At 41.1% G+C, this 45,318-nt stretch carries 50 protein-coding genes and 8 pseudogenes (1 of these 58 cut by a window edge); 12 read left to right on the top strand and 46 right to left on the bottom strand.

Translation table 11 applies throughout. The features are described from left to right. Positions 1–200 precede the first annotated feature (200 nt). Positions 201–326 carry a hypothetical protein gene (locus tag AEX56_RS09170; RefSeq protein ID WP_269082006.1) on the top strand — a complete coding sequence of 42 codons (126 nt, stop codon included), beginning with the start codon at positions 201–203 and terminating at the stop codon, positions 324–326. Between the two features lie 63 nt (positions 327–389). Here the strand turns inward: AEX56_RS09170 and rplQ are convergent, their stop codons facing one another. The 41 genes and pseudogenes from rplQ to argR all read right to left on the bottom strand — a co-directional run bounded on the left by rplQ (position 390) and on the right by argR (position 26,879). Further along, positions 390–776, bottom strand: coding sequence for a 50S ribosomal protein L17 (gene rplQ / locus AEX56_RS00580; protein WP_049617500.1), 387 nt, complete (start codon positions 774–776; stop codon positions 390–392). A gap of 14 nt (positions 777–790) precedes the next feature. After that, complete coding sequence (locus tag AEX56_RS00575) at positions 791–1,744, bottom strand: DNA-directed RNA polymerase subunit alpha (protein ID WP_049617499.1); 954 nt, start codon at positions 1,742–1,744, stop codon at positions 791–793. Then, positions 1,716–2,093, bottom strand: coding sequence for a 30S ribosomal protein S11 (gene rpsK, locus AEX56_RS00570; protein ID WP_049617498.1), 378 nt, complete (start codon positions 2,091–2,093; stop codon positions 1,716–1,718). Before rpsK ends, AEX56_RS00575 begins: the two co-directional genes overlap by 29 nt. Before the next feature lie 17 nt (positions 2,094–2,110). After that, positions 2,111–2,476 carry a 30S ribosomal protein S13 gene (gene rpsM / locus AEX56_RS00565; protein WP_049617497.1) on the bottom strand — a complete coding sequence of 122 codons (366 nt, stop codon included), beginning with the start codon at positions 2,474–2,476 and terminating at the stop codon, positions 2,111–2,113. A gap of 18 nt (positions 2,477–2,494) precedes the next feature. After that, a complete protein-coding gene (rpmJ, locus tag AEX56_RS08075) occupies positions 2,495–2,611 on the bottom strand; it encodes a 50S ribosomal protein L36 (protein WP_001808836.1) in 117 nt (38 codons plus the stop codon). Between the two features lie 23 nt (positions 2,612–2,634). Further along, complete coding sequence (gene infA / locus AEX56_RS00560) at positions 2,635–2,853, bottom strand: translation initiation factor IF-1 (protein ID WP_002936627.1); 219 nt, start codon at positions 2,851–2,853, stop codon at positions 2,635–2,637. 120 nt (positions 2,854–2,973) lie between these two features. After that, positions 2,974–3,615 (bottom strand): adenylate kinase, encoded by a 642-nt coding sequence (locus AEX56_RS00555; RefSeq protein WP_049617496.1) that lies wholly within the window; start codon positions 3,613–3,615, stop codon positions 2,974–2,976. 132 nt (positions 3,616–3,747) lie between these two features. After that, positions 3,748–5,058 (bottom strand): preprotein translocase subunit SecY, encoded by a 1,311-nt coding sequence (gene secY / locus AEX56_RS00550; RefSeq protein WP_049617495.1) that lies wholly within the window; start codon positions 5,056–5,058, stop codon positions 3,748–3,750. 13 nt (positions 5,059–5,071) lie between these two features. Further along, positions 5,072–5,512 (bottom strand): 50S ribosomal protein L15, encoded by a 441-nt coding sequence (gene rplO / locus AEX56_RS00545; RefSeq protein ID WP_049617494.1) that lies wholly within the window; start codon positions 5,510–5,512, stop codon positions 5,072–5,074. A 124-nt stretch (positions 5,513–5,636) separates the two neighbouring features. After that, the gene (gene rpmD / locus AEX56_RS00540; RefSeq protein ID WP_049617493.1) at positions 5,637–5,819 is read right to left on the bottom strand and encodes a 50S ribosomal protein L30; all 183 of its coding nucleotides are present in this window, start codon (positions 5,817–5,819) and stop codon (positions 5,637–5,639) included. Positions 5,820–5,832: 13 nt separating this feature from the next. Beyond that, complete coding sequence (gene rpsE / locus AEX56_RS00535) at positions 5,833–6,327, bottom strand: 30S ribosomal protein S5 (RefSeq protein ID WP_049617492.1); 495 nt, start codon at positions 6,325–6,327, stop codon at positions 5,833–5,835. Positions 6,328–6,344: 17 nt separating this feature from the next. Then, positions 6,345–6,701, bottom strand: coding sequence for a 50S ribosomal protein L18 (gene rplR / locus AEX56_RS00530; RefSeq protein ID WP_049617491.1), 357 nt, complete (start codon positions 6,699–6,701; stop codon positions 6,345–6,347). Positions 6,702–6,794: 93 nt separating this feature from the next. Then, positions 6,795–7,331 carry a 50S ribosomal protein L6 gene (rplF, locus tag AEX56_RS00525; protein ID WP_049617490.1) on the bottom strand — a complete coding sequence of 179 codons (537 nt, stop codon included), beginning with the start codon at positions 7,329–7,331 and terminating at the stop codon, positions 6,795–6,797. Positions 7,332–7,538: 207 nt separating this feature from the next. Then, positions 7,539–7,937 carry a 30S ribosomal protein S8 gene (gene rpsH, locus AEX56_RS00520; protein WP_049617489.1) on the bottom strand — a complete coding sequence of 133 codons (399 nt, stop codon included), beginning with the start codon at positions 7,935–7,937 and terminating at the stop codon, positions 7,539–7,541. A 142-nt stretch (positions 7,938–8,079) separates the two neighbouring features. Beyond that, the gene (locus tag AEX56_RS00515; RefSeq protein ID WP_002936651.1) at positions 8,080–8,265 is read right to left on the bottom strand and encodes a type Z 30S ribosomal protein S14; all 186 of its coding nucleotides are present in this window, start codon (positions 8,263–8,265) and stop codon (positions 8,080–8,082) included. Positions 8,266–8,279: 14 nt separating this feature from the next. After that, positions 8,280–8,822 carry a 50S ribosomal protein L5 gene (gene rplE / locus AEX56_RS00510; RefSeq protein ID WP_049617488.1) on the bottom strand — a complete coding sequence of 181 codons (543 nt, stop codon included), beginning with the start codon at positions 8,820–8,822 and terminating at the stop codon, positions 8,280–8,282. Between the two features lie 23 nt (positions 8,823–8,845). Further along, a complete protein-coding gene (gene rplX, locus AEX56_RS00505; RefSeq protein WP_049617487.1) occupies positions 8,846–9,151 on the bottom strand; it encodes a 50S ribosomal protein L24 in 306 nt (101 codons plus the stop codon). A 76-nt stretch (positions 9,152–9,227) separates the two neighbouring features. Next, complete coding sequence (rplN, locus tag AEX56_RS00500) at positions 9,228–9,596, bottom strand: 50S ribosomal protein L14 (RefSeq protein WP_049617486.1); 369 nt, start codon at positions 9,594–9,596, stop codon at positions 9,228–9,230. 24 nt (positions 9,597–9,620) lie between these two features. Beyond that, positions 9,621–9,881, bottom strand: coding sequence for a 30S ribosomal protein S17 (gene rpsQ, locus AEX56_RS00495; protein WP_049617485.1), 261 nt, complete (start codon positions 9,879–9,881; stop codon positions 9,621–9,623). 23 nt (positions 9,882–9,904) lie between these two features. Further along, positions 9,905–10,111, bottom strand: a complete 207-nt coding sequence (gene rpmC / locus AEX56_RS00490) for a 50S ribosomal protein L29 (RefSeq protein WP_049617484.1) — start codon at positions 10,109–10,111, stop codon at positions 9,905–9,907. Positions 10,112–10,120: 9 nt separating this feature from the next. Further along, positions 10,121–10,534, bottom strand: coding sequence for a 50S ribosomal protein L16 (gene rplP, locus AEX56_RS00485; RefSeq protein ID WP_049617483.1), 414 nt, complete (start codon positions 10,532–10,534; stop codon positions 10,121–10,123). Between the two features lie 3 nt (positions 10,535–10,537). Further along, positions 10,538–11,127: pseudogene (gene rpsC / locus AEX56_RS00480) on the bottom strand (30S ribosomal protein S3). Between the two features lie 12 nt (positions 11,128–11,139). Continuing rightward, a complete protein-coding gene (gene rplV / locus AEX56_RS00475) occupies positions 11,140–11,484 on the bottom strand; it encodes a 50S ribosomal protein L22 (RefSeq protein ID WP_049617481.1) in 345 nt (114 codons plus the stop codon). A gap of 17 nt (positions 11,485–11,501) precedes the next feature. Further along, entirely contained in the window at positions 11,502–11,783 is a 282-nt protein-coding gene (gene rpsS, locus AEX56_RS00470; RefSeq protein ID WP_049617480.1) for a 30S ribosomal protein S19, read from the bottom strand. Positions 11,784–11,886: 103 nt separating this feature from the next. Next, positions 11,887–12,718 (bottom strand): annotated as a pseudogene (gene rplB / locus AEX56_RS00465) (50S ribosomal protein L2). A 17-nt stretch (positions 12,719–12,735) separates the two neighbouring features. After that, positions 12,736–13,032, bottom strand: a complete 297-nt coding sequence (locus AEX56_RS00460; protein WP_049617479.1) for a 50S ribosomal protein L23 — start codon at positions 13,030–13,032, stop codon at positions 12,736–12,738. Continuing rightward, positions 13,032–13,655 carry a 50S ribosomal protein L4 gene (gene rplD / locus AEX56_RS00455; RefSeq protein ID WP_049617478.1) on the bottom strand — a complete coding sequence of 208 codons (624 nt, stop codon included), beginning with the start codon at positions 13,653–13,655 and terminating at the stop codon, positions 13,032–13,034. The genes AEX56_RS00460 and rplD overlap by 1 nt, the downstream gene beginning before the upstream one ends. A 24-nt stretch (positions 13,656–13,679) precedes the next feature. After that, a complete protein-coding gene (gene rplC, locus AEX56_RS00450; protein ID WP_049617477.1) occupies positions 13,680–14,306 on the bottom strand; it encodes a 50S ribosomal protein L3 in 627 nt (208 codons plus the stop codon). 209 nt (positions 14,307–14,515) lie between these two features. Continuing rightward, entirely contained in the window at positions 14,516–14,824 is a 309-nt protein-coding gene (gene rpsJ, locus AEX56_RS00445; RefSeq protein WP_049617476.1) for a 30S ribosomal protein S10, read from the bottom strand. A gap of 246 nt (positions 14,825–15,070) precedes the next feature. Next, positions 15,071–16,210, bottom strand: a complete 1,140-nt coding sequence (recA, locus tag AEX56_RS00440; RefSeq protein ID WP_049617475.1) for a recombinase RecA — start codon at positions 16,208–16,210, stop codon at positions 15,071–15,073. Positions 16,211–16,265: 55 nt separating this feature from the next. After that, entirely contained in the window at positions 16,266–17,447 is a 1,182-nt protein-coding gene (locus tag AEX56_RS00435) for a competence/damage-inducible protein A (protein WP_049617474.1), read from the bottom strand. Between the two features lie 189 nt (positions 17,448–17,636). Beyond that, positions 17,637–18,502, bottom strand: a pseudogene (locus tag AEX56_RS00430) (GRP family sugar transporter). A 335-nt stretch (positions 18,503–18,837) separates the two neighbouring features. Continuing rightward, entirely contained in the window at positions 18,838–19,185 is a 348-nt protein-coding gene (locus AEX56_RS00425) for a VOC family protein (RefSeq protein ID WP_049617473.1), read from the bottom strand. Positions 19,186–19,245: 60 nt separating this feature from the next. After that, positions 19,246–19,806: a DNA-3-methyladenine glycosylase I gene (locus AEX56_RS00420; protein ID WP_049617472.1), complete on the bottom strand. Its 561-nt coding sequence runs from the start codon at positions 19,804–19,806 to the stop codon at positions 19,246–19,248. 287 nt (positions 19,807–20,093) lie between these two features. Continuing rightward, a complete protein-coding gene (gene ruvA, locus AEX56_RS00415; RefSeq protein ID WP_049617471.1) occupies positions 20,094–20,684 on the bottom strand; it encodes a Holliday junction branch migration protein RuvA in 591 nt (196 codons plus the stop codon). A 90-nt stretch (positions 20,685–20,774) separates the two neighbouring features. Then, positions 20,775–22,642, bottom strand: a pseudogene (gene mutL, locus AEX56_RS00410) (DNA mismatch repair endonuclease MutL). 56 nt (positions 22,643–22,698) lie between these two features. After that, a complete protein-coding gene (locus AEX56_RS08495) occupies positions 22,699–22,875 on the bottom strand; it encodes a hypothetical protein (RefSeq protein ID WP_160315153.1) in 177 nt (58 codons plus the stop codon). A gap of 57 nt (positions 22,876–22,932) precedes the next feature. Further along, on the bottom strand, positions 22,933–23,379 hold the full coding sequence (locus tag AEX56_RS00405; RefSeq protein ID WP_049617470.1) for a DUF3021 domain-containing protein: 447 nt from the start codon (positions 23,377–23,379) through the stop codon (positions 22,933–22,935). Then, complete coding sequence (locus tag AEX56_RS00400) at positions 23,376–23,819, bottom strand: LytTR family DNA-binding domain-containing protein (RefSeq protein ID WP_049617469.1); 444 nt, start codon at positions 23,817–23,819, stop codon at positions 23,376–23,378. Before AEX56_RS00400 ends, AEX56_RS00405 begins: the two co-directional genes overlap by 4 nt. Positions 23,820–23,954: 135 nt before the next feature. Continuing rightward, positions 23,955–26,425: pseudogene (mutS, locus tag AEX56_RS00395) on the bottom strand (DNA mismatch repair protein MutS). Positions 26,426–26,435: 10 nt separating this feature from the next. Then, positions 26,436–26,879 (bottom strand): arginine repressor, encoded by a 444-nt coding sequence (gene argR / locus AEX56_RS00390; RefSeq protein ID WP_049617468.1) that lies wholly within the window; start codon positions 26,877–26,879, stop codon positions 26,436–26,438. A gap of 115 nt (positions 26,880–26,994) precedes the next feature. Here argR and argS point away from each other — a divergent pair, with 115 nt between their 5' ends. Further along, positions 26,995–28,683: an arginine--tRNA ligase gene (gene argS, locus AEX56_RS00385; RefSeq protein WP_049617467.1), complete on the top strand. Its 1,689-nt coding sequence runs from the start codon at positions 26,995–26,997 to the stop codon at positions 28,681–28,683. Positions 28,684–28,905: 222 nt separating this feature from the next. Here argS and AEX56_RS00380 read toward each other — a convergent pair whose 3' ends face one another. The 3 genes and pseudogenes from AEX56_RS00380 to malQ all read right to left on the bottom strand — a co-directional run bounded on the left by AEX56_RS00380 (position 28,906) and on the right by malQ (position 33,292). Beyond that, positions 28,906–29,427, bottom strand: a complete 522-nt coding sequence (locus AEX56_RS00380) for an ABC transporter permease (protein ID WP_049617466.1) — start codon at positions 29,425–29,427, stop codon at positions 28,906–28,908. A gap of 118 nt (positions 29,428–29,545) precedes the next feature. Then, positions 29,546–31,737: pseudogene (glgP, locus tag AEX56_RS00375) on the bottom strand (glycogen/starch/alpha-glucan family phosphorylase). A 46-nt stretch (positions 31,738–31,783) separates the two neighbouring features. Further along, positions 31,784–33,292, bottom strand: a pseudogene (malQ, locus tag AEX56_RS00370) (4-alpha-glucanotransferase). Positions 33,293–33,574: 282 nt separating this feature from the next. On the opposite strand from malQ, the gene AEX56_RS00365 reads away from it, so the two are divergent. The 10 genes and pseudogenes from AEX56_RS00365 to AEX56_RS00330 all read left to right on the top strand — a co-directional run bounded on the left by AEX56_RS00365 (position 33,575) and on the right by AEX56_RS00330 (position 44,265). Beyond that, complete coding sequence (locus AEX56_RS00365; protein ID WP_049617465.1) at positions 33,575–34,840, top strand: extracellular solute-binding protein; 1,266 nt, start codon at positions 33,575–33,577, stop codon at positions 34,838–34,840. A 122-nt stretch (positions 34,841–34,962) separates the two neighbouring features. Beyond that, positions 34,963–36,660: a glycoside hydrolase family 13 protein gene (locus tag AEX56_RS00360; protein ID WP_049617464.1), complete on the top strand. Its 1,698-nt coding sequence runs from the start codon at positions 34,963–34,965 to the stop codon at positions 36,658–36,660. A gap of 13 nt (positions 36,661–36,673) precedes the next feature. Further along, positions 36,674–38,494: an alpha-amylase family glycosyl hydrolase gene (locus AEX56_RS00355; RefSeq protein ID WP_330218239.1), complete on the top strand. Its 1,821-nt coding sequence runs from the start codon at positions 36,674–36,676 to the stop codon at positions 38,492–38,494. Then, positions 38,491–38,778: a carbohydrate-binding module family 20 domain-containing protein gene (locus tag AEX56_RS09300; protein WP_330218238.1), complete on the top strand. Its 288-nt coding sequence runs from the start codon at positions 38,491–38,493 to the stop codon at positions 38,776–38,778. The genes AEX56_RS00355 and AEX56_RS09300 overlap by 4 nt, the downstream gene beginning before the upstream one ends. A gap of 26 nt (positions 38,779–38,804) precedes the next feature. Next, positions 38,805–39,948, top strand: a pseudogene (locus AEX56_RS00350) (sugar ABC transporter permease). Next, positions 39,949–40,806 carry a sugar ABC transporter permease gene (locus tag AEX56_RS00345; protein ID WP_049617463.1) on the top strand — a complete coding sequence of 286 codons (858 nt, stop codon included), beginning with the start codon at positions 39,949–39,951 and terminating at the stop codon, positions 40,804–40,806. Positions 40,807–41,318: 512 nt separating this feature from the next. Further along, complete coding sequence (locus tag AEX56_RS00340; RefSeq protein ID WP_236682929.1) at positions 41,319–41,981, top strand: DUF1189 family protein; 663 nt, start codon at positions 41,319–41,321, stop codon at positions 41,979–41,981. A gap of 9 nt (positions 41,982–41,990) precedes the next feature. Further along, positions 41,991–42,974, top strand: a complete 984-nt coding sequence (locus tag AEX56_RS00335; RefSeq protein ID WP_049617461.1) for a LacI family DNA-binding transcriptional regulator — start codon at positions 41,991–41,993, stop codon at positions 42,972–42,974. Positions 42,975–43,003: 29 nt separating this feature from the next. Further along, positions 43,004–43,150, top strand: coding sequence for a hypothetical protein (locus AEX56_RS08710; protein ID WP_236682928.1), 147 nt, complete (start codon positions 43,004–43,006; stop codon positions 43,148–43,150). A gap of 47 nt (positions 43,151–43,197) precedes the next feature. Next, a complete protein-coding gene (locus AEX56_RS00330; RefSeq protein WP_053093884.1) occupies positions 43,198–44,265 on the top strand; it encodes a hypothetical protein in 1,068 nt (355 codons plus the stop codon). A gap of 244 nt (positions 44,266–44,509) precedes the next feature. Here the strand turns inward: AEX56_RS00330 and nrdI are convergent, their stop codons facing one another. Together nrdI and AEX56_RS00320 are read right to left on the bottom strand one after the other, a co-directional pair. Beyond that, complete coding sequence (gene nrdI / locus AEX56_RS00325) at positions 44,510–44,965, bottom strand: class Ib ribonucleoside-diphosphate reductase assembly flavoprotein NrdI (RefSeq protein ID WP_049617460.1); 456 nt, start codon at positions 44,963–44,965, stop codon at positions 44,510–44,512. Positions 44,966–45,003: 38 nt separating this feature from the next. After that, positions 45,004–45,318 carry the final stretch of a YitT family protein gene (locus tag AEX56_RS00320; RefSeq protein WP_049617459.1) on the bottom strand. It continues 633 nt past the right edge of the window, so the window shows 315 of its 948 coding nt (coding positions 634–948); its start codon lies off the right edge, out of view — the gene reads right to left on this strand; it ends in the stop codon at positions 45,004–45,006.

Here is a 45,318-nt window from a genome sequence, read left to right as displayed (position 1 = left end):
TCGTGTAACCACCAAACATAGAATGGTTTCCTTCATACTGCATCGGGCCCATCTTGGCACTCAGCAAAATTTATGAAAAGTGCTCAAACTGCAAGCATATTGCAATAAGTGAATTAAGAAAACGTTGGTTAATCTCTAGCTGTCTCTGAGGTACTCCAAAATGCTACGAGCTTTTACTATATGGTTTTTAAATCCATCTTATGTTAATTGATAAGGAAGCAAAAACGCCTGCTTACGAAGCCTTTCTAGCCTTAGAAGGGTTTCGTAAACAAGCGTTACGTTTTTTCAATATGATGAGTGTTACCGCCGAAATAAATCAGCGGTAGACCAGAGCTAGACTAAGAAGAAGATATTTCTTCCATCATCATAACACTCAACAAAATTGATGATTAAACAAGTTCAATAATTGCCATTGGTGCAGCATCACCACGACGTGGTTCTGTTTTAAGAATACGTGTGTAGCCACCATTACGTTCTGCATAACGAGGTGCAATTTCAGAGAACAACTTTCGAAGAGCTGTAGTTGATGTGTATTTATCAGTAGCTTCATCATAGGTTTCTGCTGCAATTTCGTTACGTACAAATGCTGCTGCTTGACGACGAGCGTGCAAATCGCCACGTTTGCCAAGAGTAATCATTTTTTCAACGGTTTTACGGATTTCTTTAGCACGTACTTCAGTTGTAACGATTGATTCGTTGATCAAAAGGTCAGTTGTCAAATCGCGTAACATTGCTTTACGTTGTGAGCTAGTGCGTCCTAGTTTACGGTATGCCATTGTTTCCTCCTATATTATTTATCTTTTTTCAATCCAAGTCCAAGATCAGCCAATTTAACTTTAACTTCTTCAAGGCTCTTGCGACCAAGATTACGTACTTTCATCATTTCAGGTTCAGTTTTCTCTGTCAAATCAAATACAGTATTAATTCCTGCACGTTTCAAACAGTTATACGAACGAACAGACAAGTCTAATTCTTCGATTGTACGGTCTAACATCCGATCGTCGGATGCTACTTCAGTTTCTTTCATCACTTCCGCTGATTTTGCAACTTCAGTCAAGTCTGTAAAGAGACCAAGGTGCTCCATCAAAATACGTGCTGACAGACCAAGAGCATCTTCTGGAATAGTTGTGCCATTTGTCATGATTTCAAGCGTTAATTTGTCAAAACCATCATTGCTACCAACACGAGCTGGTTCAACTTGGTAATTAACTTTTACTACTGGCGTATAGATAGAATCTACCGCAAGTGTCCCCACTGGTGCATCATCTTTTTTATTACCTTCAGCTGGTACATAACCACGTCCTGAATTAACAGTCATGATTGCTTTAAAGCTAGCACCTTCGCCAATAGTAAATAGATAGTGATCAGGGTTTACAATTTCAATGTCGCTATCAGTCAAAATATCGCCTGCAGTCACTTCTGCTGGTCCTACTACATCAAGCTCAATTGTCTTTTCGTCTTCGACATAAGATTTTACAGCAATGCCTTTGATGTTCAAGATGATTTGCATAACATCTTCACGGACACCCGGAACTGTGTCGAATTCGTGGAGTACACCATCAATTTTAATTGATGTCACTGCAGCACCTGGAAGTGATGCAAGAAGTACACGACGAAGTGAGTTACCAAGAGTTGTTCCATAACCACGTTCTAGTGGCTCGATAACAAATCTGCCGTAATCTTTATTTTCATCAATTTTTGTTATAGTTGGTTTTTCAAACTCGTTTTGGAGGACGAGCACCATTGTGTGGCACAGGAGTCACATCACGAATTGCAGTTACTGCAAGACCAGCGGCAGCAAGAGCGCGAATAGCAGACTCACGACCTGAACCAGGACCTTTGACTGTAACTTCAACTGTTTTAAGACCGTGTTCTTGTGCAGATTTAGCAGCAGCTTCTGAAGCCATTTGGGCTGCGAATGGTGTAGATTTACGTGAACCTTTGAAACCAAGAGCACCAGCAGATGACCAAGCAAGAGCGTTACCATGCACATCAGTAATCATAACAATAGTGTTGTTAAATGTAGCGTGAATGTGAGCAATACCTGACTCGATATTCTTCTTCACACGACGTTTACGTGTTGGTTTAGCCAATTTATTTACCTCCTATTTTATTTTTTCTTACCTGCAATCGCAACAGCTTTACCTTTACGAGTGCGAGCGTTGTTTTTAGTGTTTTGTCCACGGACAGGAAGTCCACGACGGTGACGGATACCACGGTATGAACCGATTTCCATCAAACGTTTGATATTCAAGTTAACTTCACGACGGAGGTCACCTTCAACTTTAATTGCATCTACTTCACGACGGATAGCGTCTTCTTGATCAGATGTCAAATCTTTTACACGAATATCTTCTGAAATGCCTGCTGCTGCAAGAATTTTTTTAGATGTTGTGAGACCAATACCGTATACGTAAGTCAATGAAATTACTACGCGTTTGTCGTTTGGAATATCAACTCCAGCAATACGAGCCATGTTTTCTCCTTTCCATTTTTAACCTTGACGTTGTTTGTGTTTTGGATTTGCTGGGCAAATTACCATTACACGACCATTACGACGAATTACTTTACAGTATTCGCAAATTGGTTTGACCGATGGTCTTACTTTCATTTTAATCCCTCCAAGTATTTCGATTATTTAAAGCGGTATGTGATACGTCCACGTGTCAAATCATACGGACTCAACTCGACTGTTACACGATCCCCGACCAAAATACGGATGTAATTTTTACGGATTTTTCCTGAAACAGTTGCAAGAACTTGGTGCCCATTTTCCAACTCAACAGTAAACATAGCATTTGGCATGGTATCAACTACCTTACCTTCAATCTCAATCACATCTTCTTTTGCCATGCAAAAGTTTCCCCCTCTAAATTTCGATTTGATGCCCTCTGAACACAGAGGTAACAATTATAAGTCAGACTAGGCTATTTTATCATCTTTGTCCAATAAAAGCAAGTCCTATCCTTTAATTTATTGTATTTTTGATAAAACCGCATCAATGTCTGCAAAGACTAGTTCAATATCTTGATCACCTTCGATATCATATACCAAACCTTTGGCACGGTAGTGCTCAATGATCGGTTGACCTTGTGCGATATTGACTTCCAAACGACGTTTGACGGATTCAGGTTTGTCGTCTTCACGTTGATAGAAATCATCTTCGTTATATCCCTCTGCTGGTAGATTAAACACTTTATGGAAAGTTTCTCCAGTTTCTTTATGAATAATTCGTCCGCTAAGACGTTCCACCAACTTAGAAGGATCAATTTCGATATTTATGACTCCTTGTAGTTCAATGCCTAGATTTTTTAAATTCTCATCCAAAGCTTGCGCTTGCTCAATTGTACGTGGATAGCCATCCAACAAGAAGCCTTTTTCCTTAATGTCTTCTTGCTGTAGACGTTCTTTGACAATACCATTCGTTACTTCATCGGGAACTAAATCGCCTTTGTCGATGAAAATTTTTGCAAGCAAGCCCATTTCAGTTTGATTGGCCATAGCAGCACGGAACACATCCCCAGTTGAGATGTGTGCTACATTAAATTTTTCAACAATCTTAGCTGCCTGTGTTCCTTTACCGGCACCTGGCAAGCCCATAATCAAAAGATTCATTTCAATCTCCTTTTAAAAGATGCAAATAGTTCATTCACTATACATTTTGTCATTTTATTTTCAAATAAGTTTTCCATTATGAAAAACTTATCAAAAAACAAAAATAGAAGGTTGACAAGGTCAACCTATATTCTATCCTGTAATTTCCATAAATCCGACGTATTTTCTCTTCAATAGATATCCTTCTAACTGTTTGATTCCTTCAATACTTGTCATGATAACGATTATCAAACTTGTACCCAAGAAAGCAATGTTAGATGAAAGTCCAAATAAATTTTGTGCAATGATTGGCATCAAGGCAACAAAACCGAGAAAGAGTGATCCAACTGTTGCTAAGCGCGTTAAGAGTTTTGAGAAATATTTTTCTGTGCCATTCCCAGGACGTACGCCATGGATGTAAGCTCCACTCTTTTGCAAGCTTTCCGCAGTTTTTTCTGGATTCACTTGAACAAATGTATAGAAGAATGTAAAGAGGATAATCAAGACTGCATAGACAGTCATACCTTTAATTGTTGTGTAATCAAAGTACTCTTGGAGAGTTGTCAACCAAGAAACACTCTTTTGTTGATTCGCTAAAAATTGAACAATAGAAGTTGGAATCGCTGTGATAGAACCTGCAAAGATAACAGGAATAACACCAGCTGGGTTCAATTTCAACGGAAGGTAAGAACTTGACGGTGCACCTTGCGCTCTTTTTGTATATTGGATTGGAATTTTGTATTCTGCTTGTTGAACATAAGTTGTAAAGTAAACAATCGCTAAGATCGCTACAATCAACAAACCAACAAAGACAAGAGATTCACCCATACGGCTAGGATCGATATTAACGAAACGATCTTCGTAGATATCGCGGATAGTATCCGGCAGAGAGGAAATAATCCCTGCGAAGATAATCATAGATGTCCCGTTACCGTATCCTTTATCTGTAATTTGCTCACCCAACCAGCTCACAATCATAGAACCTGTTGTCAAGATCGCTCCGATAACAACATACGTTTGCCAATTGAGAGGCATGTTCGTCAACTTGGCACCGGACAAGGCGTTAAAACCTGCTGTGATCCCGATCGACTGAACAAATGCAAGGGCGAGGGAAATATAGCGCGTCGCTTGATTTAACTTACGACGTCCCACTTCACCTTGCTTACCCCATTCAACGAATTTAGGTAAGATATCCATTTGCAACAATTGTACAATGATGGAAGCAGTGATATATGGGCTAACCCCTAACGCAAATACAGAAAAGTTTCGCATCGCATTACCAGATACCAAGCTCAACAGGTTTAGGAAAGGCACGTCGGAAAGCGCTTCCAAGCTTTTGGCATTGACACCCGGAACGGTGATATGCGTACCGATGCGGAAAACAAAAAGAATAAAAATAGTAAACAAAATTTTCTTGCGAACATTTTTAACTTTTAGCGCATCTTTTAATAGTTTAAAAAACATAGGCAGCCACCTCTTAGATGACTTCTACTGAACCACCTTTAGAAGTGATCGCTTCTTCAGCTGATTTAGAGAATTTAGCAGCTTTCACTGTTAAATTCTTCGTCAATTCGCCGTTACCAAGAATTTTAATTCCTGATTTTTCAGCTTTAACGATACCAGCTTCAATCAATACAACTGGTGTTACTTCAGCACCATCTTCAAAAGCGTTCAATTGATCAAGGTTAACAATAGCATACTCTTTTGCGTTGATGTTTGTAAATCCACGTTTTGGAAGACGACGGAACAATGGAGTTTGTCCACCCTCGAAACCTGGACGTACGCCGCCACCGCTACGAGCTTTTTGACCTTTTTGACCACGGCCTGAAGTTTTACCGTTACCAGATGATGTACCACGACCTACGCGGTTGCGAACTTTACGTGAATCTTCTGCAGGTTGTAATTCATGAAGTTTCATTATTTAATTTCTCCTTATTTAAATGCTAGCGCCTTTCAATCAAGTAAGGTCTAGATTGAAAAACTCGCTTTTTCGATTTGTATATATCCAGATTAAGTCGCTATAAAAATAGCGACTCATCCGATTATTTTACTTCTTCTACAGTTACCAAGTGTGATACAGCTGTAATCATACCACGGATAGCTGGATTGTCTTCTTTAACGACTGAACTGTTCAATTTGCCAAGACCAAGCGCCACAACTGTTTTACGTTGTGATGGAATACGGCCGATTGGAGACTTCGCCAAAGTAATTTTAATTTGAGTCATGAGCTCCCCTTTCTTATGCCAAATCTGAAACTGAGATGCCACGGAGTGCAGCAACTTCTTCAGCACGTTTCAATTGTTTCAAGCCTTCAACTGTTGCACGAACGATGTTGATTGGAGTGTTTGAGCCAAGTGATTTAGATGTAACATCTGCAATACCTGCCAATTCAATTACGGCACGTGTTGCACCACCAGCAGCAACCCCAGCACCCTCTACAGCTGGTTTCAACAATATTTTTGCTCCACCAAATTCTGAACGAACTTCGTGAGGAATTGTTGTACCAACCATTGGTACTTCGATCATGTTTTTCTTAGCAGCTTCAACTGCTTTACGAATAGCTTCTGGTACTTCTTGAGCTTTACCAGTACCGAAACCTACGCGTCCGTTACGGTCACCAACAACCACAAGAGCTGCAAAGCGAAGACGACGTCCACCTTTAACAACTTTTGTTACACGGTTGATGGCTACTACGCGTTCTTCAATTTCAACTGCGTTATCTTTAAATGCCATTTCTTAGTGTCCCCCTATTAGAATTTCAATCCGTTTTCACGAGCTCCGTCAGCCAAAGCTTTCACACGTCCGTGATAGAGATATCCACCGCGGTCGAAGACCACTTCAGAAATACCTTTAGCTACTGCGCGTTCAGCAACGAGTTTACCTACAACAACGGCTTGTTCTGTCTTAGTTCCTTTTGAAACTTCTTTATCAAGAGTAGAAGCGCTTGCGAGCGTTACACCCGCTACGTCATCAATCACTTGAGCGTAGATGCCTGTATTAGAACGGAAAATGTTCAAACGTGGGCGAGCAGCAGTTCCAGAGATTTTACCGCGAACGCGACGGTGGCGTTTTTGGCGGACTTTGTTTTTATCTGGTTTTGAAATCACAATTTTCACCTCTTTTATATTGATCTTGTCTCAATGAGACATCCTTGGAAAACAATGATGTGCAACTGAGTGAAAACCCAGTTCACAACTTTATTATTTACCTGTTTTACCTTCTTTACGGCGAACGAATTCACCAACGTAACGAATACCTTTACCTTTATATGGTTCAGGAGCGCGAAGGCTACGGATGTAAGCTGCTGTTTGACCAACAACTTCTTTGTTGATACCAGACACGTGGATTTGTGTTGGTGCTGGAACTTCAAATGTTATACCTTCTGGCGCAATCACTTCATCAGGATGGGATTTACCAACCGCAAGTGTCAATTTGTTACCTGCCAATTGAGCACGGTAACCGACACCACGCATTTCAAGTTCTTTTTTGAAGCCTTCAGAAACACCAACAACCATGTTGTTGAGGTTGGCACGGCTTGTACCGTGGATAGTCTTCATTTCTTTTGAATCGTTTGGACGGTGAAGTGTTACTTCTGTACCTTCCACACGAATTTCGATAGCTGTAGGGAATTCACGAGTGAGTTCCCCTTTAGGTCCTTTTACAGTTACCACACCATTGTCTGGAGTTAACTCAACACCAGCAGGCAATGTAATTACTTTATTACCAATACGTGACATATTTTTATTTCTCCTGTTAGATTATCAAGTCTTTCGACTAGTTTTCACGGGGTGTTTGGGAAATTAGATACCGTTCAGCCAGCAAGAGTATTGAACTGAACACGGACTAAAATCCTAGTGAAAAAACTGGGCTTTCTCGAAGTCTAAAGACTTCATCGGCAGCCTCCTGTTTTCATACGGATTTTTTACGTCCTCTGTATCTTATTATTACCAAACGTATGCAACAACCTCACCACCAACGTTCTTTTGACGAGCTTCTTTATCTGTCAAAAGACCTTCTGACGTAGAGATGATTGCAATTCCAAGTCCGTTAAGAACTTTAGGAATATCTTCACGTTTTGAGTAAACACGAAGACCTGGTTTTGAAACGCGTTTCAAGTTGGTGATAACTTTTTCACCGTTTTGTCCGTATTTCAAGAATACGCGGATGATACCTTGTTTGTCATCTTCGATGAATTCAACGTTTTTTACAAAACTTTCGTTTTTAAGGATTGTAGCAATCCCTTTTTTGATATTTGATGCAGGTACTTCAAGTACTTCGTGACGAGCTTGGTTAGCGTTACGAATACGTGTCAAAAAGTCTGCAATTGGGTCAGTCATAACCATTTTATTTTTTCTCCTCTTACTAGTAGTTTGCAAGACGCACTTGCTAGTTAATAGTGCCCAGATGGGCAGGTTGTAAGCTCTTTTTAGATAAAAAGCTAATTTGAACTCGCCCTATGAACTGTGCAAAATTAGTATCATTATCTTACCAAGAAGCTTTTGTTACACCTGGGATTTGTCCAAGGTAAGCTAAGTCGCGGAAGCATACACGGCAAAGTTTGAATTTGCGGTAAACTGAGTGTGGGCGTCCACATTTTTCACAGCGAGTGTAGGCTTGAGTTGAGAACTTAGCTGGGCGTTTGTTCTTAGCGATCATAGATTTTTTAGCCATTTAATGTCTCCCTCTTATTTCGCAAACGGCATACCAAGGCCAGTAAGCAATGCACGTGATTCTTCGTCTGTGTTAGCAGTTGTAACGATAACGATATCCAAACCACGAGTTTTATCAACATCATCAAAGTTGATTTCTGGGAAGATCAATTGTTCTTTCGCCCCAAGTGTGTAGTTACCACGTCCATCAAATGATTTTGTTGGAACACCATGGAAGTCACGTACACGAGGAAGTGAAACTGTAACCAATTTATCCAAGAACTCATACATACGTTCGCCACGAAGAGTAACTTTCGCACCGATCGCTACCCCTTCACGAAGACGGAAGCCGGCGATTGATTTCTTAGCTTTTGTGATAAGTGGTTTTTGACCTGAAATAAGTGCTAATTCTGCAGCAGCTTTTTCAAGGTTTTTAGCGTTAGAAACAGCGTCACCAACACCCATGTTCAAAACGATCTTATCAACTTTTGGTACAGCCATAACTGATGAATAGTTAAATTGTTCAGTCAAAGCAGGAACTACTTCTTTAAGATATTTTTCTTTTAAGCGATTTGCCATTATACTTCTCCTTTCCTTCGTGATTAATCAAGCAATGCGCCAGATTTTTTGTTGTAACGGACTTTTTTGCCGTCTACAAATTTGTAGCCAACACGTCCTGCAACGCCATCTTTATCAAGCACTTGTACGTTTGATGCGTGAATTGGTGCTTCGATTTCAACGATTGCGCCTTGAGGGTTTTCGTTATTTGGTTTTTGATGTTTTTTGATGATGTTAACACCTTCAACAACAACTTTGTTTACTTTTGGAAGTGCTGTTACGACAACGGCTTCAACACCCTTGTCTTTACCAGCGATAACGCGAACTTTGTCGCCTTTTTTTACAAACATGATTTTCTCCTATATTTCTTACGCCCATACGGGCACCCTGACATATAGTCAGGGGACTTAGTTTGTGTTTTAAAAATTAAAGTACTTCCGGTGCCAATGAAACGATTTTCATGAAACCGCCATCACGCAATTCGCGCGCCACTGGGCCAAAGATACGAGTTCCGCGAGGGTTTTTGTCTTCACGGATGATAACAGCAGCATTTTCGTCAAATTTGATGTATGAACCATCAGCACGACGAGCACCTGTTTTAGTACGAACGACAACAGCTTTAACAACGTCCCCTTTTTTAACCGCACCACCAGGAGTAGCTTGTTTTACTGAAGCAACGATAATGTCGCCAATGTTTGCAAATTTGCGTCCTGAACCACCAAGAACTTTGATTGTCAAGATTTCACGTGCGCCACTGTTGTCAGCAACTTTCAAACGAGTTTCTGTTTGAATCATCTTTGTTTTCTCCTTTCAGTCTGATTAAATGATAACCGCTTCTTCTACAACTTCTACAAGACGGAAGCGTTTTGTAGCTGAAAGCGGACGAGTTTCCATGATACGAACGATATCGCCTTCTTTAGCAGTATTGTTTTCATCATGAGCTTTGTATTTTTTAGAGTAGTTAATACGTTTACCATAGACTGGGTGGTTACGTTTAGTTTCAACTACAACTGTGATTGCTTTGTCCATTTTGTCAGACACAACGCGTCCAACAAGAACTTTACGATTATTGCGTTCCATTGAAATTCTCCTTTCCCAACCTATTATTTAACTTCAGATTGCACAGTTTTGATACGTGCAATTTGTTTTTTAACTTCGTTCAAACGAGCAGTTTGCTCAAGTTGACCAGCAGCAGCTTGGAAACGAAGATCGAAGAGTTCTTTCTTCAATTCGTTTTCGCGTTTTGCAAGTTCTTCTTGAGAAAGGCCACGAAGTTCTTCAACAAATTTTTGAATTTCTTTGAGTTTCATGTCTTCTCCTTATTCTGCTTCGCGTTTTACGAATTTAACTTTAACTGGTAATTTGTGGCCAGCAAGACGGAATGCTTCGCGAGCAATTTCTTCAGAAACGCCTGCAACTTCAAACATTACCTTCCCACGCTTAACTGGAGCTACCCAACCTTCAGGAGCACCTTTACCAGAACCCATACGAACCCCGATAGCTTTGGCTGTATATGATTTGTGTGGGAAGATTTTAATCCAAACTTTACCACCACGTTTCATATAACGAGTCATCGCAATACGAGCTGCTTCGATTTGGCGGTTTGTAATCCATGAGCTAGTTGTAGCTTGAAGGCCGTATTCACCAAATGCTACTTCTTTACCACCTTTAGCTTCACCGCGCATTTTACCACGGAATTCGCGACGGTGTTTAACACGTTTAGGTACTAACATTGGTTATTTACCTCCTTTAGTGTTTTTACGAGCTGGGAGAACTTCACCACGGTAAATCCATACTTTAACACCAAGTTTACAGTTCCTTCTGAATAGCCTTCAGCACGGGCGATATCTGCACCGTTCAAACGGCCAGAAACCTGTGTTTTGATACCTTTAGCACCAGCGCGCATTGTGCGTTGGATTGCTTGTTTTTGTGCACGACGGAAAGCAACACGTTGCTCCAATTGACGAGCAATTCCTTCACCAACAAGGTGAGCGTCCAAATCTGGAGATTTGATCTCGATGATGTTGATGTGAACTTGTTTACCAGTCAATTTGTTCAATTGTGCACGAAGTGCATCAACGTTGCTACCTGACTTACCGATAACCATACCTGGTTTAGCAGTGTGGATAGAAACGATTACTTTACTTACTGCACGTTCGATTTCGATAGTTGAAACTGACGCATCAGCCAATTCTTTTTTGATAAAGTTGCGGATTGAAAGATCTTCATGAAGGTAATCCGCGTATTCTTTTTCAGCATACCATTTAGCATCCCAGTCACGGATGATGCCGACACGCATACCAATTGGATGTACTTTTTGTCCCACGTTTTTACCTCCTTATTTTTCTGCCACAACTACAGTGATGTGAGCTGTGCGTTTGTTGATTGGTGAAGCTGAACCTTTTGCACGTGGCCGGAAACGTTTAAGTGTTGGTCCTTCGTTTGCGAAAGCTTCGCTGACTACCAAGTTAGCTTTTTCCAAACCAAGGTTGTTTTCTGCGTTAGCAATAGCTGACATCAACACTTTTTCGATGATTCCAGCAGCTTTGTTTGGTGTGAATTTCAAGATTGCAATTGCGTCTGCTACACTTTTACCACGAATGTTATACAAGATAAGACGTGATTTACGAGGTGAAACACGTACTGTGCGAGCAGTTGCTTTAGCTGAAGTAATTTCTGCCATTGTGTTTTCCTCCTAAATTATTTACGACGAGTTTTCTTGTCGTCAGCAGCATGACCTTTGTAAGTACGAGTTGGTGCAAATTCACCAAGTTTGTGACCTACCATGTCTTCTTGAATATATACAGGCACGTGTTTACGACCGTCGTAAACTGCGATTGTATAACCGATGAAACTTGGGAAAATCGTTGAACGACGTGACCAAGTTTTGATTATTTTTTTCTTTTCGTCATTTGCTTGAGCTTCAACTTTTTTCATCAAATGCTCATCGACGAAAGGTCCTTTTTTAAGACTGCGTCCCATTTTGTAGTTTTCTCCTTTAAATAATGTACCACAGCGGCTTGTGCGCGAAATGCGCACTACCGAGTTGGCGGATGTTTAAGCTATTAACCTACGAAACCTTAGCTTACTTTTGGTTACGACGACGAACGATAAGTTTGTCTGATTTAGCTTTCTTGTTACGAGTTTTAAAACCAAGCGCAGGTTTACCCCATGGAGTAGACGGCGCTTTACGTCCAACTGGTGCTTTACCTTCACCACCACCGTGTGGGTGATCGTTAGGGTTCATTACAGAACCGCGAACTGTTGGGCGGATACCTTTCCAACGGCTACGTCCTGCTTTACCAATGTTAACAAGTGATTGTTGTTCGTTACCTACTGTACCAACTGTAGCACGGCAAGTACCAAGAATCATACGAACTTCGCCTGATTGAAGACGAACAAGCACGTATTTACCTTCAGCACCCAATACTTGTGCAGAAGCACCAGCAGCACGAACCAATTCACCACCGTGACCTGATTTCAACTCGATGTTGTGTACAACAGTACCAACTGGGATATTTGCAAGTGGAAGTGCGTTACCAACTTTAATATCCGCGTCTGGACCAAACGATACGTTGACCTACTTCAAGACCTTTAGGTGCGATGATGTAAGCTTTAACACCATCAGTGTAGTGTACAAGTGCGATGTTGGCTGTACGGTTTGGATCGTACTCGATAGTTTTAACAACTGCTTCAACACCATCTTTGTTACGTTTGAAGTCGATCAAACGGTAGTGACGTTTGTGACCGCCACCTTGGTGACGAACAGTGATGCGACCGTTGTTGTTACGACCAGCTTTGCTTTTAAGAGAAACAAGCAATGATTTCTCAGGTGTGCTTGTTGTGATTTCAGCGAAATCCAAAGAAGTCATGTTACGACGGCCATTTGTCGTTGGTTTATAAACTTTAATACCCACGTTATTTCCTCCTTAGATTATTCAGCTTCAGTCGCAAACAACTCGATTGCTTTTGAATCAGCTGTAAGAGTGATGATAGCTTTTTTCACTTTGTTAGTGCGACCTACATAACGACCTACGCGTTTTGTTTTAGGTTTCACGTTGATTGTGTTAACGTTAGCAACTTTGACGCCTTCAAAGGCAGCTTCAACTGCTTGTTTGACCAACAATTTGTGTGCACGTGTATCTACTTCAAATACATATTTACCTGCTTCAAGTTGGCCCATTGAGCTTTCTGTGATGACAGGTTTTTTGATAACATCATACAAATTCATTATGCAAGAACCTCCTCGATTTTAGAGATAGCTGCTTGAGTCACAAGAAGTTTGTCTGCATTTGCAATGTCAAGAACACTTGCAGTTGTTGCAGTTGCAACTTTAACGTTTTTAAGGTTACGTGCAGAAAGAGCTGCGAAGTCGTTGCCTTCTTCAAGAATAACAAGGACTTTTGAATCAATGCTCAATGCTGCAAGAACTTTTGCAAATTCAGCAGTTTTTGGAGCTGAAAATTCAAGTGAGTCAACAGCTACAAATTTGTTTTCAGCAACTTTTGCTGAGTAAACAGATTTAAGTGCCAAGCGACGAACTTTTTGTGGAAGTTTGTACGCGTATGAACGTGGAGTTGGTCCGAAGACTACGCCACCGCCACGCCATTGTGGTGAGCGGATAGAACCTTGACGAGCGCGTCCAGTTCCTTTTTGGCGCCATGGTTTGCGTCCACCGCCGCGAACGGCTGAACGGTTTTTAACTGCGTGAGTACCTTGACGAAGGCTAGCACGTTGGCTGATGATCACATCAAAGACAACTGCTTCGTTTGGTTCAATACCAAAGATTGCATCGCTCAAAACTACTTCACCAGCTTGTTTACCAGTTTGGTCAAATAATGTTACGTTTGCCATTTCGACTGATTTCCCCTTTCCTTATTATTTAGCAGCTTTAGCTGCTGATTTGATAGTGATAAGAGATTTCTTAGCACCTGGTACGTTACCTTTGATAAGGATAACGTTCTTTTCTGGGACAACTTGTACAATTTCAAGGTTTTGAATTGTTACACGGTTGCCACCCATACGTCCTGCAAGGTTTTTACCTTTGAATACACGGTTAGGTGCAACAGGTCCCATTGAACCTGGACGACGGTGGTAACGAGAACCGTGAGCCATAGGACCACGTGATTGGCCATGGCGTTTGATAACACCTTGGAAACCTTTACCTTTAGATGTACCAGTTACATCCACAACATCGCCGGCTGCGAATGTGTCTACAGTGATTTCTGCACCAACTTCTAAGCCTTCAATGTTTTTAAATTCACGAATGAAGCGCTTAGGAGCTGTGTTAGCTTTAGCTACATGGCCTTTGGCAGGTTTGTTGCTCAACACTTCGCGTTTGTCATCAAAACCGACTTGAACAGCAGCGTAGCCGTCTGTTTCAACAGTTTTCACTTGAAGAACAACGTTTGGAGTTGCTTCGATGACAGTAACAGGGATAAATTCACCAGCTTCAGTGAAGATTTGAGTCATTCCCACTTTTTTCCCTAAGATTCCTTTTGTCATGAGAAAATAATTTCCTTTTCTTTATATTAAAAAGTTTTTAACGAGCGTTTTTCGTGCTCAAATAGTAGATACTAAAGGCGTCAAACTCAAGACGAAAATAGGAAATCCGACGAAGAAACTGAAGTTTCTAGGAAGATTTATCTTTTTCACGCAGAGTTTAGCCTGCGTTCAATTTAGAACACTCGCTTTACTCAGTCGTATCCAGCTGATTAAAGTTTAATTTCTACGTTTACACCACTTGGAAGATCCAATTTCATCAAAGCCTCAACTGTTTTTTGAGTTGGGTTGATGATGTCGATCAAACGTTTGTGCGTACGCATTTCAAATTGTTCGCGAGAATCTTTATATTTGTGAGTCGCACGAATAATTGTGTAGAGACTACGTTCAGTTGGAAGTGGTACTGGACCTGCAACTTCTGCACCTGTACGTGTAGCAGTTTCTACGATTTTTGCAGCAGCTGTATCAAGTGTACGGTGTTCGTACGCTTTCAAGCGGATGCGGATTTTTTTATTTGCCATCTTATTCTCCTTTTCGTCTATTTAAGATAATAGGCTAGCTCCACAAGAAAACCAACACGAGTCACGTGGCGATGCAACCGAGCGTGTCGCAACCTCTTGCATCAAAGCTACAGCCGTAATTTTTACGGCACCAAAATAGTATAGCAGAACTGCTGCACCATTGCAAGGATTTTAAGCAATATTTTACAAAAAATTCTGCAACAGATAGCTGCTGCAGAATTCTCTTATAGTATTTATAGAAGAAAATTAATCTTCTAACTCAATACCACCTTCTAAATCAAGAACAACATCTTGCATTTCTGGTGACTCCTCCACTACTTCTACTTCTGGCGTATCATCCTCAATGAGTCCATAATGAATACGAATCTTGCGGTCAATTTCATCAAAGATTTCTGGATTTTCTGCCAAGAATTTCTTAGCATTTTCAGATCCTTGACCAATCTTCTCACCGTTGTAAGAATACCAGGCGCCAGCTTTTTGAATGGTTCCCAAATCGCTACCGATTGTAATCAACTCACCCGTACGTGAAATTCCTTCACCATACATGATTTCCACAAAAGCTTCTTTAAATGGTGGCGCAACCTTGTTTTTAACAATTTTAACTTTGGTTTCTTTACCAACATTTTGGTCTTTTTGGTCACCTGAACCCTTGATTTGTGTGTTTCCACGAACATCCATACGGACAGATGCATAGAATTTAAGAGCACGTCCACCAGGAGTTGTTTCCGGATTCCCAAACATCACACCAACTTTTTCGCGCAATTGGTTAATAAAGATAGCAATAGTCTTTGTTTTGTTGATAGAGGCTGAAAGCTTACGCATGGCTTGACTCATCATACGAGCTTGCAGACCAACATGGCTGTCTCCGATATCTCCATCAATTTCCGCACGTGGTACGAGTGCCGCAACAGAATCGACCACGACCAAATCAACTGCACCAGAATCAATCAATTTCCCGGCGATTTCAAGGCCTTGCTCACCTGAGTCAGGCTGTGACAAGAGTAATTCATCGATATTGACACCAAGAGCAGCAGCGTAAGCAGGGTCAAGGGCATGTTCCGCATCAATAAAGGCAGCAATACCTCCCTCTTTTTGTGCTTGCGCTACAGCATGGAGGGCAACGGTTGTTTTACCAGAAGACTCCGGACCATAGATTTCGATGATACGACCTTTCGGATAACCGCCTGCACCAAGCGCGATATCGATAGACAAGCTACCTGAACTTTGGACTTGTACTTTTTGCTCAGCGCGTTCGCCCAAACGCATGATAGCTCCCTTACCAAAATCCTTTTCGATATTTTTCAGGGCATCATCCAAGGCTTTTCTACGTTCATCACCAAACTTCTTGGTAATGTCTTCTAATTTTTTACTAGTTTTTTTAGCCAATTTCTTTCTCCTATGTTTCTATTCAATTTTATTATTATAGCAAATTTTTTGCTTTTTATAAACTCTTACGTATGGCATCAAAAGTGTGTAGGCAAGCAATTTGACGAAGAGTTTTCAAGTGATACCCTCCCAATTGAACTCGGTGAACCATCGTGTGATGTTCATTTGCTAGGGCTATAAACACGGTCACTTGTGCTAAACTTTCGTCCATAGAGGGATTTATTTGCCCTACTATTGCTAAACCAATTTCCGCGCCCTCCTTCATGCGAATCATTTTTGCCAAGTCGCACGCCTCGTCCTCGCTCCTATTGACCTGTGTCACGAATCGACTATCCAGCAAACACTTATCATCCTTCAAAGAATTAATCAATTGAGAACATAACCGCCCTGCTGTAAATTCTTCAACGATAGCGATGGTGTGTTGATCAACCTCTAATTTTTCTGCCGCAACTTTAGCCAAACTATTGTCTTCCCCATAACCATACATATAAGTAGCCAGTTGTTCTCGCTTCAGAATCTCTTCTTCTAGTTCATCTAATTTTTCCTGAGCTTCAATTCCTGTTTTTGCTTTCGTAGATAGTCGGAGGGTTACTTCGCCTGTTTTAGCGTAAGGGGACAGGGTTGGATCCGTCTGTTCTTCAATCAAATCTGCCAAGACTGTTACTAATTGACTTTCTCCAATTCCAAAAAAGCGTAGAACACGGGAATAGAGCGTCTGCTTGTTTTTCGACAATAGCGGTTCCAAACTTTGTTGAAACATAGCTTTTAGCTCGCTTGGAGGTCCAGGCAGAACGATATAGGTCACTCCATTTTCTTCCAGCAAACTTCCGACAGCTAATCCTGTTGGGTTTTGTAGAGGAGTACTCCCTTCAATTAGCTGAGCCTGCCGATCATTATTTGGAGTTCGCAAGCAACCTGGACGACTGGCAAAAAATTGGTCCAGTTTTTCCATTGCTTCTGGGTCTATTATAAGGTCTCGTTTTAAAAATTTCGCCAGTGTTTGCTTGGTCAAATCATCATCGGTAGGACCTAAACCACCACAGAGAAGGACCATCTCGCTGCGCGAACTAGCAACTTCTAAAACAGATAAAAGACGTGCTTCGTTGTCACCGACAGCTGTATGAAAATAGACATCAATACCCAGCTCTGCCATTTTTTCCGACAAAAATTGTGCGTTAGTATTAACGATTTGTCCTGTTAAAATTTCCGTCCCTACCGCGATCAACTCTGCTCTCATATTGACCTCCTCATCTATCTATTCGTAAATTGATTTCATTGTAGCAAAAAAAGTAGCGAATGTGCTACTTTTTGAATATAGAAAACTGTAGGTGAATAAACAACAATCCTTACCGGTTTAGAAAAACATCAAAACTTTCGTGAAATAAAACTATTTATGATAGCAAGGAGTGTTTAAGTTTAACCCGCGTTATGCTTTTAAGGCACCTAGCAAGAGAGCTCCTGCCACAAAACAGGCAATTCCGATAGTGATCCATTTTTTCTCCTTGGGAGTTTTTAGTCTCCCCAAGGAAAAGGATACCACCAATAACCGAAATGATGACGCCTAGTTGTGAGAAACTAAAAGCAATGGCTAGTCCACCTGCAGCAGCTGATAAGAACATAAAGACATTTCCCAAGGCCCACATGACACCGACAATCATATTTTTGAGTACAACTGGGACAAATTCCACATTGAAGTGCATAAAGCTGATTGCACCAATCACCATCCCGATTGCCATCGGAAAAATGATAACCAGCGCATTGACGGATAAAATGTTGTTAAACAAAATAATGAAAGACAAGTAGCCTGCTGTTGAATAAATAAGAGCAAGAAATCCTCTCTTGTAATCTCTTGGACCTGAATCAGAAGCCACTGTCACATCTTTTTTACTAATAAAGTAAAAACCAGTTACCAGTAATAAAAGTGCAGGAATTCCAAGTACAAAATGAATCGTTTCAAACCACTCTTTGAAGACGACCTCTCCGATAAGACTTCCTAAAAGGAGCTGAGCACCACTTGATAATGGATTTGCAACAGACACTCCCATATACTTCATCGATTGAAATTGATAATTTTGACCAACCGACCACAAGACACCTCCCAAGATTCCAAAAAACCAAAGACTAGGTGTCAAGGCAGGCCTAAGAACCAACCATACCACTGCTGAAAATAGCAGAGCTCCAAAGGTCATGGCCCAATGTCTGCTGATTAGGACGACCACCGATACGGTTACCAACTAAACCAATACTACCCCAAGTAATCATAGGAACTAGGGCATACAGAATACTTAACATTTCTTCCTCCTAAAATGATGCTACACAAAGTTCTATTATAACAAAAAATGTCCCTAAAACTAGATAAGATCGTGAAAATTTTATTCGTTTTCATTAAGAAGAAGGGGAGCTGTTAATTATTATCCTGCTCCATCAGGTATTTCCCTTTTTAAAAAAACAAAAATTCCATCAGGATCTCCTGATAGAATAATTTGATTGCCAGCAAGAATAATCGTCTCACGCTTCCGATGCGTAAAAGCGGTAATCTTCTGCAGACAATGGTTGAATTCAGCAACCGCTCTCTCTTGATCCAACGATGTTGAGCTAATATAACCAGTAGTGCATTTTAGTCCTCCTTACACAAAGCTATAGAAATCCAATACGATTTGGTCTGGTCCTTGAATCAAGAGAGAATAGGTTCCCCAATCCATCTTTTGCGGCCCACAAAGAACAGTCTGTCCTGCAGCTTTCAATCGCTCTAACTCTTGATCAACATTTTCCACTTGGAAATGCAAAATAGTTCCCGAATGAATAGGTGTCATTGGAACAGGAGCTTTGTCCGTGAGCATCAAGCAATGTTGGCCAATGGTGAATTGTGCAAAATGCTCATCAGCATAATCTGGCTGAATGTCCAAGGCAATCTTTAGCTGGGCTGTCGCTTGAGCAACATGGGATACAAGGAGATCAGTTTGATTAAGATTCATAGTAGCTCCTTTAAGTGATTTTTATCAAATGATTCCAAAAGAACGGAAGAGACGAAAGTTTTAAATCCTGAATTCACAAGCCACTTCATGATCATTGATAAGACCAGCAGCTTGCAAATAGGAATAGATGATGGTGGGACCGATGAACTTGAAACCACGCTTTTTCATTACTTTTGAGATATGCTGCGACAATTGATTCTGTGCTGGGATCTGCGATGGGTCTATAATCTGGTGGTCAATGGTTTTCCCATCTGCAAAAGACCAGATATAAGTATCGAAGGAACCAAACGCAGCTTGAATTTTTAAAATTTCCTGCGCATTGGTACGACAGGCATAAACTTTCATGCGATTGCGGATAATGGCTGGATTCTGTAATAAAGCTTCCAGCTGTTCATCCGTCATTTGGGCAACCGTTATAATGTCAAAATCGTGGAATGCCAATTGAAAAGCAGCGCGTTTATTGAGAACCGTTTCCCATGATAGCCCAGCTTGAAACATCTCTAAAGAAAGCAACTCAAAAAGGGATTGATCATCATGGAGGGGTTTGCCCCATTCCTTGTCATGATAAGCCGTCATCAAGGGATTTGGTTTGTAGTTGTCTGTCCAAGCACAGCGCTTCATATGGACTCCTTTTTAAATTTTTATCTGAGAAATTGCATTTAATCATCAAATTTTATGCCTTTAAACTGAACACGGACTAAAAGCTTGGAAAATAGATAATCTGTCACCTAAATCAAGATTTCAGGACAGATTCCTAATTTTCGATCGCTTTTTGCGTCCTTTGTATCTTATTATTTAATGAATTGAATTCGAGCTACAAACTGTATGAAAAAGACCAATCTATCTAGACGCAAGCGTCTTCAACAGATTTTCTATTTTCACTTGGTTTGTTACGCTCTCATATCTTATTATTTCATCAGCATTTTAAGAGCTGATTTGATGTAACTCTCAGCAGTTTCGTTGGTGCCTTCAAAGAAGGCTTTAATTTTCTTAAGCTCTGCTGCTTTGTAGCCAAGGGCTAAGAGAGCTTCCATGGCTTCTTCGAGGGGCTCGTTGGTAGCACTTGCTGCTTTAGTAGCTTTGCCATTTTCCATAGGAGCTTCGACAAATTTACCCGCCAAGTCCAAAATCATTTGCTGGGCCGTTTTCTTCCCGATTTTTGGGAATTTCATGAGGTATTTAATATCGCTGTTATCGATGGCAGCCACCAAGCCTGCATTGTCATCAACGGCGACAATAGCTAGCGCGGTCGTAGGACCAATACCCGAGACTGAGATGAGCTTTAAAAAGACATCCTTCTCTTCTTCAGAGTGAAAACCAAAAAGCAGGTGCGCATCCTCGCGAATAACCTGATGGAGGTAAATCTGAACGGTCTGGTTGACCTGGTCTGAAAATGAATAAGGATTGGCTACGTTCAAAATGTAACCAAGACCTCCTACCTCGACAACAATATATTTGGCTGTAATTTTTGTCAGTGTTCCTTTTATGTAATCGTACATGATTTAAGATGATAAATTCACAAAAAGTGCGATTTTATTTCCTTTCTTTCTATAATAAAGTGGAAAAGAACGTTTAGGAAACGGAATATCTTATTCATATTTCCCTAGTTCGCGCAGGCTAGTATGATTTTCCTGAATGCGGCGGAACATTTTTTCCATGTCTCCTGTCGTAAAATGGACTAGGACAGGTCGTCCATGCGGGCAATTATAAGGGTTTTTGCATTGCGCCAATTGGACCAACAAATGCCGAGCTGAAGTTTCGTCTAAGCTATGATTGGCTTTAATAGATCGCTTGCAGGACATCATAATCGCCAATTCCGCCCGATAGGTTTTGACAGATACTTGGTCGGTCAAGAGCAACATGTCACACATTTCGTAAACCCATAGGTCTCTAAGCCAATACCAACCTGCTGCAAAAGGGGTATTTTTTCTTGCAAGCTGATGAAATCTGCTGGCGAAAACTCAAACAAATAGGGCACCAATAATTGCTGGAGACTACTGTCCACCTCCCCAATTTTTTCACGGTAATATTCATATTTGACGCGCTCTTGGGCGGCATGCTGATCAATGATGTAAAGTCCTGTTTTGCCTTGAGCAAAGAGATAAGTTCCATGCATTTGTCCAAAATACTCCAATTCTGGAAAGGTTGAGGCTTCTTCATTTTCTAACTGTTCCACCAGATACGTCAGTTTCTTCTTGTTTTTCAAGTCCAACCCGCCATGCTGATCCAGCGAATCCTGACTGGTCCGTTCCGCTATTTTAACAGAGGCAGTTTTAGATTCTTCTTTTCCCTCTTCAAAAGGTTTTATCTCCTCAGCGACGACATTTTCTCGTAGCTTGGTGAAAAAATCTTGCTTTTCTGCATCGTAATAAAGATTGGGCTGCTGAAGTGGCAGACTGGTTTGAACAGGTTTTGGTAGTTTTTGCTCACTAGATTTTGCCAAATTTTCCAAAGCATCGGGAATCAACTCTTGCTCTTTGAGCGCTTGACCAATGGCCTCACGAATCAAGTACATCAGTTCTTTTTCCTTGGAAATCCGCACTTCCTGCTTGGTCGGATGGACATTGACATCGGCCAAATAGGGATCAATCTGAATATCGATCACCGCAAGCGGAAAACGTCCCACCATGAGTTTGGAGCCATAGCCATCCAAAATAGCCCGATTGAGCAAGAAATTTTTGATGTAGCGACCGTTGATGAAAATACTGATATAGTTGCGATTGGCACGAGTCAATTCTGGTAAGGAAACATAACCCGACACTTGGAAGTCCAGGGTTTCAGCGCCGATTTCAATCATTTTTTTAGCAGAAGCTAAGCCATAAACACCAGCAATGGCTTGACGCAAATCCTTGGTTCCTGCTGTTTCTAATAACACGCGCCCTTCATTAATCAATACAAAAGCAATCTCAGGATGAGCCAAACCCAGACGATTTACCACGTCCGCAATGTGGGACAACTCCGCTTGCTGACTTTTAATATATTTCAGACGTGCAGGCGTATTGTAGAACAAGTCTTCTACAATAATCTGAGTGCCAACTGGACGACTGATTTTTTCCTGCTCTTCCACTTGACCACCTTTGGAAACGAGGCGCAGACCACGGGCCACTTGATCCGTCGCTGTTTCAATGGTCAGCTTGCTGACGGAGGCAATAGAGGGCAGGGCCTCGCCACGAAAACCTAGTGTACGGATACGAAAGAGGTCCGCTTGACTTTTGAGTTTGCTAGTAGCATGACGGCGCAAAGCCAGCTTTACCTCGTTTGGCAGAATTCCTTCCCCGTTGTCAATAATCTCAATTTTCTTGAGACCAGATTCTTCAATAGAGACCGTAATCTGGCTACTTCCTGCATCAATAGCATTTTCCACCAACTCTTTGACAACGCTAGCGGGGCGCTCAATAACCTCCCCAGCCGCAATTTGGTTGGCCAAAATTTCTGGTAATTCAATAATGTTTGTCATAATTTTCTTCCTGATAGATTCTTATTTCCATTATAACACAAAGCAAAAAACAGCCCTTACTTGGACTGTTTTTCCTCTTTTAATATGCTACGAATTCCCCATGCACAAGCTAGTGCAATGACCAGTGGGAAAAGGATTTTAAAGAATTCAAAGCCTGTGAAGATGTTGTAAACGATAAAAATGAGATTAAAGGCCAAAAAGAAAATATAGAGGCCGAGATGGAAACGATTCATAAGCCACTCCTCAACGTGATACTTCATTATAGCACAAGAAGGAAATTTGGTCAGAACTTATTTGTCCGTTCTTTGATTGATTTCCTCAATATTTCGGCGCATCTGGAAAAATTGCAGAGCGTATACCACAGCATAAATGAGAGTAAATTCGATGAGAAAACTAAGCAGATGACCGACCGACAAAGGAAACCACCCCGCCAAAATCGCAAGAGGTGTAAAACCAAAAGCCGTCACTAAAAAATGAACGACCGTCTGACGCAGGAGGCTCCAATCCTGAGAGAAAATAAGGTCTGCTGCTTCAAAAAGAATCCCAATACTAGCCCAAATAAGGACTAGTATCATCATGATTTGAACCTGACTAAAATGTGCTACATAATAAGCCCTTATTGTCGAAAATGGATTCATAGGCATGTAAGTTTTGCCCGAAAAGAGAGCAGACATGATAATAGAAATGATGGTTCCGACAGCAATCCCTGTCGCTGCTGATCTTATGTATTTTTTCATATACCAATAGCCTCCTTGATTGGTTTGAGATAACGACGAGATGAATAGGTATGCTCCCCGTTTTTAAGCATGATTTTGATCAAACCATTTTTGGTTAATTGAAGATGATCCAAATATTTAATGTTAATGATTTCCGATTGGGATATTTGCAAGAATTTGTCTGGTAAGAGTTCCTTGGCTTGATAAAGTCGCAAATTAGATGTGAATTCCTGATTTTTTGTTCGCACATAGAGCGTCTTGTCCATGATAACCAATTGGTAGATATCCGCAAATGGCACCACGTAAATTTCCTCTCCTTGTTTGACTGTCAGACTGGTGTGGCGCTGGTCCATCTTTTCGACAAAGTCCACGATTTCTCGAACTTTGTCGGTCATTTTCCTGACTTCAACTAAAAGACGATCTTCGGTGAATTGGTCGCTGATGTTTACCGAAACTTTCATTTTTCTCCCCCTAGGTTTTGCTCATCGATTTGATGTCTCTATTAAACTCTATTTCTCTTGCTCTTGCAATGGTTTTTTTGCATGCGGTCGATTTCTTTTACTATACGGCAAAAGCCCCGCACTAAGCGGAGCTTTTTACAAATCTTTCTTCAAATCAGCCAAAATATTCATGGCATCCAGTGGTGTCAAACTAAAAATATCCAGCTGGCGCAAGCGATCGATAATTGGATTTTCTTGAGTAAAAAGGTCCAACTGACCAGACGGCTCTCCAATTTTCTCTTTTTCCGAAGAATAGCTGAGCTGCCCAGATTGACTTTCCAGTTGCTGCAAGATGACAGCCGCACGCGCAAGTAACCCTTCTGGCATGCCCGCAATCTTGGCCACGTGAATGCCGTAAGACTTGTCCGCAGGACCCGGCGCAATCTTGTGCAAGAAAGTCACTTGACCATTTTCTTCCAAGGTCGCAACATGAACATTTTCCAGCTGTGACAAGGTGTCGCTCAGACGCGTCAATTCGTGATAGTGGGTGGCAAAGAGCGTTTTGGCTCCAATTTCTTCATGAATATATTCGATGATAGACTGAGCCAAGGCCATTCCGTCATAAGTGGCAGTTCCGCGTCCCAATTCATCAAATAAGATAAGGGAATGTGGCGTGGCTAGACGAATGGCTTTGTTGGCCTCCATCATTTCAACCATAAAGGTAGACTGCCCACTGACCAAGTCGTCTGCTGCGCCAATCCGAGTGAAAATGGCATCAAAAACAGGTAGCTCTGCCATTTTTGCAGGAACATAGGCCCCTATTTGAGCCAAGACTACGATAACGGCCAATTGCCGCATATAAGTGGATTTACCGCTCATGTTAGGTCCTGTAATGAGCTGAACATGAGTGTCAATCCCTAGTAAGATGGAGTTAGGAATATAAGATTGAGCTCCCATGACTTTTTCAACCACTGCATGGCGTCCCTCAACAATCTCAATCATCCGCTCATTCGTAAAGGTTGGGCAAATCAGATGCTGGCGCTCCGAAACTGTAGCAAAGGCCTGAAGGACATCAACGGTTGCCAAATTCCGTGCTAATTCTTGCAAGCGGCCAATGTATTTTTCGACTTCTTGACGAACCCGCATGAAGATTTCATATTCTAAACTGGACGAATGGTCCCGAGCCTCTAACATTTGGCCTTCGATTTTGGCTAACTCTTCCGTACCGTAGCGCTCCGAATTTTTCAAAGTCGCCTTACGGAAAAAGTGCTCAGGCACATGGGCCAAATTGGAATTGGTCACGTGGAAATAGTAACCATCTTTTTTATTATAGTCAATTTTCAGATTAGAAATTCCTGAAGCAGCACGTTCCTTAGCTTCCACTTCAGCAATCCAGCTGGTGCCTTCCCGCATGACTGTACGGTATTGATCCAAACGCTCATCAAAGCCCGTCCGAATAATATTCCCCTCGGTAATCGTGCCCTGGGCTTCTGGATCAATGGCAGAGCTAATCAGAGCGTGGAGTTCTGGGATAGCATCTAGTTTTGCCACTAAGTCTTCCAGAGCAGGCTCATTGATTTGCTCCAAAATAGCACGAATGACAGGAACATTGCCGAGAGTATGCGCCAATTGCAAGAGATCTTTAGGAGTGGTTTTGCCGAAGGACACCCGACTGGCCAAGCGCTCAATATCGTAAACACCTTTTAGACTTTCGGTCAGGTCGCTTCGCTCAAAGAAGTAATCCAAGAAAACTTGCACCACCTCCTGACGCGCACGAATTTTTTCTTTGTCAATCAGTGGGCGGTCGATCCAAGTCCGCAAGAGGCGCAATCCCATGGCCGTCTTGGTCTCATCCAAGAACCAATAAAGGGAACCATGTTTTTTGCCTGTGCGTGCATTTTCTAGCAGATCCAAACTAGACTTGGTTGCATAATCCATCTGCAAGTAGTCCTTGATTTCATAGCGAGAAACTTTTTGTAAGTGGATCAAGTCACGCAATTGGGTCCGATGGACATAGCTTAAAAGCTTGCCAGCGCAGCTTTTTTCCAAAGAATCTAAGGCGCGGTCAATCAAGTCCGTTTCAAGCAAGGCCTCATCTTCAAAGGATAAGAGCAGATTCATCTGACGAGAAAGCAAGTCTTCCTCCATCTCCGAAAGCGAGTATCCTACCACAACTTCACGCGCTCGCAAATTACGAATCTCACTGCAAACACCGGACAAATCATCTAAGCTAGTCACATAGAATTGACCCGTTGCTACATCCATATACGCAAGTGCATAGCGGATACCTTCTTTGTCAATGGCCACTAAGAAATTACTCTCCGCATCTAGCTTAAGTGAGTCCACAACTGTCCCCGGCGTGATGATTTGAACCACTTCACGCTTGACCACACCTACTCGATGTATTGTTGGGCAGCATGATAAGGTACCCCCGCCATGGGAATAGGATTTTCCGCATTTTTGTTGCGACTAGTCAAGGTCAACTCTAATATCTGCGCCGCCTCTATCGCGTCTTCATAAAATAATTCATAAAAGTCACCCATTCGAAAAAGCAAAAAAGCATCTGGATGTTTGCCCTTGATATCCAGATACTGCTGCATTCCTGGGGAAATTTTTTCTGTTGTCATCTGCTTTCCCTCATTCTAATAAAAAATGATTGATTTCATCCTCTACAGATTTGGCTGCCGCTTCATCCCGACAAATGACCAAAAGCGTGTCTGCGCCAGCGATGGTCCCAAGGACGCTAGACGGTTTCTCTGCATCAATAATATTGGCCATAAGTGCAGCCTCTCCCAAGTCTGAATGAAGAACCAAGATAAAACTAGCGCGTTCTACCTTATAGGTGTACTCTGCTAGGAGTTTACTGAAAATTTCCTGCTCATCCTTGACAGAAAGAGCATAATAAGAGCGGCCATTTTCATAGGCCTTAACCAATCCAATCTCGCGCAAATCACGCGATAAAGTTGTCTGAGTGACAGAAACCTCTCTTTTTTCCAATTCTTCTTGAATATCAATCTGACGGCTAATTTTTTCCTTACGAATGATAGCCTGAATTAACTCATGTCGTTCATTTTTATTCATTCATAGTACCTCAAAGTGCATAACATAGACCTATTATATCAAAATTTATTCTTTTTATCATAATATTAGGAGGGAAATGTGTTAAAATAGAGTCAAGAAGACTGGAGGTTTTATTATGAATCAAAAACAACTGGTTGCTGATAGATTGTCCGCTGTTATCGCTAGTCTAGATGCCCAAGCTATTTATGCCTTACTTGGAAAACCAAAATCATCTGAAATGGGAGATATCGCTTTTCCTGCCTTCTCACTTGCAAAGGTAGAACGAAAAGCACCGCAAGTTATCGCAAGCGATATCGTAGAAAAATTAGACATGGAAGGCTTCGAAAAAGTCGTAGCCACTGGTCCTTACATCAACTTCTTCCTTGATAAAGCTGCTATCTCAAAAGAAGTACTACACACCATTATCGAAGAAAAGGAAGACTACGGTCAGCTCCACATCGGGGATGGAGAAACTGTCACTTTGGATATGTCTAGTCCAAATATCGCAAAACCATTCTCAGTTGGTCACTTACGTTCAACCGTTATTGCGGACTCTATTGGTCACATTTATTCAAAACTTGGCTACAATGCCATTCGTATCAATCACCTCGGTGACTGGGGTAAACAATTCGGAATGTTGATTGTGGCCTATAAACTTTGGGGTGATAAAGCCGCTGTTGAGGCCAATCCAATCGATGAATTGCTCAAACTCTATGTTCGTATTAATGCTGAAGCCGATGAGAATCCAGAATTGGACGAGCAAGCTCGTCAATGGTTCAAAAAGTTAGAGGATGGCGATCAAGAAGCTTTGGATTTGTGGAAATGGTTCCGCGACGAGAGCTTGGTGGAATTCAACCGTATCTACGACAAATTAAACGTTAGCTTTGACCACTTCCACGGTGAGGCCTTTTACAATGATAAGATGGATGAAGGTATTCAAATTCTTGAAGATAAACACCTTCTTCAGGAATCAAAAGGGGCACAAATCGTTAACCTTGAAAAATATGATTTGCCACCTGCATTGATCAAAAAATCAGACGGTGCCACACTTTACATCACACGTGATATGGCAACAGCTATGTACCGTCAACGTACCTTCAACTTCGTGAAAAATATCTATGTCGTGGGTCAAGAACAATCTCACCACTTCAAACAATTAAAAGCTGTCTTGAAAGAAATGGGATTTGACTGGTCAGATGATATGATTCACGTTTCCTTCGGTTTGGTTACGAAGAACAAGAAGAAGTTGTCTACACGTAAAGGCAATATCATCCGTTTGGAACCAACACTTGATGAAGCTGTTTCACGCGCTCTTGCTCAAATTGAAGAGAAAAACCCTAACCTTGAAAACAAGGAAGAAGTTGCAAAAGAAGTTGGTATCGGTGCTGTTAAATTCTACGACTTGAAGACAGACCGCGACAACGGTTACGACTTTGACTTGGAAGCTATGGTTTCCTTTGAAGGCGAAACTGGACCTTATGTTCAATATGCGTACGCTCGTATCCAATCTATCTTACGCAAAGCTAACTTTACAGCCGACGCAACTGCTACTTATGCTCTTAATGACGCTGAAAGCTGGGACATCATCAAATTGCTCCAAAGCTTCTCTGCAACCATTGAACGCGCAGCAGATAAATACGATCCTTCACTAATCGCAAAATATGCCATCAACTTAGCACAAAGCTTCAACAAATACTACGCTCATACGCGTATCTTGGATGAAAGCCCAGAACGTGACAGCCGCCTAGCACTTGCCTACGCAACTGGTCTCGTCCTTAAAGAATCTCTCCGCCTTCTCGGTGTAGAAGCCCCAGAAAAAATGTAAACAAAAAATCCAGAGATTATCTCTGGATTTTTTCTGCGAAAAACGAAGCTGGACAACAGTCTCGCCTTGTTTTGCTTTTTCAATCATAGCCACTTGATGCGGTGGTTGATTAGGTAGGTCGCTACCTAATCAACTGTTCAACCTCAAAATAAAAAAGTGGAGACAAAATCGAAATCGCCATTTTATGACAATGAACGATTGTTATCCCACTCTCTTCCTATTTTAAATATCCGTCGCGTTTTGCTCCAAGGTTGGCATAGCTTTTGGTTTACGCATATGGAAAAAGATTATCAATCCGAAGTAAATGATGAAGAGAACAATATTCAAAGCATAGCCACCAAGCATAGTTGCTTGAACAGTATTACGGACCGTTACATCTGTATAAATTGAGGTCAATCCTCTTGTCCCAATAAAGCTATAAGTAGACAAAATCAAAGTTCCAAAAAGGTAACCAATGTAAGTGTAGGATGCTGTTTCAAATTTCTTTTGAATTAAGAAAACAGCAGCAACTATTAGCGCCACTACCAAAATGACTGCCAATATTTTATTAACAATATTTGTCTGGAACTGAAACGCTGCATTGCTAAAGGAAATCATCTCATTGTCAATTGGAATTCCCGCTGCTTCAAATTGGGAACGAAGACCTGCTTCATCAAATTTAGACATAAAAACAGTCCATGAACGATACAGGCTAGAAATCCCTGACAAAATTAAAAATACATACAAGTGTGTCCACTTTTTCATATTAAAACCTCCATATTGTATGATATGGCTAGTATAATACTTAACACTCAAAATTGCAAGTGTTTCCAAGAAAAAATACAAAAAAAACCAGCCGAAGCTAGTTTTCCTATCTGTCAGTTTAGCCCAATTTCCAAATATCTTCGTTGTATTGTGCAATTGTACGGTCACTTGAGAAGAAACCTGCCTTAGAAGTGTTAACGATAACTTTTTCAAGCCAGCTTGAGCGGTCTTCGTAGTCCGCAAGCATTTCCTCTTTAACCTTGATGTAGTCTTCCAAGTCAAGAAGAGTCATGAACCAGTCTTTGACAATTAGTTCATTGTGTAAGCGTTCCAAACGTTCTTTATTTCCAAGTGCCACTACTTCGTCGCTTACGATAAAGTCAACAAGCGGTTTGATAGCATCTTGCTCATAAAATTCACGTGAAACATAGCCATTGTTTGCATACAAATCAATAACAGTCTCGCTATCTTTACCAGAGACATAGATATTTTCATCGCCGACCAATTCATGGATTTCCACGTTGGCACCGTCTTCTGTACCCAATGTCAATGCACCGTTAAGCATGAATTTCATGTTACCAGTACCAGACGCTTCTTTAGAAGCAAGAGAAATTTGCTCTGAAATATCTGCGGCTGGAATGAGGAAGCTAGCTGCAGTAACGTTGTAGTTTTCAACCATGACAACTTGCAAGTGTGGAGCCACTTCAGGATCTTTTGCAATCAATTCTGACAGAAGACAGTCAATGGACGCGCTGGAATATTGCCAGCTTTGATATCCAAGTATTTATGGATAACATAAAGAGCATTCATTTGTTGGCGTTTGTACTCGTGGAGGCGTTTGATTTGGATATCAAAGATAGAATCTGGGTTAATCGTCACACCTTGATGAGCTTCCAAGAAACGTTGTAATTTACGTTTGTTATGGAACTTGATAGATTCCAATTTATCTTTGACTGCTGCATCATCTTTGAAATTGAGGAACTCTTCCAAGGCAGATGCATCATGATGGTAATCGCCACCCAACAATTGATCCAAATAATGAGTCAAGCTTGAGTTACAGTGCATCAACCAACGACGGAAGGTAATTCCGTTTGTTTTGTTGTTGAATTTTTCTGGGTAGAGATCGTAGAATGGCTTCAATTCAGAAGTTTTGAGGATATCCGTGTGAAGTGCCGCTACACCATTTACAGAGTATCCATAGTGAATATCCATGTGCGCCATGTGGACACGACCTGATTCGTCAATGATCTGAACACTGTCAGCAAGACCTTGCTCTTTGATACGACGATCCAATTCTTTGATGATTGGTACTAAGTGAGGTACCACTTCTTCCAAGAAATCAAGCGGCCATTTTTCTAAAGCTTCTGCCAAGATGGTATGGTTGGTGTAAGCTGTCATAGATTTAACAATCTCAATGGCTTCGTCGAGTTCAATACCACGCTCAGTCAAAAGACGGATAAGTTCTGGGATGACCATAGAAGGGTGAGTATCGTTGATTTGCACCACAGCATAGTCTGCCAAGTCATGCAAGTTGCTACCTTTTTCAGTCGCTTCGTCAATCAAGAGCTGAGCAGCATTTGATACCATAAAGTACTGTTGGAAAATACGGAGCAATTCACCCTGACGATCTGAATCATCTGGATAAAGGAAAAGTGTCAAGTTTTTCAAGATATTGGTCTTGTCAAAGTTGATACCATCATGAATGAGGGAGCTATCTACTGATCCCAAATCAAAGAGACGAAGACGGTTTTTAGTCGCTGTTTTATAACCTGGCACATCAATATCGTACAAAGTAGAAACCAAGTCAAAATGTGCGAATGGAACTTGGTAAGAACGAGTAGATGGCGTCAACCAGCTCTCATCTGTGATCCACTCATTTGGTTCAGTGAATTGTTGGTTGTCTTTGAATACTTGTTTGAAGAGACCGAAATGGTAGTTAAGACCTACACCGTCACCATTCAGACCAAGTGTTGCAATCGAATCCAAGAAGCAGGCTGCCAAACGACCCAAACCACCATTACCAAGAGATGGTTCTAATTCCATGCTTTCAATTTCAATCAAGTCTTTACCAGCCTCAGCCAATTCAGCTTTCACATCGTCATAAAGACCCAAGTTAATCAAATTATTTGATAAAAGTTTCCCAATCAAAAACTCAGCTGAAATGTAGTAAACTTTTTTCTTGCTGTCATTAGTTGGTTTTTGACCACTTGCTTCCTTGCTCATTTCGAGAAGAGCACAGTAAAGTTCTTCGTTGCTACACGCTGCAATCGTCTTGTCATATTTTTTAGCGACAAATTCTTGTAAATTCATGAGTTAGTTTTCCCCGTTTTTCTGTTACAGTTTTTTGATTTTTCTCTTATTTTTTCAAGAGTATATTTTCTCGGCGATAAGTGACCGTGTAATCCAAGAGTTGCTCTTCGATTTCTGGAGTCAGTTCATTTTCCGTCATACGCCATACCCAGTTCTCACCGACCGTATTTGGTAAATTCATACGAGTAGTGCCATCTAAACCAAGCAAATCTTGCATGGTGACTACTGTCATAAAGGCGACTGATGAGAACAAGAGACGGAAGAGTGCTTGATTGACACTTTCATCTTGACCACGATGGCTATATTTATCAAGATAAGCACGCCCTTCAGCAGTAGTTTCTGTCTCATACCAACCACGGATTGTATTGTTGTCATGTGTACCTGTATAGGCCACGACATTGTTGCGATGATGATGTGGTGCTTCTTGGCTATCTCCATTCGGATCAAAAGCAAATTGCAAGATTTTCATCCCTGGGAAACCGGTCGTTTCACGCAATTCAATCACGCGATCAGTTACAGGGCCCAAATCTTCAGCGATGATATTAAGATCACCCAATTCTTTTTTGATGGTTGCAAAGAGCTCAAATCCCGGCGCCTCAACACGACGACCGTTGACAGCCGTTTCTTCTCAAGCAGGAATTTCCCAATAGGAAGCAAAACCGATAAAGTGATCAATCCGCACCATATCGTAGATTTTGAAGCTTTCGCGTAAGCGAGCAATCCACCAAGTAAAGCCATCCTCTTTCATAGCATCCCAATCGTAGATTGGATTGCCCCAAAGTTGGCCGATCGCTGAAAAATCATCTGGCGGGCAACCTGCGACACAACTTGGTCGACCGTCTCTGTCCGTCTTGAAGAATTGAGGATTTGCCCACATATCAGCTGAATCCGCTGCGATATAAATCGGCATATCTCCAACAAATTCAACACCAGCTTTATTGGCGTAATCTTTGAGCTCTTTCCACTGGCTAAAGAACCAAAATTGAGTCACGCGATGATAATTGATTTGATCTGCCAATTTTTCGCGATAGCGAACAAGAGCTTCTGGTTTGCGCAAGCGAATATCATCATCTGCCCACTCCGTCCAAGCAGACAAGCCAAAAGATTCTTTGATGGCCATGTATTCAGCAAAAGTGTCTAGCCATTCTGCTTGCTCTTCTAGGAAGGTTTGATAGCCCGCAGGTACATCTTTTGCTAAAAAGCTAGCGACAGCCTTTTCCAAAAGGGGACGACGCGCATTAAAAATGCGTGCATAATCCACTTCTCGAGGATTGTCGCCAAATTGAACATCCGCCACATCCGCCTCTGTCAAATAACCTGCCTCAATCAAAAGGTCTAAGTCAATAAAGTGCGTATTACCCGCGAAAGCAGAAAAAGATTGGTAAGGCGAATCGCCATAACTAGTAGGATCCAAAGGCAAAATCTGCCAATAGCGTTGCTTGGTCCGAACCAAAAAATCTACAAAGTCATAGGCAGCCTGACCCAATGAGCCAATTCCATACCTGCCTGATAGAGAAGAAATGTGCATGAGCACACCACTCTGACGTTCTTTCATGTGTACACCTCTAAGTAAATAGATTGTTTAAGAAAAATAGCGCAAACGTTTGCTTTGTTTTTATTATATAGTGTTAGCGCTCACAAATCAAGTAAAAACGAAAATTTTTCTAAAAATTTTTTAGAGACAATCTTCCTACTATATAATAACTTATTTTTTTCAAAAAAAGCGAAAAAACCACTTGCAAGCGCATTCATTTTGTAGTACACTATAGGTGTTTGAGAAAGCGTTTGCGTTGGCAAAGCAAAATTTCGTAATTAATTTTTTAGGAGGACAATTCGTATGTTGAATTGGAAAAAAGTTGCTCTTGGCTCATTGTCACTAGCGTCAGTTGCTGCTCTTGCAGCATGTGGTAACGGCGGTTCTTCATCTTCAGATAGCAACAAGTCTGAAAAAGGTGGCGATAAATTAGTTGTGTCTGTTGACCCAGGTTATATCGATTACATGAAAGGTATCAAAGACAAATTCGAAAAAGACTCTGGTGTTAAACTTGAAGTCAAAGAAGAAGGCATGATGGACACCCTCGATAAGTTAGCGACAGATGGTCCTACTGGTGCTGCTCCTGATGTATTCCTTGCACCATATGACCGTGTGGGTGGTCTTGGCAACGAGGGTCAATTGGCTGAATTGAAGCTCGGCAACGAAGCTGACTTTGATGATACAGCTAAAAACTTGGTAACAATGGATGGCAAAACCTATGGTGCTCCAGCGGTTGTTGAATCACTTGTTCTTTACTACAATCAAGACTTGATTAAAGAAGCTCCAAAAACATTTGCTGAGTTAGAAGAACTTCAAAAAGATCCTAAATATGCATTTGCTGGTGAAGATGGTAAAGCAGTTGGTTTCTTAGCAAAATGGACTGACTTCTACTATGCATACGGCTTGATTGCTGGTTACGGTGGTTATGTGTTTGGTGAAGATGGTACTGATCCATCAGATATCGGTCTTGCAAACGCTGCTGCTGTTGAAGGTTTGGAATACGCTAAAAAATGGTACGGCACATGGCCTCAAGGAATGCAAGATCCTACAAAAGCTGGTGACTTCATAACAGAACAATTTGTTACAGGTAAAGCTGCTGCAATCATCGACGGTCCTTGGGCTGCTGCCGGTTTGACAGATGCAGGCGTAAACTGGGGTGCTGCTCAAATCCCAACTCTTGCAAATGGTAAAAACTACGAAGCCTTTGGTGGTGGTAAAGCTTGGGTTGTTTCAAACTACAGCGCAAACATGGAAGCTGCTCAAAAATTGGTTGACTTCTTGACTACCGAAGAAAACCAAACTGCTTTCTATGAAGCTACACAAGAAATTCCTGCTAATACAAAAGCTCGTGAAGCTGTTGCTGCTAAAGGAAATGAATTGACAACTGCCGTTATCAACCAATTTGCTAACGCACAACCAATGCCAAACATTCCTCAAATGGCTGAAGTTTGGGAACCAGCAGCAACATTGTTCTTCGATGTAGCATCTGGTAACAAAGAACCAAAAGCAGCTAGCGAAGCAACTGTTAAATTCATCAAAGAAGCAATTGAACAAAAATACGCTGAATAATTCATCTACCCTAAAAAGCTGATTCAGATATTCCTGTTCAGCTTTTTATCTCTCTATCAAGTTTTTATGTCTTGGTAAAGAGATAAAAGATTAAACAGATACACTAGGAGAAAGAACCGAATATGAACAAAGCTGCATTTTTGCATATTCCAGATTCAAGATATTGTTTTGCTATTTCCGACACGGAGCTCGTTATCCGTTTGCGGGTAGCAAAAGAAGACAAAGATTTAGCCATCTCACTGGTCTACGGTGATAAATATAGCTATCAAGATCGCCAAGAAGAATCCCCTATGACTTTGGCGTTTGTAGACCATCTACATGCTTACTTTGAAGCTCGTTTGCAGCTAAGTGATGTACGCTTTGTCTATATTTTTAAGGTCCAAGATGATAAGGAAGCACTCTTTTATAGCGAAAGTGGTTTCAGCAAAGAATATGATTTTTCTATTGCATTCTATGATTGTTTCCAAATGCCTTATATCAACCCGATTGATGTTCATCGAGTAGTAGATTGGGCAGACGACGCGGTCTTTTATCAGATCTTTGTGGATCGTTTTTACCGTGGGGACATAGATAAAGACGATAGCTATATCAATATGGCCTGGACAGACAAACCTCTGCCAACAAGTTTTGCTGGAGGTGATTTAGACGGTATTCGTCAAAAACTAAGCTACTTGAAAAGTTTGGGTGTCAACACTATTTACCTGACCCCTATCTTCAAATCCATCAGCAATCACAAGTACGACATCAATGATTACTATGAAATTGACCGTCAATTCGGTACTAAGATTTCCTCTAAAGCACTAGTTGATGAACTCCACGCGCTCGGTATGCGAATTGTCATGGATGCAGTATTTAATCACTCCAGCGATTTATGGGAGCCGTTCCAAGATGTCTTAAAAAATGGCGGAGCTTCTACCTATTTTGATTGGTTTATGATTGATGGTGACCAGCCAAGCATCGAAAAAAGAAATTATGAGACCTTTGCAACTGTCGCTTACATGCCAAAACTCAATACTTCAAATCTGGATGTTCAAAACTATTTACTAGAGGTTACGAGCTATTGGACACAAGAATTTAAACTAGATGGATGGCGACTAGATGTATCCGATGAAGTTTCACACGACTTCTGGCGTCGATTCAGAAAGACTGTCAAATCCATCAATCCAAATCTCATCATTATCGGTGAAAACTGGCATGATGCTTATCCGTATTTACAAGGTGACCAATATGATGGTATCATGAACTATGCCTTTACAAAGGCCTGTTTAGATTATTTTGCAACTGAGAGCCTCTCTTCCGTAGGCATGGCAGAACGTCTTAACCATATTCTTATGCGCAATACAGATGCGGTAAATCGCATGAATCTCAATCTCTTAGATTCACACGATACCCATCGCTTCCTAACCCAAGTTAAAGGTTCTAAGGACAAATTACTAGCTGCGACAGCTCTGCTATTTACCTTCGTCGGTATTCCTTGCCTCTACTACGGTACAGAGCTTGGAATGGAAGGCGGATATGATCCCGATTGTCGTAGAGGATTTGATTGGAATAAAGAACATTGGGATATAGAATTGCTTGAAAAAATGAAATCCATCATCAAACTCAAGCAAGAGCCTGTAACCCAAAAAGGATCCATTAACATCAGCGCTACGGATGACCTCCTCTCATTAAAACGTACTTTCGGGCAGCTAACTTTAGAATTGCTCATAAATAATGGGAAAAGAGGGTGCGTCCATGCTGATAACGTAGTCATACAAAATGGATTTTCTAACAGTGTATTAAAAGCAAATGGTTTCTTAATACACATCTCAGCTCTATAAGGAGAAAGCAAATATGAAAAAATATATTATCCCTACCCTAGCGACAATTGCATTATCCACTTTATTCCAAACTGTACAAGCAGACGAAGCCAACTCAGTACAAAACAAAGCTGATTTTTCAACAGATTCTATTTATCAGATCGTCACAGATAGATTCTCTGACGGTGACGCTACAAATAATGCTCAAGGTGAATTATTCGATAAAAGCAACCCTCGTAAGTATCACGGAGGAGACTGGAAAGGAATCATATCCAAAATTCAAGATGGTTACCTGACTAAAATGGGTATCTCCGCTATTTGGATCTCTTCTCCGGTCGAAAACATCGAATCAATTGACCCATCTTCAAATAGTGCCGCTTACCATGGTTACTGGGCAAGAGATTTCTTCCGTACCAATAAACATTTCGGTACAATGGAGGATTTCAAAGAATTAATTTCCGTAGCGCATGCAAATAATATTAAGATTGTCATTGACTTTGCACCAAACCATACCTCTACTGCCGAATATAGTGGCTACACTTTCCCAGAAGATGGCGCCCTTTATCGAGACGCCCAGCTAGTAGGGAAATTCACCGGTGATACTCAAAACCTCTTCAATCACGAGTCTTGGTCACAAAAACCTGATTTAGAAGATGGAATTTACCATAGTCTATATGGTCTTGCTGACTTAAACAATGTAAATCCAACAGTAGATACTTATATGAAGGATGCTATCCAGCTATGGCTAGATATGGGAGTGGATGGTATTCGGGTAGATGCTGTCAAGCATATGTCTCTCGGCTGGCAAAAGAACTGGTTGAGTAGTATTTACGAAAAACACAATGTCTTTGCATTTGGAGAATGGTTCGTTGGAGGAGTTGGCAATGATCGCGACATGGCCCATTTTACAAATAATAGTGGCATGAGTCTACTCGACTTCCGTTTCGCAAATGCTGTGCGTAAACTCTACACTAATCTTTCTGCTTCAATGGGTGATTTTTATAATGTTATGAAAGCTACGGAAGCAGATTACGAAGAAGTAACGGATCAAGTAACGTTCATTGATAACCATGACATGAAACGTTTTTCAACAATTGTAAATGGAAACAAAACAGCGGTTCATCAGGCTTACACACTCTTATTAACTTCAAGAGGTGTTCCAAATCTCTACTATGGTAGTGAGCAATACGCTCAAGGTGCAGATGACCCTGAAAACCGTGGAGACATGACTAGCTTTGATCAAAACTCAGTTGCCTACCAAGTAATCAGTAAACTAGCACCATTGAGAAAGATTAATCAAGGACTAGCTTATGGCGATACACAACAACGCTGGGTAAACCAAGATGTACTTGTCTTTGAAAGAAAATTCGGAGACCATGTCGCTTTGATTGCATTAAACAAAAATCAATCTCGTTCATACCAAGTTACCAATGCGCAAACAGCTATGCCTGCTGGAACACATGCCGACAAATTAGGAGGCTTGTTAGGTGGTTCTGACTTAGTGGTTACTCAATCTGGAAGTGTTCAAGATTTCGAACTAGCACCTGGAAAAGTTACTGTTTGGACGTATGAAGGTAAGGGACAAGAACTAGGATTAGCTGACGTTGATACTTCAATGGGCTTACCAGGAAATACCGTTACGCTAAGTGGACAAGGATTTGGTACTGAAACAGGAACTGTCTACTTTAATGACAAAGCTGCAGAAGTACTCGAATGGGATCAAACATTAGTCAAGGTTAGAGTTCCTGAGCTCGCAGCCGGTTCATACAGTGTTTCATTAACAACTAGTGCAGGCTCACAAAGCAATGCATATGCTAACTTTGAAGTGTTAACAAACAAATTCCTGTTCGGTTGAAAATCAATAACTTCTCAACTGCTTGGGGAGATCAACTTTACTTACTAGGTAATGTTCCTGAATTAGGTGGAGGAGATGAAAACAAAGCTATCGGCCCACTATTCAATAAGACTTCTACAATAGCTGAATATCCGAACTGGTTCTATGATGTTAGTCTTCCAGTCAATACAGACATTCAATATCAATTCGTTAAGAAGGATCAAAATGGTAAGGTTCTTTGGAAGAGTGATTACAACAACTTCAAGACTGGTGACCAAGCTAGCACAATTACATTAAAAGAATAAACACATCGTTTCGGAAAGGAGACACGATGAATACTAAAAAACAAAATCCTCAGCTCGCCATGTGGCTATCCCTTGTTTTGGGACTGGGACAATTGTATAACAAACAAAAATCTAAAGGTCTCATGCTTCTTGGGGTATTCATCCTTGAAGTGATTGAGATTGTAACGTTTGGGATTCCAGCTATCGATGGCTTGATTACCCTTGGTTCAACCCCCGTTCAAGACCACTCTCTTTTCCTTTTGATTAAAGGTTCAATGCAGCTCGTTATCTTTGCAGTCATGATTATGATTCATATCATCTGCATGATAGACGCTAAGAAAGCAGCTCAGCTCATCAACCAAGGGTTTAAGGTACCAATGACAGCTAAGGAAACTTTCCAAGGCCTCTACGAAAATGGTTGCCCTTACCTTTTGACAATTCCAGCTTACTTGGCGATGGCGTTTACTATTATCTTTCCGGTAATAGTAACGCTCTTTATCGCCTTTACTAACTATGACTTTAGACATATCCCACCTCAACGTTTGCTTGACTGGGTTGGTTTTAAAAACTTCTTGAACATCGTTCAACTCAGCACTTTCCGTAGTGCTTTTACGGCTGTTTTGACTTGGACGTTTATTTGGACCTTAGCAGCCTCCACCTTGCAAATCGTTATTGGTGTGGCAACAGCTATTATTGCCAACCAAAAATTCATCAAGTTCAAACGTGTATTTGGCGTAATCTTCCTACTTCCTTGGGCAGTTCCAGCCTTCATTTCCATCATGAGTTTTGGTAACTTCTTCAACGACTCAATCGGTGCTATGAACGTGCAAGTTCTTCCATTTATTGAAAAATTCTTGCCATTCGTGGACTTTGGAATCGTGCCATGGAAGCTGGAAAATTACTCTTCCAATGATTATGGCCGTAGCTGCACCAACCTTTATTTCACAATACACATTTAACTTTAACAACTTCTCTATCATCTACCTCTTCAACAATGGTGGACCTGGTAGTATCGGTGGTGGAGCTGGTTCAACGGATATCCTGATTTCATGGATTTACAAATTGACCACTCAAACATCTCCTCAGTTCTCAACGGCATCAGCCGTGACCTTGATTATCTCACTCATCGTCATCACTGTTTCATTGATTACCTTTAAGAAATTCAACGCATTTAACATGGAGGACAGATAAATGGCTAGTAAAACTCGAACAAGTTCTCTAAAAAGAAAACGATTTTTAACTCAATTTTTCACCTATGCTTATCTGATCCTCATTGCAATCATTATCCTCTTCCCAATTTTGGTGACGGTTAGCTCTGCCTTTCGTCCAGGAAACACTACTGCCTTTACTTTTAAATTGGACGGTGTGTGGACACTAAATAACTTCGATCGTCTCTTTAATGATACTCTGTACGGTCACTGGTATATGAATACCTTGATTGTTGCCTTCTGGACTATGTTAATTCAGGTAACAGTTATCACGCTCACAGGTTACGCTTATAGCCGTTACAACTTTGTCGGCAAGAAGAAAAGTTTGCTCTTCTTCCTCGTTGTTCAAATGGTGCCAACTATGGCAGCCTTGACTGCCTACTTCGTTATGGCTTGGCTCTTCAATGCCCTTAACCAATATTGGTTCTTGATTCTTATCTATGTGGGCGGTGGTATTCCAATGAATGCTTGGCTCATGAAAGGTTACTTTGATACTGTACCTTACGACTTAGACGAATCTGCTAAATTGGACAGAGCGGGTCACTTGCGCATCTTGTGGCAAATCGTATTGCCCCTCGTCAAACCAATGATTGCTGTGCAAGCTCTCTGGGCTTTCATGGGACCATTTGGTGACTTCATGTTGGCTAAATTCCTCCTACGCTCAACAGAACATTACACAGTAGCTGTGGGACTCCAAACATTCATTTCTGACGCTAAAAACCAAAAGGTTACTCTCTTCGCAGCAGGGGCTATCCTCATTGCTATCCCGATCTCTACCCTCTTCTTCTTCTTACAAAAGAACTTCGTATCTGGCCTCACAAACGGTGGTACGAAAGGCTGATACAGTCTGGGAGACTGTATCAGGCGGGAAATAGGAGCCGACTTTTGTCGGAGTCCTAAGTTGGAGATGGGAGCTTGTATAGCAAGGGTTCTGTAAGTCAGAAACCTTTAATATCAAAATTCTATATGAAGTGCTTTGAGTTGGAAATAGAAGCAGGTTATAAGCAAGATTTCTAAACCATATAATCTAGGGAGAAATTTTAGGAGGAAAATGATGCTTCAAAAATATTGAAGCCTTCCCCCCAAAAAAACTTACTCCCAACACACCTAAGCTTATTTGACAACCCAAAGCAATTATAGTAGTCTAGGTAAGTTACCAAAGACAGGTATGAGTGGTGACAAGATGACTTGTCCCACTTTTATTTTTCATTATTTAGCAGAAAGGACCAAGATATGCTCCCATATCCTATTTCTTATTTTTCGAGTATCGTCACACCTAGACGCATATTTTCAGAGCGGAAGGCTCTTAATTTCTGGCAGCGCATCCTGACCACTCTATTCTTGATTTCAGTTTTGATATTACCTAGTGCTTTTCAGATCGCTCGCTTAGGCACTTATCCGCTTGATACGATCCTCGAAGGGGTCTACAGCCCTCTAACCAATGACGTCATGAACGATTTGAAGACTGCGGTCATTACGGATAATACTCTTACCTATACAGGACCTAACCATGACCAAGTCTATTTTGGAGATGACACACAGGATGTGACAGGATTTTCGTATCAGTTGACAGCACAGCAGGTGATTATCCGAAAGAACATGCAAACGGTGGCGGAAATTTCTTATCAGCATTTGAAAACAAAAGACTTTCAAAATCGCGACTCTTTGACGCAAGCACTCTCACGCGCTTGGTTCCAAGAAAATCGTTTGACAACTAGCCTGCTCTTAATGAGTGTGTCTGGACTGATTTTAGCGGCGAATTTTATCATTCTGTTACTAGACGCAAGTGGCATTCTTTATCTGACTAAAAAATCGAATTTTTTCGATTTTCAAACCTTCAAAGAGTGCGTCAATTTCAGCCTCAATTGCCTCGGTCTACCAACTATTTTAGCTGCTCTAATTGGGCTATTGGGACAGCCCATCCCGAGTGTCATCACTATTCAAAATATGCTCTTTGTTCTCATCATGATTTGGGTTTTCTTCAAGACCAAATTCCGGGATCCTGAGATTCAATAGGAGGTTTTTATGCGAACAACTATCAAAGACGTTGCCAAGAGGGCAGGGGTTTCTCCCTCAACGGTTACACGTGTCATCCAAAACAGCTCCTCCATTAGCCAACAGACTAAGGAAACAGTACGTCAAGCTATGCAGGAACTCAATTACCACCCCAATCTCAATGCTAGAAGTCTAGTCAGCAGCTATACTCAGGTCATCGGCCTCGTTCTCCCCGAAGATTCTGACTTCTTCTATCAAAACCCCTTCTTTCCACAAGCTCTGAGAGGGATTTCTCAAGTGGCTGCTGATAATGGTTATGCCATTCAAATCAGCACAGGAAAGAACGAAAAACAGCGAATGGAAGCTATCTCGCAGATGGTCTATGGCCGACGTGTAGACGGACTAATTTTTCTCTATTCTATGCCTGAAGATCCTTTGGTACAACTGGCTATCCAGCATAACTTCCCCTTCTTGATTTTGGGGAAAGCCTCGTCGCCTTTTGTTTCTCTCGTCGACAACGATAATATCCAAGCCTGCTTTGAAGCGACTAGCTATTTCATCAATAAAGGCTATAAAAATATTGGATTTGTCGCAGGTAATAAGGAATTGGTCGTGTCGCAAGACCGGTATGAGGGATACAAAAATGCACTCAAAGCCCATCATATGGAGCTTGATGAGGCCAAAGTCAAATTCTCTTCTGGTTTCCTTTTGGAAGATAATTCCTATAAAGTCATGAAGAAATTGACCAAGCAACCGCTTGATGCTATCATCACAACCGACACTATCGTCGCAGAAGGTGTGCTTAGCTATCTCAAGGAAACCGGTCTTGATTTACCGATTATCTCTTTTGATTCGGTGATGCCCAAAATTGACATTACCGCCTACGTAGACATCAACGCTACTAAACTGGGACGCGTATCCTTTAATACTTTGCTTCAAATCATCAATGATACCAAAGAAGGGAAGCAAGTCTGCTACCGTCGTGTCATTCCTCATACCATTATCGAATTATAAACTACGAATAGAAAGGAAAGTCTTGGCTCATGGCCTTACGTTCATTTCACGCTTATTTAGACGATTTAGCCACTATCCGATTAGAAATGGAAACGCGTTTTGTCTCCGACCATATGCAGTTCTGTCTGGAATCTGGCTCAGCTACTCATGAATTATTTATCCACAAACAACTGTAAAGCGAGAGTTAACAACTTTTCTGCTAACCTGTCTCCATCCACTTAACTTGGAAACTGACTATACAGTCTACGACCAAGATCGCAATCGTACAGAATTAGTCTATGGAGAGATTGTCCGCTCTGCTATTTTCGATCAACTCTATACTTATAATGGCAATGACGTTGCAAGCGAACGTCCTATGGTTAGTCGCTACATCCAGCAATCCGTTCGTCAATGGGTGTCTCTTTATGGCTTTGATGGATTTCGATTTGACCTCATGGGCATCCTTGGTATCAAGACCATGAGTACTATTTCTGAGCAACTTACAACACTTTATCCAAATGTCTATCTTTACGGAGAAGGCTGGAAAATGGCTACAGGCTTGCCTTTTGAGGACTTAGCCCATCAGTATAATGCAGCCCATATGCCTACTATTTCCTTCTTTAACGATGATTATCGTGATACCATAAAAGGAATCCTTTTGGATCCGAAAAAATTAGTGGAAAAACAAGCTCATGAAAAGATCCAGCAACTGTTAGCTGGTAGTCGTGGCATGCATTTCCTCCATCCTGCTCAATCACTCAATTATATTGAGTGCCATGATAATGCGACTGCCTTTGATTATTTCCATATTGAAAATCCAAATATCACTGTTCATGATCAAAAACGCGCAGCAAGTTTTGGTCTACAGCTGGTCTTGATTTCTCAAGGATTGGCATTTATCCACAGTGGGCAAGAATTTTTCCGTACAAAAAATGAAGTTGATAATAGTTATAACCTGTCTGGTAACATCAATCAAATGGACTGGCAACGCGCCTTGGAATTCAAAGAACATGTAGAGTTTATTCAAGGATTAATTGCCTTTAGAAAGGCACATCCTAGCCTTTCCCAAGCGGATTATAGTACGATTGAACAAAGTTGTAGCTTCTATTGGTTGACAGACTATGTTTTACGTTATACAGTGTCTACTGCTAACGAAAGTACGGATTTTATCATCAATTTTGCTCATAATGATTTTGAGTGTCAAAAAGACCTACAAGCCACTATTCAATTTACTTATCCACCGGTTGTGGATAAGTCTGTGAATAACTTTGTTATTGCAGGTCAAAGTATAGCGATTTTGACGAATAGATAAAGTGAAAAGGCTAGACTAAGAAACAAGGAGCTCGATTGATACCTTTCTTAGGTTCCCTCCGGGCTCGTACTTATAACTCGCCAGTGAACAGTTGTAACCAGCGGCAGTTACTTCTCATAGAATTTTATACCTACTTGTTTTCACAGAGCTAGGCAATTTATTTCACTTAAAAATTTAGTTTAACTAGGCTCTTAGACCCCTTAAAAGAATTAAACTTAAAAAAACGCCCGTGGGCGTTTTTTCATTACTCCATTAATTCCATAATTTTTCTGCCAACGCGTTCGATATCATTTTGCATCCCACGAAGCTCAAAATTATCGAGAACTGGGAAGCCGAAACGTTGAGCATACTGTTTAGCAGTTAAGCAATATTGATTATTGAAATTGCGATTACCCGAGCCAACAATACCTAAACATTTAGAAGCGTTGTCACCATAAGCAATGAATTCCGACAGTGGCATGGTAATAATTTCAACATCTCCATTATCAATACCGTTACCTGCTTCCAGATAAGTCGGCAAAAAACTGACAAAAGGGGCATCTACTTCGTAGAAGGGGAGATTTTGTTTGACCAAATCCTTGACATGAACTTGCTCAATTTCCAGATTCGATTGAAATTGAAGGAAGGTAGTCAGACGCTGTACGAAACTTTGTGTATTGCCACTGAGGCTGATATAAACAAAATATATCTTCTTTTTCATGTCAGATTCTTCCTTTCTTTGTTCTAATCTTTAATAGCCTAGCCTACCTCTTCCTCAATGAAACGTCCAATAATCTGAACATTTTCGGATACAGAGATAAAGGCTTTGGGGTCCACTTTTTTCATATAAAATTTAAAATCATTAAATTCTGACCGAGTAATAACCGTTAGAAGCACCGCTTTTTTCTCGTGATTGTAAGTTCCTTCAGCATCATTGATACACGTAACACCACGATGCAGGCGCTTATGGACCATCTTGATAACCTTTTCTGGATTGCTAGTGATGATCATTGCCTGCATCTTTTTCTGCTTGGTATAAATAGCATCCGTCACACGGCTGGTAATAAAGAGAGC

The sequence above is a fragment of the Streptococcus sp. X13SY08 genome, assembly GCF_001182825.2.
GTDB lineage: Bacteria > Bacillota > Bacilli > Lactobacillales > Streptococcaceae > Streptococcus.
This window is presented reverse-complemented; position numbering and strand designations above follow the sequence as displayed.

Bases quoted from the DNA above. Each gene is read 5' to 3' on its own strand.
- AEX56_RS00435 (WP_049617474.1), bottom strand. From the start codon at position 17,447: ATGAGAGCAGAGTTGATCGCGGTAGGGACGGAAATTTTAACAGGACAA.
- AEX56_RS00405 (WP_049617470.1), bottom strand. From the start codon at position 23,379: ATGAAAAAATACATAAGATCAGCAGCGACAGGGATTGCTGTCGGAACC.
- AEX56_RS00365 (WP_049617465.1), top strand. From the start codon at position 33,575: ATGTTGAATTGGAAAAAAGTTGCTCTTGGCTCATTGTCACTAGCGTCA.
- rpsE (WP_049617492.1), bottom strand. From the start codon at position 6,327: ATGGCATTTAAAGATAACGCAGTTGAAATTGAAGAACGCGTAGTAGCC.
- AEX56_RS00420 (WP_049617472.1), bottom strand. From the start codon at position 19,806: ATGAAGCGCTGTGCTTGGACAGACAACTACAAACCAAATCCCTTGATG.
- rplF (WP_049617490.1), bottom strand. From the start codon at position 7,331: ATGTCACGTATTGGTAATAAAGTAATTACATTGCCTGCTGGTGTTGAG.
- rplN (WP_049617486.1), bottom strand. From the start codon at position 9,596: ATGATTCAAACAGAAACTCGTTTGAAAGTTGCTGACAACAGTGGCGCA.
- AEX56_RS00460 (WP_049617479.1), bottom strand. From the start codon at position 13,032: ATGAATTTGTATGATGTTATCAAAAAACCTGTCATCACAGAAAGCTCA.
- argS (WP_049617467.1), top strand. From the start codon at position 26,995: ATGAATCAAAAACAACTGGTTGCTGATAGATTGTCCGCTGTTATCGCT.
- AEX56_RS00425 (WP_049617473.1), bottom strand. From the start codon at position 19,185: ATGAATCTTAATCAAACTGATCTCCTTGTATCCCATGTTGCTCAAGCG.
- argR (WP_049617468.1), bottom strand. From the start codon at position 26,879: ATGAATAAAAATGAACGACATGAGTTAATTCAGGCTATCATTCGTAAG.
- rpsS (WP_049617480.1), bottom strand. From the start codon at position 11,783: ATGGGACGCAGTCTTAAAAAAGGACCTTTCGTCGATGAGCATTTGATG.
- rplQ (WP_049617500.1), bottom strand. From the start codon at position 776: ATGGCATACCGTAAACTAGGACGCACTAGCTCACAACGTAAAGCAATG.
- AEX56_RS00360 (WP_049617464.1), top strand. From the start codon at position 34,963: ATGAACAAAGCTGCATTTTTGCATATTCCAGATTCAAGATATTGTTTT.
- AEX56_RS00380 (WP_049617466.1), bottom strand. From the start codon at position 29,427: ATGAAAAAGTGGACACACTTGTATGTATTTTTAATTTTGTCAGGGATT.
- rpsQ (WP_049617485.1), bottom strand. From the start codon at position 9,881: ATGGAACGCAATAATCGTAAAGTTCTTGTTGGACGCGTTGTGTCTGAC.
- rpmJ (WP_001808836.1), bottom strand. From the start codon at position 2,611: ATGAAAGTAAGACCATCGGTCAAACCAATTTGCGAATACTGTAAAGTA.
- infA (WP_002936627.1), bottom strand. From the start codon at position 2,853: ATGGCAAAAGAAGATGTGATTGAGATTGAAGGTAAGGTAGTTGATACC.
- AEX56_RS00335 (WP_049617461.1), top strand. From the start codon at position 41,991: ATGCGAACAACTATCAAAGACGTTGCCAAGAGGGCAGGGGTTTCTCCC.
- rplX (WP_049617487.1), bottom strand. From the start codon at position 9,151: ATGTTTGTAAAAAAAGGCGACAAAGTTCGCGTTATCGCTGGTAAAGAC.
- rplD (WP_049617478.1), bottom strand. From the start codon at position 13,655: ATGGCAAACGTAACATTATTTGACCAAACTGGTAAACAAGCTGGTGAA.
- AEX56_RS00575 (WP_049617499.1), bottom strand. From the start codon at position 1,744: ATGGTGCTCGTCCTCCAAAACGAGTTTGAAAAACCAACTATAACAAAA.
- rpsH (WP_049617489.1), bottom strand. From the start codon at position 7,937: ATGGTTATGACTGACCCAATTGCAGACTTTTTGACACGTATTCGTAAC.
- AEX56_RS08710 (WP_236682928.1), top strand. From the start codon at position 43,004: ATGGCCTTACGTTCATTTCACGCTTATTTAGACGATTTAGCCACTATC.
- rpsJ (WP_049617476.1), bottom strand. From the start codon at position 14,824: ATGGCAAATAAAAAAATCCGCATCCGCTTGAAAGCGTACGAACACCGT.
- rpmD (WP_049617493.1), bottom strand. From the start codon at position 5,819: ATGACTCAAATTAAAATTACTTTGGCGAAGTCTCCAATCGGCCGTATT.
- AEX56_RS00515 (WP_002936651.1), bottom strand. From the start codon at position 8,265: ATGGCTAAAAAATCTATGATCGCTAAGAACAAACGCCCAGCTAAGTTC.
- rplV (WP_049617481.1), bottom strand. From the start codon at position 11,484: ATGGCAGAAATTACTTCAGCTAAAGCAACTGCTCGCACAGTACGTGTT.
- rplC (WP_049617477.1), bottom strand. From the start codon at position 14,306: ATGACAAAAGGAATCTTAGGGAAAAAAGTGGGAATGACTCAAATCTTC.
- rplO (WP_049617494.1), bottom strand. From the start codon at position 5,512: ATGAAACTTCATGAATTACAACCTGCAGAAGATTCACGTAAAGTTCGC.
- AEX56_RS09170 (WP_269082006.1), top strand. From the start codon at position 201: ATGTTAATTGATAAGGAAGCAAAAACGCCTGCTTACGAAGCCTTTCTA.
- AEX56_RS00345 (WP_049617463.1), top strand. From the start codon at position 39,949: ATGGCTAGTAAAACTCGAACAAGTTCTCTAAAAAGAAAACGATTTTTA.
- rpmC (WP_049617484.1), bottom strand. From the start codon at position 10,111: ATGAAACTCAAAGAAATTCAAAAATTTGTTGAAGAACTTCGTGGCCTT.
- rpsM (WP_049617497.1), bottom strand. From the start codon at position 2,476: ATGGCTCGTATTGCTGGAGTTGATATTCCAAACGACAAACGCGTAGTA.
- rplP (WP_049617483.1), bottom strand. From the start codon at position 10,534: ATGTTAGTACCTAAACGTGTTAAACACCGTCGCGAATTCCGTGGTAAA.
- AEX56_RS00555 (WP_049617496.1), bottom strand. From the start codon at position 3,615: ATGAATCTTTTGATTATGGGCTTGCCAGGTGCCGGTAAAGGAACACAG.
- ruvA (WP_049617471.1), bottom strand. From the start codon at position 20,684: ATGTACGATTACATAAAAGGAACACTGACAAAAATTACAGCCAAATAT.
- AEX56_RS00400 (WP_049617469.1), bottom strand. From the start codon at position 23,819: ATGAAAGTTTCGGTAAACATCAGCGACCAATTCACCGAAGATCGTCTT.
- AEX56_RS00355 (WP_330218239.1), top strand. From the start codon at position 36,674: ATGAAAAAATATATTATCCCTACCCTAGCGACAATTGCATTATCCACT.
- rplE (WP_049617488.1), bottom strand. From the start codon at position 8,822: ATGGCAAATCGCTTAAAAGAAAAATATCTTAAAGAAGTAGTTCCTGCT.
- nrdI (WP_049617460.1), bottom strand. From the start codon at position 44,965: ATGAAAAAGAAGATATATTTTGTTTATATCAGCCTCAGTGGCAATACA.
- secY (WP_049617495.1), bottom strand. From the start codon at position 5,058: ATGTTTTTTAAACTATTAAAAGATGCGCTAAAAGTTAAAAATGTTCGC.
- AEX56_RS08495 (WP_160315153.1), bottom strand. From the start codon at position 22,875: ATGAATCGTTTCCATCTCGGCCTCTATATTTTCTTTTTGGCCTTTAAT.